This is a genomic window from Sphingobium sp. FG58 (genome assembly GCF_057809055.1).
The window spans coordinates 1-56386 of sequence record NZ_JBMDJF010000016.1 but is presented as its reverse complement, the minus strand read 5'-3'; the positions used below and the strand labels follow the sequence as shown (position 1 = coordinate 56386).

Annotated in this window: 52 protein-coding genes and 1 riboswitch (1 of these 53 cut by a window edge); of the genes, 31 read left to right on the top strand and 21 right to left on the bottom strand. The window is 65.6% G+C overall.

From position 1 onward, the window contains the following. The 23 genes from ACODR8_RS15930 to ACODR8_RS15820 form a co-directional block, all read left to right on the top strand. Positions 1–128: the 3' end of a colicin transporter gene (locus ACODR8_RS15930; protein WP_489008181.1), read on the top strand. It extends 523 nt beyond the left edge of the window; the window shows 128 of its 651 coding nt (coding positions 524–651); its start codon lies off the left edge, out of view; it ends in the stop codon at positions 126–128. Position 129: 1 nt separating this feature from the next. Further along, a complete protein-coding gene (locus ACODR8_RS15925) occupies positions 130–1836 on the top strand; it encodes a peptidoglycan D,D-transpeptidase FtsI family protein (RefSeq protein ID WP_489008180.1) in 1707 nt (568 codons plus the stop codon). Further along, positions 1833–3290, top strand: a complete 1458-nt coding sequence (locus tag ACODR8_RS15920) for a UDP-N-acetylmuramoyl-L-alanyl-D-glutamate--2,6-diaminopimelate ligase (protein ID WP_489008179.1) — start codon at positions 1833–1835, stop codon at positions 3288–3290. Before ACODR8_RS15925 ends, ACODR8_RS15920 begins: the two co-directional genes overlap by 4 nt. 124 nt (positions 3291–3414) lie before the next feature. Continuing rightward, on the top strand, positions 3415–4806 hold the full coding sequence (locus ACODR8_RS15915) for a UDP-N-acetylmuramoyl-tripeptide--D-alanyl-D-alanine ligase (RefSeq protein ID WP_489008178.1): 1392 nt from the start codon (positions 3415–3417) through the stop codon (positions 4804–4806). After that, complete coding sequence (gene mraY, locus ACODR8_RS15910; protein ID WP_489008177.1) at positions 4806–5879, top strand: phospho-N-acetylmuramoyl-pentapeptide-transferase; 1074 nt, start codon at positions 4806–4808, stop codon at positions 5877–5879. The genes ACODR8_RS15915 and mraY overlap by 1 nt, the downstream gene beginning before the upstream one ends. Beyond that, positions 5876–7264: a UDP-N-acetylmuramoyl-L-alanine--D-glutamate ligase gene (murD, locus tag ACODR8_RS15905; protein WP_489008176.1), complete on the top strand. Its 1389-nt coding sequence runs from the start codon at positions 5876–5878 to the stop codon at positions 7262–7264. Before mraY ends, murD begins: the two co-directional genes overlap by 4 nt. A gap of 38 nt (positions 7265–7302) precedes the next feature. Further along, on the top strand, positions 7303–8505 hold the full coding sequence (gene ftsW, locus ACODR8_RS15900) for a putative lipid II flippase FtsW (RefSeq protein ID WP_489008175.1): 1203 nt from the start codon (positions 7303–7305) through the stop codon (positions 8503–8505). Continuing rightward, on the top strand, positions 8502–9668 hold the full coding sequence (gene murG / locus ACODR8_RS15895) for an undecaprenyldiphospho-muramoylpentapeptide beta-N-acetylglucosaminyltransferase (protein ID WP_489008174.1): 1167 nt from the start codon (positions 8502–8504) through the stop codon (positions 9666–9668). Before ftsW ends, murG begins: the two co-directional genes overlap by 4 nt. A gap of 148 nt (positions 9669–9816) precedes the next feature. Next, a complete protein-coding gene (gene murC / locus ACODR8_RS15890) occupies positions 9817–11244 on the top strand; it encodes a UDP-N-acetylmuramate--L-alanine ligase (RefSeq protein ID WP_489008173.1) in 1428 nt (475 codons plus the stop codon). After that, positions 11244–11441 carry a hypothetical protein gene (locus tag ACODR8_RS15885; protein WP_294130647.1) on the top strand — a complete coding sequence of 66 codons (198 nt, stop codon included), beginning with the start codon at positions 11244–11246 and terminating at the stop codon, positions 11439–11441. The genes murC and ACODR8_RS15885 overlap by 1 nt, the downstream gene beginning before the upstream one ends. Beyond that, complete coding sequence (murB, locus tag ACODR8_RS15880; protein WP_489008172.1) at positions 11423–12337, top strand: UDP-N-acetylmuramate dehydrogenase; 915 nt, start codon at positions 11423–11425, stop codon at positions 12335–12337. The genes ACODR8_RS15885 and murB overlap by 19 nt, the downstream gene beginning before the upstream one ends. Before the next feature lie 136 nt (positions 12338–12473). Then, on the top strand, positions 12474–13424 hold the full coding sequence (locus tag ACODR8_RS15875; RefSeq protein ID WP_489008171.1) for a D-alanine--D-alanine ligase: 951 nt from the start codon (positions 12474–12476) through the stop codon (positions 13422–13424). Next, on the top strand, positions 13417–14364 hold the full coding sequence (locus tag ACODR8_RS15870) for a cell division protein FtsQ/DivIB (RefSeq protein ID WP_489008170.1): 948 nt from the start codon (positions 13417–13419) through the stop codon (positions 14362–14364). The genes ACODR8_RS15875 and ACODR8_RS15870 overlap by 8 nt, the downstream gene beginning before the upstream one ends. Positions 14365–14369: 5 nt before the next feature. After that, the gene (gene ftsA / locus ACODR8_RS15865) at positions 14370–15656 is read left to right on the top strand and encodes a cell division protein FtsA (protein ID WP_489008169.1); all 1287 of its coding nucleotides are present in this window, start codon (positions 14370–14372) and stop codon (positions 15654–15656) included. 108 nt (positions 15657–15764) lie between these two features. Further along, positions 15765–17192 carry a cell division protein FtsZ gene (ftsZ, locus tag ACODR8_RS15860; protein WP_489008168.1) on the top strand — a complete coding sequence of 476 codons (1428 nt, stop codon included), beginning with the start codon at positions 15765–15767 and terminating at the stop codon, positions 17190–17192. A 327-nt stretch (positions 17193–17519) separates the two neighbouring features. Beyond that, on the top strand, positions 17520–19310 hold the full coding sequence (locus ACODR8_RS15855) for an SPOR domain-containing protein (protein ID WP_489008201.1): 1791 nt from the start codon (positions 17520–17522) through the stop codon (positions 19308–19310). A gap of 10 nt (positions 19311–19320) precedes the next feature. After that, positions 19321–20463 (top strand): deoxyguanosinetriphosphate triphosphohydrolase, encoded by a 1143-nt coding sequence (locus tag ACODR8_RS15850; RefSeq protein ID WP_489008167.1) that lies wholly within the window; start codon positions 19321–19323, stop codon positions 20461–20463. 258 nt (positions 20464–20721) lie between these two features. Beyond that, positions 20722–20822, top strand: a riboswitch (glycine riboswitch). 172 nt (positions 20823–20994) lie between these two features. Beyond that, a complete protein-coding gene (gene gcvT / locus ACODR8_RS15845; RefSeq protein ID WP_489008166.1) occupies positions 20995–22146 on the top strand; it encodes a glycine cleavage system aminomethyltransferase GcvT in 1152 nt (383 codons plus the stop codon). A gap of 32 nt (positions 22147–22178) precedes the next feature. Next, entirely contained in the window at positions 22179–22550 is a 372-nt protein-coding gene (gene gcvH, locus ACODR8_RS15840) for a glycine cleavage system protein GcvH (RefSeq protein WP_489008165.1), read from the top strand. A 130-nt stretch (positions 22551–22680) separates the two neighbouring features. Then, entirely contained in the window at positions 22681–24039 is a 1359-nt protein-coding gene (gene gcvPA / locus ACODR8_RS15835) for an aminomethyl-transferring glycine dehydrogenase subunit GcvPA (protein WP_489008164.1), read from the top strand. A gap of 121 nt (positions 24040–24160) precedes the next feature. Continuing rightward, a complete protein-coding gene (gene gcvPB / locus ACODR8_RS15830; protein WP_489008163.1) occupies positions 24161–25729 on the top strand; it encodes an aminomethyl-transferring glycine dehydrogenase subunit GcvPB in 1569 nt (522 codons plus the stop codon). Further along, complete coding sequence (locus ACODR8_RS15825; protein ID WP_489008162.1) at positions 25726–26358, top strand: DUF938 domain-containing protein; 633 nt, start codon at positions 25726–25728, stop codon at positions 26356–26358. The genes gcvPB and ACODR8_RS15825 overlap by 4 nt, the downstream gene beginning before the upstream one ends. A gap of 93 nt (positions 26359–26451) precedes the next feature. After that, entirely contained in the window at positions 26452–27327 is an 876-nt protein-coding gene (locus ACODR8_RS15820) for a hypothetical protein (protein ID WP_489008161.1), read from the top strand. Here ACODR8_RS15820 and ACODR8_RS15815 read toward each other — a convergent pair. The 5 genes from ACODR8_RS15815 to hrpB form a co-directional block, all read right to left on the bottom strand. Next, entirely contained in the window at positions 27284–29275 is a 1992-nt protein-coding gene (locus tag ACODR8_RS15815; RefSeq protein ID WP_489008160.1) for an ATP-binding protein, read from the bottom strand. The two genes, ACODR8_RS15820 and ACODR8_RS15815, sit on opposite strands and share 44 nt — an antisense overlap. 62 nt (positions 29276–29337) lie before the next feature. Next, positions 29338–30570, bottom strand: a complete 1233-nt coding sequence (gene spt / locus ACODR8_RS15810; RefSeq protein ID WP_489008159.1) for a serine palmitoyltransferase — start codon at positions 30568–30570, stop codon at positions 29338–29340. Between the two features lie 135 nt (positions 30571–30705). Then, positions 30706–30951, bottom strand: coding sequence for an acyl carrier protein (locus ACODR8_RS15805; RefSeq protein ID WP_489008158.1), 246 nt, complete (start codon positions 30949–30951; stop codon positions 30706–30708). Positions 30952–31070: 119 nt separating this feature from the next. Beyond that, positions 31071–31349, bottom strand: a complete 279-nt coding sequence (locus tag ACODR8_RS15800; protein WP_294130695.1) for an ETC complex I subunit — start codon at positions 31347–31349, stop codon at positions 31071–31073. A 55-nt stretch (positions 31350–31404) separates the two neighbouring features. Then, positions 31405–33972 (bottom strand): ATP-dependent helicase HrpB, encoded by a 2568-nt coding sequence (gene hrpB, locus ACODR8_RS15795; RefSeq protein ID WP_489008157.1) that lies wholly within the window; start codon positions 33970–33972, stop codon positions 31405–31407. Between the two features lie 151 nt (positions 33973–34123). Here hrpB and ACODR8_RS15790 point away from each other — a divergent pair, with 151 nt between their 5' ends. Further along, on the top strand, positions 34124–35749 hold the full coding sequence (locus ACODR8_RS15790; RefSeq protein ID WP_489008156.1) for an ATP-binding protein: 1626 nt from the start codon (positions 34124–34126) through the stop codon (positions 35747–35749). On the opposite strand, the gene ACODR8_RS15785 is transcribed toward ACODR8_RS15790, so the two are convergent. Both ACODR8_RS15785 and ACODR8_RS15780 read right to left on the bottom strand, forming a co-directional pair. Next, positions 35734–36513, bottom strand: a complete 780-nt coding sequence (locus ACODR8_RS15785) for a TSUP family transporter (protein WP_489008155.1) — start codon at positions 36511–36513, stop codon at positions 35734–35736. The two genes, ACODR8_RS15790 and ACODR8_RS15785, sit on opposite strands and share 16 nt — an antisense overlap. A gap of 131 nt (positions 36514–36644) precedes the next feature. Beyond that, positions 36645–37673, bottom strand: a complete 1029-nt coding sequence (locus ACODR8_RS15780) for a polyprenyl synthetase family protein (protein WP_489008154.1) — start codon at positions 37671–37673, stop codon at positions 36645–36647. Positions 37674–37776: 103 nt separating this feature from the next. Here ACODR8_RS15780 and ACODR8_RS15775 point away from each other — a divergent pair, with 103 nt between their 5' ends. Further along, a complete protein-coding gene (locus ACODR8_RS15775) occupies positions 37777–38055 on the top strand; it encodes a chorismate mutase (RefSeq protein WP_294130710.1) in 279 nt (92 codons plus the stop codon). Here the strand turns inward: ACODR8_RS15775 and ACODR8_RS15770 are convergent. The 4 genes from ACODR8_RS15770 to ACODR8_RS15755 all read right to left on the bottom strand — a co-directional run bounded on the left by ACODR8_RS15770 (position 38052) and on the right by ACODR8_RS15755 (position 40853). Further along, the gene (locus tag ACODR8_RS15770; RefSeq protein ID WP_489008153.1) at positions 38052–38945 is read right to left on the bottom strand and encodes a DMT family transporter; all 894 of its coding nucleotides are present in this window, start codon (positions 38943–38945) and stop codon (positions 38052–38054) included. The two genes, ACODR8_RS15775 and ACODR8_RS15770, sit on opposite strands and share 4 nt — an antisense overlap. Positions 38946–39133: 188 nt before the next feature. Beyond that, positions 39134–39781, bottom strand: a complete 648-nt coding sequence (locus ACODR8_RS15765) for a heme exporter protein CcmB (protein WP_489008152.1) — start codon at positions 39779–39781, stop codon at positions 39134–39136. Beyond that, positions 39778–40407, bottom strand: a complete 630-nt coding sequence (ccmA, locus tag ACODR8_RS15760) for a heme ABC exporter ATP-binding protein CcmA (protein ID WP_489008151.1) — start codon at positions 40405–40407, stop codon at positions 39778–39780. The genes ACODR8_RS15765 and ccmA overlap by 4 nt, the downstream gene beginning before the upstream one ends. Then, on the bottom strand, positions 40404–40853 hold the full coding sequence (locus ACODR8_RS15755; RefSeq protein ID WP_489008150.1) for a metallopeptidase family protein: 450 nt from the start codon (positions 40851–40853) through the stop codon (positions 40404–40406). The genes ccmA and ACODR8_RS15755 overlap by 4 nt, the downstream gene beginning before the upstream one ends. Between ACODR8_RS15755 and ACODR8_RS15750 the strand changes: the two genes are divergently transcribed. Further along, complete coding sequence (locus tag ACODR8_RS15750; protein WP_489008149.1) at positions 40852–41139, top strand: 4a-hydroxytetrahydrobiopterin dehydratase; 288 nt, start codon at positions 40852–40854, stop codon at positions 41137–41139. The two genes, ACODR8_RS15755 and ACODR8_RS15750, sit on opposite strands and share 2 nt — an antisense overlap. 120 nt (positions 41140–41259) lie before the next feature. On the opposite strand, the gene ACODR8_RS15745 is transcribed toward ACODR8_RS15750, so the two are convergent. Genes ACODR8_RS15745 through ACODR8_RS15735 form a run of 3 tightly spaced genes read right to left on the bottom strand, consistent with a single transcriptional unit; the run spans position 41260 to position 44831 of the window. Beyond that, complete coding sequence (locus ACODR8_RS15745) at positions 41260–41730, bottom strand: hypothetical protein (RefSeq protein WP_489008148.1); 471 nt, start codon at positions 41728–41730, stop codon at positions 41260–41262. A 29-nt stretch (positions 41731–41759) separates the two neighbouring features. After that, complete coding sequence (locus ACODR8_RS15740; protein ID WP_489008147.1) at positions 41760–44093, bottom strand: patatin-like protein; 2334 nt, start codon at positions 44091–44093, stop codon at positions 41760–41762. Between the two features lie 42 nt (positions 44094–44135). Continuing rightward, positions 44136–44831, bottom strand: a complete 696-nt coding sequence (locus tag ACODR8_RS15735; protein WP_489008146.1) for an endonuclease/exonuclease/phosphatase family protein — start codon at positions 44829–44831, stop codon at positions 44136–44138. 89 nt (positions 44832–44920) lie between these two features. On the opposite strand from ACODR8_RS15735, the gene radA reads away from it, so the two are divergent. Both radA and ACODR8_RS15725 read left to right on the top strand, forming a co-directional pair. Further along, positions 44921–46288 (top strand): DNA repair protein RadA, encoded by a 1368-nt coding sequence (radA, locus tag ACODR8_RS15730; RefSeq protein WP_489008145.1) that lies wholly within the window; start codon positions 44921–44923, stop codon positions 46286–46288. 11 nt (positions 46289–46299) lie between these two features. Beyond that, positions 46300–46812, top strand: a complete 513-nt coding sequence (locus ACODR8_RS15725) for a CvpA family protein (protein WP_489008144.1) — start codon at positions 46300–46302, stop codon at positions 46810–46812. A 105-nt stretch (positions 46813–46917) separates the two neighbouring features. On the opposite strand, the gene ACODR8_RS15720 is transcribed toward ACODR8_RS15725, so the two are convergent. The 3 genes from ACODR8_RS15720 to obgE form a co-directional block, all read right to left on the bottom strand. After that, positions 46918–47814, bottom strand: coding sequence for an NAD-dependent epimerase/dehydratase family protein (locus tag ACODR8_RS15720; RefSeq protein ID WP_489008143.1), 897 nt, complete (start codon positions 47812–47814; stop codon positions 46918–46920). Between the two features lie 22 nt (positions 47815–47836). Next, a complete protein-coding gene (proB, locus tag ACODR8_RS15715) occupies positions 47837–48964 on the bottom strand; it encodes a glutamate 5-kinase (protein WP_489008142.1) in 1128 nt (375 codons plus the stop codon). 96 nt (positions 48965–49060) lie between these two features. After that, entirely contained in the window at positions 49061–50161 is a 1101-nt protein-coding gene (gene obgE, locus ACODR8_RS15710; RefSeq protein ID WP_489008141.1) for a GTPase ObgE, read from the bottom strand. A gap of 160 nt (positions 50162–50321) precedes the next feature. Between obgE and ACODR8_RS15705 the strand changes: the two genes are divergently transcribed. Continuing rightward, entirely contained in the window at positions 50322–50891 is a 570-nt protein-coding gene (locus tag ACODR8_RS15705; protein WP_489008140.1) for a GNAT family N-acetyltransferase, read from the top strand. Between the two features lie 82 nt (positions 50892–50973). On the opposite strand, the gene ACODR8_RS15700 is transcribed toward ACODR8_RS15705, so the two are convergent. The 3 genes from ACODR8_RS15700 to rplU all read right to left on the bottom strand — a co-directional run bounded on the left by ACODR8_RS15700 (position 50974) and on the right by rplU (position 52488). Continuing rightward, on the bottom strand, positions 50974–51549 hold the full coding sequence (locus ACODR8_RS15700; protein WP_489008139.1) for a GNAT family N-acetyltransferase: 576 nt from the start codon (positions 51547–51549) through the stop codon (positions 50974–50976). 271 nt (positions 51550–51820) lie between these two features. Further along, the gene (rpmA, locus tag ACODR8_RS15695) at positions 51821–52090 is read right to left on the bottom strand and encodes a 50S ribosomal protein L27 (RefSeq protein ID WP_017183119.1); all 270 of its coding nucleotides are present in this window, start codon (positions 52088–52090) and stop codon (positions 51821–51823) included. 32 nt (positions 52091–52122) lie between these two features. Next, entirely contained in the window at positions 52123–52488 is a 366-nt protein-coding gene (gene rplU, locus ACODR8_RS15690; RefSeq protein ID WP_489008138.1) for a 50S ribosomal protein L21, read from the bottom strand. A gap of 189 nt (positions 52489–52677) precedes the next feature. Between rplU and ACODR8_RS15685 the strand changes: the two genes are divergently transcribed. Both ACODR8_RS15685 and ybaL read left to right on the top strand, forming a co-directional pair. Beyond that, complete coding sequence (locus ACODR8_RS15685; protein ID WP_489008137.1) at positions 52678–53070, top strand: hypothetical protein; 393 nt, start codon at positions 52678–52680, stop codon at positions 53068–53070. Between the two features lie 54 nt (positions 53071–53124). Further along, on the top strand, positions 53125–54762 hold the full coding sequence (gene ybaL / locus ACODR8_RS15680) for a YbaL family putative K(+) efflux transporter (RefSeq protein ID WP_489008136.1): 1638 nt from the start codon (positions 53125–53127) through the stop codon (positions 54760–54762). Here the strand turns inward: ybaL and ACODR8_RS15675 are convergent. Beyond that, on the bottom strand, positions 54759–56297 hold the full coding sequence (locus tag ACODR8_RS15675; protein ID WP_489008135.1) for a cryptochrome/photolyase family protein: 1539 nt from the start codon (positions 56295–56297) through the stop codon (positions 54759–54761). The genes ybaL and ACODR8_RS15675 overlap by 4 nt on opposite strands. Positions 56298–56386: the final 89 nt, after the last annotated feature.

The following is a 56386-nucleotide window of genomic DNA, read 5'->3' as shown; positions in this document are numbered from 1 at the left end:
CGAAGCCCAATCCGGTCGCGCGCAAGGCGGAACGGATGGCGATGCTGGACGCCAAGCTGCTGGACGACAGCACGCTGGGTGAGTTGAGCGCCACGGCGGCGCGCGAGCGCAAGAAGGGAGTGCGCTGATATGGCCACGATCATCGTCCAGCCTGGCGGCGCGCGGGCGGGACGGCAGCGGGTCAGCTTGACCGCCATCGCCCATAACCGGCTGATGTTGCTGCTGATCCTGTTCATGGCGGTGACGACGGTGCTGATCGGCCGGCTCCTGTGGGTCGGCGTTTTTGCGCATGGCGCGACCGGGGACGATGCCCTGTCGGCCTTCCTGCCTGCGCGCGCCGATATTGTGGATCGCAACGGCGTGCCGCTGGCGCGGACGATGGACGCCTATTCGGTGGCGGTGCGTCCGTCCAAGCTGATCGGCGAACCGGCCGAACTGGCGCGCAAGCTGCACGAGATTTTCCCCGATGAGGCAGAAGCTGTCTTTTACAAGAAGCTGACTGGCCGGGGCTGGGCCTATCTGCGCCGCCGCGCCATGCCGGAGCAGGTGGCGGCGGTGAATGCGCTGGGCGAAATCGGCATCGAATTTCCGCGTGAGAAGGAACGCCTCTATCCGCAGCGCACGCTGGCGGCGCATGTGCTGGGCTTTGCGCCCGATGCCAATGGCGTTGGCGGCATGGGCGTCGAGTCCGCCTTCAACGACCGGCTGACCGATGCGGCGCTGCGCGGCCAACCCTTTGCCATTTCGATCGACAGCCGGGTGCAGGGCGCGCTGGAAAGCGAGCTTTATGCCCAGATGGTCGCGCAACATGCCAAGGGCGCGGGCGGCATCATATTGGATGCCAACACGGGCGAAGTGATCGCCATGGCCTCCATCCCGGTGTTCGATCCCAACAAGCTGCAAAATTATGCGGGCAAATCGTGCAGCCAGTCGCCTTTGTGCAACCAGATGGTGCAGGCCCGTTATGAGCTGGGGTCGACCTTCAAGCCGATCTCGATCGGGGCAGCCATGGACCATGGCGTCGTGACGTCGATGAGCAAGCGCTATGATGCGACCGCGCCGATCTCGATCGGCGGTTTCCGCATCAAGGACGATCATGCGCTGGGCCGCTGGATCAACGTACCCGACACGCTGGTTCACAGCTCCAACATCGCGACTGCGCGCATCGCCGACGAGATGGGCGCGGCACCGATGCAGCAGATTTTCCGTGCTCTGAAATTCGACCAGCGCGCGCCCATCGAACTGAAGGAACAGGCCGGGACGATCTGGCCCAGCAATTGGGGGCGGATCACCACCATGACCGTATCCTATGGTCACGGCATTGCGGTCACCCCGCTGCATCTGGCCAGCGCCTATGCCGCGCTGGTCAATGGCGGCATGTATCGTCCCGCGACGCTGCGCAAATTGAAGCCGGGCGAAGCGCCGGAAGGACAGCGCGTCTTTTCCGCCGCCACCAGCGCGCGGATGCGCCAGCTGTTGCGATTGATCGTCGCGGCGGGTACAGGGCGTAGCGCCGACGCCAAGGGTTTCCGGGTGGGTGGCAAAACAGGTTCCGCCGAGAAACCTGAGGATGGTCGCTATAATAAGAGTTCGCTGGTGACGACATTTGCTGCCGCTTTCCCGATGGATAATCCGCGCTATGTCGTGCTGACCATGATGGACGGCGCGACCAGCGCGATCGGCCTGCGCACCGCCGCCTGGACCGCTGCGCCGGTGGTCAAGCGGGTGATCGAGCGTACCGGCCCGATGCTGGGCGTGATGCCGGACGAGCGCCGCGACGTCGATATTTCGGACCTGACGCCATTGCTGTGGAAGCCCAAGGGAGAGAGCGAATGACGCGCCTTGGCGGTCTGATCGACGGGCTGGATGCGGCGGTGAGCGACGGAGTGGCGCTGGACGCCAACGTCACCGGCTTTGCCATCGACAATCGCAAGGTCGCGCCCGGCACAGTGTTTGGCGCATTCCAGGGGCTGCGCGTCAATGGCGAGGATTATATTGCCGACGCGGTGAAGGCGGGCGCGATCGCGGTCGTTGCCCGGCCTGAGGCCAAGGTGGAGGGCGCGATCCACATCGCCCACGCCAATCCGCGCCGCCTGTTCGCGCAACTGGCCGCGCGCTATTTTACGCCCTTTCCTGATGTCACGGTAGCTGTCACCGGCACCAACGGCAAGACGAGCACGGTCGAACTGACCCGGCAGTTGTGGCGGATGATGGGGCATCATGCCGCGTCCATCGGCACGCTGGGCGTCACCACATCGGTCGATCAGGTATCGACGGGCCTGACCACGCCGGACATCGTCACATTCCTGTCGAACATGTCGGGCCTGCGCCGTGAGGGCATTACCCATGCCGCGTTCGAGGCGTCGAGCCATGGCCTGGCCCAATATCGCACCGAGGGGCTGCCGGTGCTGGCGGGTGGGTTCACCAACCTGTCGCGCGACCATCTCGACTATCATGGCGACATGGACAGCTATTTCGACGCCAAGATGCGGCTGTTCGATGAAGTCGTGGCGTCGGATGGCGCGGCGGTGGTGTGGGCCGATGATGAATGGTCGGACAAGGTGATTGCGCGGGTTGGCGCGCGTGGCCTGCGGTTGCTGACCGTGGGCGAGAAGGGTGAGGCGCTGAGGCTGGTCACGCGCACGCCGACGCAATTGGGGCAGACCCTCGGCATCGAGGCGCCGGGAGAAGGTGGCGGCAAGACGTACAAGGTCAATCTGCCGCTGATCGGGGCTTATCAGGCTGCCAATGCGCTGACGGCGGCGGGGTTGGTCATTGCCACCGGTGGAGACACCGCCAAGGTGCTGGAACTGCTGGGCCGGGTGCAGCCGGTGCGCGGGCGGCTGGAGCGGGCGGTCATCAGCAAGGCGGGCGCGCCGGTCTATGTCGATTATGCCCATACGCCCGACGGCTTGCGCGCCGCGATCGAGGCGTTGCGGCCGCACACCAAGGGCAGGCTGATCGCGCTGTTCGGCGCGGGCGGGGATCGCGATGCGGGCAAGCGGCCATTGATGGGTAAGGTGGCGGCGGAACTGGCCGATCATGTCATTGTCACCGACGATAATCCGCGGTCGGAGGAACCGTCTGCGATCCGCGCTGCGGTGATGGCGGGGGCGGCTGGCGCGCAGGAAATTGGCGGGCGTCGCGCGGCGATTGCGGTGGCGATCGCGCAGGCGGGGGCTGACGACATCGTGCTGCTAGCGGGCAAGGGGCATGAACAGGGCCAGATTATCGGCGACCGGGTGCTGCCGTTCGATGACGTGACCGTGGCGCGGGAGTGCGCGGGTTGATGCGGTTCTCAATTCCGTTCGCCCTGAGCGAAGTCGAAGGGCTCGGCCGACCGATAGGGAGGCCACTTCGCTCCGCTCAGTGGAGGGCTTCGACTTCGCTCAGTCCGAACGGATGGGGCGAGTGATGGCGGACCTGTGGACATCTGCCGAGATCGCCGAGGCAACGGGCGGCGCCGCGTCGGCGCCGTTTGCCGTTTCGGGCGTGGCGTTTGACAGCCGCGAAGTGACCGGCGGCGACCTGTTCGTCGCGATGAAGGGCGAGGCGACCGACGGGCATAAGTTCATCGGCAAGGCCTTTGCGCAGGGCGCGGCGGGCGCGATCGTCAGCGAGCCGGTCGATCATCCGCATATATTGGTGCGCGACAGCGCCGCTGCGCTCGAAGCCTTGGGCCGGGCGTCGCGCGCGCGCGTGGATGGCAAGGTGATCGGTGTCACCGGATCGGTTGGCAAGACCGGGACGAAGGAAGCGCTGTTTCAGGCGCTGGACCGCGCGCATCCGGGGCAGGTCCATCGGTCGGTCAAAAGCTATAACAACCATGTCGGCGTGCCGCTGAGCCTGGCGCGGATGCCGCGCGATACGGCGTTCGGCGTGTTCGAGATGGGGATGAACCATGCGGGCGAACTGGCCGCGCTGACCCGGCAGGTGCGCCCGCATGTCGCGATCGTCACCGCCATCGCGCCCGCCCATATCGAATATTTCGGCACCGAAGCGAAGATTGCCGAGGCCAAGGCGGAGATTTTCGAGGGACTGGAGCCGGGCGGCACCGCGATCATCCCCTATGACAGCCCGCATGTGGCGCTGCTTTACAACAAGGCGGAACGGCATGCTGCCAACATATTGACCTTTGGTCTGAGTGACGAGGCGGACGTTCATGCGTGCGAGACTGTGCCAGCGCCCGGTGGCGGCACGCTGGTGACGGCGAAGCTGCCGGATGCGGAACTCTGCTTTACCGTGGCAGCGCCGGGCGATCATTGGGTGTCCAATGCGCTGGCGGTGCTGGCGGCGGTGTCTGCTGTGGGTGGCGATCTGGCGGCGGCGGGGCTGGCGCTGGCGGAAATGCCGGGGCTGCCGGGCCGGGGCGAGCGGCGCGTTTTGCCGGTCGCGGGCGGCGAGGCGCTGCTGATCGACGAAAGCTATAATGCCAATCCGCTGTCCATGGCCGCGACGCTCAAGCAATTGGGGCGTGAAACGGCCGACCGGCGCGTTGCCGTGCTAGGCGGGATGCGTGAACTGGGTGCGCGCAGCGCGGAGCTTCACGCCGATCTGGCCGGGCCGCTGGAGGCGGGATTGGTCGATTATGCCATATTGGTCGGCGCGGAAATGGCGCCGCTGGCCGATGCGCTGGACGGCAGCATGGCCTATGCCCATGTCCCCGACACGGCGAGCGCCATCACCCTTTTAACCACTGACATGCGCGCGGGCGATGCTATCCTCGTCAAAGGCTCCAACGGCATCGGGTTGTCCCGGCTTGTCGCGGCGCTTGGCGAACGCGCCCGCGACGGAGAGACTGACTGATGCTCTACTGGCTGGCCCAGACCATGGATTTTGCGGGCGGGTTCAACCTGATCCGTTACCTAAGTTTCCGCGCAGGCGCGGCGATCTTTACCGCTTTGTTCATCGGCCTGCTGATCGGTCCCAAATTCATCGGCTGGCTGCGGGTGCGGCAGGGCAAGGGGCAGCCGATCCGCACCGACGGGCCACAGACCCATCTGGCCAAGCGCGGGACGCCGACCATGGGGGGGCTGATGATCCTGACCTCCATGGTGATTTCGGTGCTGCTGTGGATGGACCTCAACTCCACCTATGTCTGGGCCTGCCTGTTCGTGACTTTGGGGTTCGGCGCGATCGGTTTTCTGGACGATTATGACAAGGTGACCAAGGCCAGCCACAAGGGGCTGTCGGGCAAGGCGCGGTTGTTGTTCGAATTTCTGATCGCTGGCTTTGCCGCCTGGCTGATCGTGTCGCAGCATGGCAATACCGCGCTCTATGTGCCTTTCTACAATGGTCCGGCGATCGAGTTGGGGCCATTCTATTTCCTGTTTGCGGCCTTCGTGATCGTGGCGTTCGGCAATGCCGTGAACCTGACTGACGGGCTGGATGGGCTGGCGACCATGCCGGTGATCATCGCCTGCCTTGCCTTCATGCTGATCGTCTATCTGGTCGGGCGCGCGGATTTTGCTGAATATCTGGGAATTCCGCATGTGCCGGGCGCGGGCAACCTGACGATATTGTGTGGCGCGATCATTGGCGCGGGGCTGGCTTTCCTGTGGTTCAACGCACCGCCGGCCGCCGTGTTCATGGGCGATACCGGCAGCCTGGCGCTGGGCGGGACGATCGGCGTGATCGCGGTCACCGCGCATCATGAAATCGTGCTGGGCATTATCGGTGGGCTGTTTGTAGTGGAGGCGATGAGCGTCATCATCCAGGTGTTCTTCTACAAGCGCACCGGCAAGCGCGTGTTCAAAATGGCGCCGATCCACCATCATTTCGAGCAACTGGGCTGGGCCGAACCGACCGTGGTGATCCGTTTCTGGATCATCGCCTTCATTCTGGCGCTGGCCGGCCTTGCGACGTTGAAGCTGCGATGATCGTTTCGGACGCCTTTAAGGGCAAGACCTATGCGGTGCTGGGGCTGGCACGGTCTGGCCTGGCCACCGTCGATTGCCTGTCGGCCAGCGGCGCGCGGGTCGTGGCGTGGGACGGGCGTGAGGAAGCGCGCGCGGCGGTTGCGGGCAAGGCGGAACTGGGCGATCCGATGGAGATCGACCTGACAGGCTTTGACGGCATCGTCGTGTCGCCGGGCGTGCCGCTTAATCGCCATCCGATCACGATGCGCGCGAAGCTGGCGGGCGTGCCGATCATCGGCGACATCGAACTGTTCGCGCTGGCCCGCCCGACGCTGCCGCCGCACAAGGTGGTCGGCATCACCGGCACCAACGGCAAATCGACCACCACGGCGCTGATCCACCACATCATCGAGCAGGCCGGTTATCCCACGGTCATGGGCGGCAATATCGGCCTGCCGGTGCTGGGCCAGCCGCCGCTGGAGCCGAACCTGCATGGCGTGGGCGTCTATGTGCTGGAACTGTCCAGCTACCAGATCGACCTGACGCATAGCCTGGACTGCGATGTGGCGGTGCTGCTGAATATTACGCCCGATCATCTGGACCGCTATGACGGGTTTGAGGGCTATGTTGCGAGCAAGGCGCGGCTGTTTGCGATGCAGTCGGCGGGCCATGTCGCGGTGATTGCGGCGGAGGATGAATCGAGCCGGGCGATTGCCCATTCCATCCGTCATCCCGGCGAAAGCCGGGATCCCGCTTCTTCTGGTGGTGCGCCCGAAGAAAAGAGAGAACCCAGCCTGCGCGGGGATGACGTGAAAGAGGTTGGGTCGAGTGACATCGATCCCGTCGCCCAGCTGACCTGGCCAGCTTTGCAAGGCCCACATAATGCGCAAAATGCTGCCGTTGCGATTGCTGTTGCTAACGCCTTGGGCATCGACGAAGCCACCATCGCCAATGCGCTGATTAGCTACGCCAGCCTGCCCCACCGGATGCAGGCGGTCGGCACCCACAATGGCGTTCTCTACGTCAATGACAGCAAGGCGACCAATGCGGCCTCCACTGCGCCGGCGCTGGCCGCATGGCCCGCGATCGACGGCAAGCCCCGCATCCACTGGATATTGGGCGGGGTCGCCAAGTCGGACAATCTGGACGAGTGCGTGCCGCATTTCGGCAATGTCGCGCACGCCTATACGATCGGTGAGGCGGGGCATATGTTCGCTGACCTGCTGCGCGGGTCTATGGCGGTGGATGATAGCGAGATGCTAAGCGCCGCCGTGCGTCGTGCCGCGCGGATCGCGCAGCCCGGCGACGTCGTGCTGCTGTCGCCCGCCTGCGCCAGTTTCGACCAGTTTCGCGATTTCGAGGCGCGCGGCGATGCCTTTGTCGCCGCCGTCGCGGCGCTGGAATAGGGTGATGGCGCGGGACCAGCAGGGAAGGGACGGGGCACATGTCTAGGGCAGGCGAACTGGTGAAGGGGTTTCGTACCCGCACCGTGCCGCGCGAACGCACCGCGCTCGCCATCTGGTTCTGGGAGATTGACCGCGTCCTGTTGTCGCTGATCGTCACGCTGATGGCGATCGGGCTGGTCGCGGTCGCGGCAGCGTCGCCTGTGGCGGCGATCGATCGCTCGACCGCGCAGATTGCCGTCAATCCGCTCAACTATTTCTATCGCCAGCTCGTTTGGGTCGGGCTGGGGCTGCCGATCATGCTGGTCATATCGATGCTGCCCCGGCCACAGGCGCGGCGGTTGGCGACGTTTTTGTGCGTCTTTTTCTTCGTCATGCTGCTGTTCGTGCCGTTGCTGGGCAGCACGGTGAACGGGGCCAAGCGCTGGATCGACCTGCCCGGTTTCCGCTTCCAGCCGTCGGAGTTTCTGAAACCCGTCTATGTCGTGACCCTGGCCTGGCTGCTGTCGCTGCGCGGCAAGGATGCGACCCTGCCGGTGATCCCGCTGACCGGCGCATTGACGCTGCTGATCGCGGCGATCCTGATGCGCCAGCCCGATTTTGGCCAGACGGTCATTTTCCTGGCCTGCTGGGGGTGCCTGCTGCTGCTGTCGGGGATGCCGATGCGCTGGATCGCGGCGCTGGTTGGCATGGGGCTGGCAGGACTTGTCGCGGTCTATATGTTCTATGAAAATGGCCGTCAGCGGATCAACGATTTTCTGGGCATCGGCGTCGACCAGAGCGCCGGACCAGACCAGACCGATCTCGCCTTCCGCACCATCACCCATGGCGGTTTTACCGGCGTGGGGCCGGGCGGCGGGCAGCACAAGTTCCGCCTGCCCGAAGCGCATACCGACTATATTTTCTCGGTCATCGGGGAAGAGTTCGGCCTGCTTGCCTGCATCGCCATCGCGCTTGTCTATCTGGCCATCGTCGTGCGGGTGCTGCTGCGCCTGCTGGACGAGGAGGATAGTTTCACGATTTTGGCGGCGGCGGGACTGACGACGCAGTTCGGATTGCAGGCGATCATCAATATGGGCGTCAATGCGCAGATATTTCCGTCCAAGGGGATGACGCTGCCCTTTATCAGCTATGGCGGCTCCTCTATGCTGGCGCTTTGCATCGGCGTCGGCCTGTTGCTCGCCTTCACGCGACGCAACCCCTTCATGGGTCGGCATACGGTCGTCAAATGGAGTGGTCGATGAGCATTTCCCGTCACTTCGTCCTCGCCGCCGGCGGGACGGGTGGTCATATGATTCCGGCTCATGCCGTGGCCGAGGAACTGATGGCGCGCGGCCATCATGTAGCCCTCGTCACCGATGAGCGGGGGGCGAAGATCCCCGGCATCTTCGACAAGGCGCAGGTTCATGTCCTGCCCGCCGGGCGCATGACCAAGAACCCGAAAAGCTGGCCGGGGGCGCTGAAAGCGATCCTGGCGGGCCGGGCGATGGCGCGGCGGCTCAATGAAACGTTCCGCCCGACCGCGGTGGTCGGCTTTGGCGGCTATCCGGCGATGCCCGCCTTGCTGGCGGCGCTGGCCGATGGCGTGCCGACGGCGGTGCATGAGCAGAATGCGGTGCTGGGCCGGGTCAACCGGCTGCTGGCTGGGCGGGTCGATGCGATTGCGACCGCCTATCCGGGGGTCGAGCGGCTGAAGGAAAAATATGCCGCCAAGGTTCACCTGATCGGCAATCCGGTGCGTGAGGAAGTCAAGCAGCTGCGCGAGGAGGATTTCCCCGCGCTGACCGATGAGAGCGTGTTCCGGGTGCTGGTGATCGGTGGCAGCCAGGGCGCGTCGATCCTGTCGAGCGTGGTCCCCGAAGGCCTGTCGATGCTGCCGGTCGCGCTGCGCCGCCGCTTGCAGGTTACCCAGCAATGTCGGGCCGAGGATATTGAGCGGGTGCGCAAAGTCTATGCGGAGATGGAAATTCCCGCGGACCTGGCCACCTATTTCAACGATGTGCCGGAGAAACTGGGCTGGTCGCATCTGGTGATTGCGCGTGCGGGGGCATCTACGCTGGCGGAACTGACCTGCGCCGGACGGCCTGCGATATTGGTGCCGCTGCCGAGCGCCATGGACGATCACCAGACCGCCAATGCTCGCGAAATGACCGAGGCGGGCGGCGCGCGCACGATTCCCCAGGCGCGCTTTACCGCGGTGGAACTGGCCAAGCAGATGCAGAAGATGGCGATGGAGCCGGGCGCGTTGCAGAATGCGGCGAAGCGCGCGCGCGGTTGCGGCCGTCCCAATGCGGCGCGCGACATGGCGGATTTGCTGGAAAGCATCGGCCATGCGCCGATCGTCAACGATCCGGTGCGGGTCGGGCCGACGCCGACGACGCTCAATCTGGCGGGGGTTCCGGCTTGAGGTATCATTTCAAAATCCTCCCCGATACGGGGAGGTGGCAGCCCGAAGGGCTGACGGAGGGGGCTATCGTCCGGGCGTTGTGCGGGGGGCGAACCCCCTCCACCACCGCTTCGCGGCGGTCCCCCTCCCCATATTGGGGAGGAATAGCATGAAGGGTGTCGGCACGGACATCGGCACGATCCATTTCATCGGCATTGGCGGCATCGGCATGTCGGGCATTGCCGAGGTGATGCATAATCTGGGCTATGGTGTGCAGGGGTCGGACGTGGCCGAAGGCTATGTGGTCGAAGGGCTGCGGGCCAAGGGCATTCGCGTGATGATCGGCCACAAGGCGGAAAATCTGGGCGATGCCGCCGTGGTGGTGACGTCCACCGCGATCAAGCGTGGCAACCCGGAGGTCGAGCTGGCGCTGGAAACCCGTGTGCCGGTGATCCGCCGGGCTGAGATGCTGGCCGAGCTGATGCGGCTGAAATCCACCGTCGCGGTGGCGGGGACGCATGGCAAGACGACGACGACGTCGATGGTCGCGGCGTTGCTGGACGCGGGCGGGGTCGATCCCACCGTCATCAATGGCGGCATCATCAACAGCTATGGCTCCAACGCGCGGCTGGGCAATAGCGACTGGATGGTGGTAGAGGCCGACGAGAGTGACGGCAGCTTCCTGCGGCTCGACGGCACGATCGCGGTCGTTACCAATATCGATCCCGAACATCTCGATCATTATGGTAGTTTCGACCGCGTGAAGGACGCCTTTGTCGAATTTGTCGGCAATGTGCCTTTCTATGGCGCGGCTTTGCTGTGCCTTGATCATCCCGAAGTGCAGGCGATCCTGCCGCGCGTTCAGGACCGGCGGATCGTCACCTATGGCTTTTCCGCGCAGGCGGATATTCGCGGCGACAATGTGGTGAGCTTCCCCGGAGGCAATCGCTTCGACGTGCAGATCCGCGAGCGGGACGGGTCCACGCGCAAGATCGAGGGCATCGAAATGCCGATGCCTGGCCGCCACAATGTGCTGAACGCCATGGCGGCGATCGGCGTGGCGCTGCACATGGGGATTGACGACGCGACGATCCAGACCGGCTTTGCCAAGTTCGGCGGCGTGAAGCGGCGCTTTACCAAGGTTGGCGAGATTGCGGTTGGTGACGGTTCCGCCACCGTGATCGACGATTATGGCCATCACCCGGTGGAGATCAAAGCCGTGCTGGCGGCTGCGCGTGAGGGCGCGCAGGGGCGGGTGATCGCTATTGTTCAGCCGCACCGCTTCACCCGGCTGCGCGACCTGATGGATGATTTCCAGCAGGCGTTTAATGACGCCGACATCGTCTATGCCGCGCCCGTCTATACCGCGGGTGAACAGCCGATCGAGGGCGTGGACAGCGCGGCTCTGGTCGCGGGATTGAAGCGGCGCGGGCATCGCCATGCATCGACGATTGCCGACGCCGATGCACTGGCAACGGCGTTGGCGACCGACATTCAGGCGGACGATATGCTCATCTGCCTGGGCGCGGGCGACATCACCAAATGGGCGGCGGGGCTGGCGGCTGCTGTCTCCACCAAGGTCAAGGAATCGGTCTGATGTTCGAGCTGTTCGCCGTAGGGCTGGAAATGCAGAAGCGCATGATCGACGTCCAGATGCAGGGCGTGGAGGCTGCGCGCGACATGGTGCAGGCGGCGCAGCAAAATGCCAAGGCCGGGATGGCCGCCAATCAGGCGGGCGAGGCGGGGCTGAAGGCGATGAAAAGCTGGATGAATTTGTGGGGCGTGCGCGGTTGAGCGACAGCATTGCCCTTCCGCCGGTGCGCGGCAGTTTGAAGGCGGATGCGCCGCTGGCCCCGCTCGTCTGGTTCAAGGCGGGCGGCGCGGCGCAATGGCTGTTCGAGCCGAAGGATGCCGATGACCTGTCGGATTTCCTCGCCATGCTCGACCCTGATGTGCCGGTGATGGCGCTGGGGCTGGGGTCCAACCTGATCGTGCGTGATGGCGGGGTGCCGGGCGTGGTGGTGCGGCTGGGCAAGCCGTTCGCGAAGGTTGAGCGGTTGGACGAGGTGACGCTGATTTGCGGCGGCGGGGCGTCGGGCATTTTGGTGTCATCGACGGCGCGCGACGCGGGCATATCGGGGCTTGAGTTTCTGCGTTCCATCCCCGGCACGGTTGGCGGCTTCGTGCGGATGAACGGCGGCGCTTATGGCCGTGAGACGCGCGACATATTGGTCGAGTGCGAGGTGGTGTTGCGGTCGGGCGAGCAGGTGACGCTTCTGAACCGCGACCTGCATTACACCTATCGCCATTCGAACCTGACCGACGGCGCGATCGTGGTCAGTGCGACCTTTCGCGGCGAACCGGGTGAACCCGCCGCGATCCAGGCCGAAATGAACCGCATCGCCGCCGCACGCGAGGAAAGCCAGCCGCTGCGCAGCAAGACCGGCGGGTCGACCTTCAAGAACCCGGACGGGCACAAGGCGTGGCAGCTTGTTGACGAGGCGGGCTGTCGCGGGCTGCAACTGGGCGGCGCGCAGGTGAGTGAGAAGCATACCAATTTCCTGCTGAACACTGGCGAGGCGACCAGCAGCGACATCGAAGCGCTGGGCGAGGAAGTGCGGCGGCGGGTGAAGGACAAGAGCGGCGTGGAACTGGAATGGGAAATTCAGCGGGTGGGGTTGGTGAAGTGAGTGGCGGAATGAAGTTCCTCCCCGGCACGGGGAGGTGGCTGCGCGCAGCGCAGACGGAGGGGGCGTGCCAGGCCTCACTCCCCCTCCACCACGCCCTTCGGGCGCGGTCCCCCTCCCCGTGCCGGGGAGGAACGGCATGACCCGTGGCCCCTGGCATGTCGCTGTCCTGATGGGCGGCTGGTCGGCGGAGCGGCCTGTTTCCCTCATGAGCGGGGAGGGTGTGGCCAAGGCGCTGGAATCGCGCGGGCATCGGGTTACGCGGATCGACATGGATCGTGATGTCGCGGCGCGGCTGGCGGAGGCCAAGGCCGATGTCGTGTTCAACGCGCTGCATGGCGTGCCGGGTGAGGATGGCACGGTGCAGGGGATGATGGACCTGATGGGGCTGACCTACACCCATAGCGGCCTCGCCACCTCGGTCATCGCGATCGACAAGCAGCTGACCAAGCAGGCGCTGGTGCCGCATGGCATCCCGATGCCCGGCGGGCATATCGTGCAGAGCGAGAGCCTGTTTGCGGGCGATCCGCTGCCGCGTCCCTATGTGCTGAAACCGGTCAACGAAGGCAGCTCGGTCGGCGTGGCGATCGTCACCGCCGAGGGCAATTATGGCAACCCGATCGCCCGCGACAGTGTGGGGCCGTGGCAGGATTTCCCCGAATTGCTGGCCGAACCCTATATTCGTGGGCGTGAGCTGACCACCGCCGTGCTGGGCGACGAGGCGCTGCTGGTCACCGAATTGCGGCCCAAGAGCGGCTTTTATGATTTCGACGCCAAATATACCGACGGCATGACCGAACATGTCTGCCCCGCCGACATCCCTGACGAGATTACCCAGGCGTGCAAGGCGCTGGCGTTGCGATCGCATCAGTTGCTGGGGTGCAAGGGGGCGTCGCGGTCCGATTTCCGCTGGGACGACAATCAGGGTGTCGAGGGGCTGTTCCTGCTGGAGGTCAATACCCAGCCGGGGATGACCCCCTTAAGCCTGGTTCCCGAACAGGCCGCGAAGCTGGGCATTGACTATGCCACGCTGGTGGAGACTATTGTCGAGGAGGCGCTGCACCGCGCCGGGGGTGAGAAACATGGCTGAGGCACGGATCAGGCGCGGCGGCACTGCGCGGCTGAGCAGCGCGAAGGGTAGGGCGACGAAGGGCGGTCGCGGGCGCACGCTCAAGCGCCAGTCGACGCTCGATCGGCTGATCGAGGCGCTGCCGGTCAGCGAAGCGACGCTGCAACGGCTGGCCAGCTGGACGATCGTGGGGATTTTCGGTGCGATCCTGATCGGTTTTGCGATCTTTTTCGGCCTGCCCGCCATGGCGCAGCAACAAGCTGCCCTGATCGCCGCGCGCGCGGGTTTCGAGGTCGACAAGGTCGAGGTGCGCGGCGTCGAGCGGATGGACGAGCTGCCGGTCTATAACATCGCGCTGGGGCAGGTGGACCGCTCCATGCTCTCGCTCGACCTGCCCAAGGTCCGCGCCGATATGCTGAAACTCGGCTGGGTCAAGGATGCGCGTATTTCCCGCCGTCTGCCCGATACGCTGGTGGTCGATATCGTCGAGCGTGATCCGGTCGCGGTGTGGCAGCATGGCGGGCAGCTGCACCTGATCGACGTGGCGGGCGTGGTGTTGCAACCGGTGTCGGCCAGCGCCATGCCGGACCTGCCGCTGGTCGTTGGACCCAACGCCAATCGCCAGACGGCGGGGCTTAACCGGCTAATGGAAAATGCGCCTGCGTTGAAGCCCATGCTGGCGGGCGCGACCTGGGTCGGCAACCGCCGCTGGGATTTGCGTTTCCAGTCGGGCGAGACGCTGTCGCTGCCCGAAGGGGACAAGATTTCCGCTGCCGCTCTGGTCAATTTCGCGCGGATGGACGGGGTCAACCGGCTGCTGGGCCGGGGTATCGTGAAATTCGACATGCGCGATCCCGATCGTTTCGTCCTGCGCCTGCCGCAGGGCAGGGTCGAGGAGAAACCGGTGGATGATGCGGCCGATTCCGCCGCCAGCGCTCTTGCGCTGGGCGAGGAAGGCTAAGCCCCATGGCGCAGCCCAAGGTCGAAAAGCTCATCACCGCGATCGATATCGGATCGTGGAAGGTATCCGCGCTGATCGCGGGGCGGACCGACACGGGTGAGCTGGCGATTTTGGGGACCGGCCAGCGCGAAAGCCGGGGCGTGCGGCGCGGCTTCATCGCGGACATGGAACGCACCGAACTGGCGGTGCGCGAAACGATCGAGCAGGCCGAGCGGGTCGCTGGCACCAATATCGAGGATGTCTGGGTCAGCTTTTCGGGCGGCAGCCTGGTCAGCGATGTCGTGACGGTTGAGCGCGACATGGGCGGATACCGCATCGAGCAGGCCGATATTGATGATTTGCTGACGACCGGCCAGCAGGGGATCGACCCCGATGGCCGGGTCGTGCTGCACGCGCAGCCGACCTGTTTCACGATCAATGGCAAGGTGCCGGTCAAGAAACCGGCAGGGATGCACGCGGACCTGCTGGGCGTGGATATTCATGTCGTGCTGGCCGATGGAGCGCCGCTTGCCAATCTGGACCTGTGCGTGCGGGGCGCTTATCTGAACGTCAACTCGATCGTCGCTTCGCCGATCGCAACGGGCCTCGCTTGCCTGTCCGAAGAAGAGCGCGATCTGGGCGTGGCGCTGGTGGAACTGGGGGCGGGGGTGACCAATGTGTCGCTTTATGCGGGCGGGATGCTGGTGGGACTGCATTCTATTCCCATCGGCGCGTCCGACATTACCGACGATATTGCGTCGGCCTTTGGTATTCGCCGTAGTCAGGCCGAGCGGATCAAATGTTTCTATGGCTCCGCAATGCAGAACCGCCGCGATTTCCGCGAGATGATCGAGATTGCGACGCCCCATGGCGATGTCGCGGTGCCGGGGCAGAGCGCCGGTCCCAATGCCGAAGGGGGCAAGATCACCCGCGCCGCGCTGGTCGGGGTCATTTGCGAGCGGCTCAATCAGCTGATGTCGGAAGTGAATGCCGCGCTGGCGGGCATGGGCTTCAATTCGCCGACCGGGCGGCAGGTGGTGCTGACCGGCGGCGGCGCGGAAATGAAGGGCATTGCCGATTATGCGCAGGGCGCGCTGGGCCGGGCGGTGCGGATCGGGCGGCCACGGGGCCTGTCCGCCATGCCCGAAGCACATAGTGGCCCGGCCTTTGCGACCTTGGCGGGACTGGCGCTTTACGGCGCTTCCAACCCGGTTGATCTCCGCACGATGGCGCCTGCGCCGCAAACCGTGCATCGTCTGGGCGCACCCTTGTGGTGGCAACGGATGATGCGGGCGATAAAGACCAACTATTGAACGAAATTACAGTAAGACGAAAATAGCTGGTGAAATACTCCAGTTTCTGGTGTTAACATTTGGTGTTGGTTGTCGCTTCCTGACGAGGAAGCTGAGGGAGCAGAATATATGAGCATTGAGATCAGCCCTCCGCATGTGGATGAACTGAAGCCGCGCATCGCGGTGATCGGTGTCGGCGGCGCGGGCGGCAATGCCATCGCAAATATGATCGCCGCCCATGTCGAGGGCGTGGACTTCATCGTGGCGAACACGGATGCGCAGGCGCTCAATGCCTCGCCCGCCGAGCGCCGCATCCAGCTTGGCCCGCAAATTACCGAGGGTCTGGGCGCCGGGTCGCGCCCCGAAATCGGCAAGGCGGCGGCGGAAGAGACTATCGCCATGGTCGAAGCGGCGCTGGAAGGCGCGCATATGTGCTTTATCGCCGCTGGCATGGGTGGCGGCACCGGCACCGGGGCTGCCCCCGTCATTGCCAAGGCGGCGCGGGAACGCGGCATCCTGACCGTTGGCGTTGTTACCAAGCCCTTCACCTTCGAAGGCAATCGCCGCATGAAGTCGGCGGAAGCGGGCATTGACGAGCTGCAAAAGCATGTCGACACGCTGATCGTCATTCCGAACCAGAATCTGTTCCTGATCGCCAACCCGAACACGACCTTCAAGGAAGCGTTCCAGATGGCGGACGAAGTGTTGCAGCAGGGCGTGCGCGGCATCACCGACCTGATGGTCATGCCCGGCCTCATCAACCTCGACTTTGCCGACGTCCGCTCGGTCATGGGCGAAATGGGCAAGGCGATGATGGGCACCGGCGAAGCCGAAGGCGACGGTCGTGCGCTCCAGGCGGCGGAAAAGGCGATCGCCAACCCGCTGCTCGACGGGGTGTCGATGCGCGGCGCGAAGGGTGTCATCGTCTCGATCGTGGGTGGCGAGGATATGCGCCTGATGGAAGTGGACGAAGCCGCCAACCATATTCGCGAACTGGTGGACCCGGACGCGAACATCATCTGGGGCAGCGCGTTCAACGACAATCTGAATGGCAAGATCCGCGTGTCGGTGGTCGCCACCGGGATCGACAATGATATCGGCAATCATGCCGCGCCGCTGACCCAGCCGTTCAGCTTCGCCAGCCGCCCCGCCGTGTCGGTGCCGCAGTCGGCAGCGCCCAAGGCCGCTGCGCCAGCGCCTGCGCCACAGGCAGCCGCTACCTCTGCGCCCGCGCCGGAACCTGAAACGCTGGAGCTGGACGTGCCGGAAGCGCCTGCGCCCGCTCCTGTGGAAGCCGCCGCACCCGCACCCTTTGCCCCGCCGCGCCCGGCAGCTGTCTTTTCGGACGACGATCCGGCCGAGGACGAGCTGGTATTGGGCGCGGAAAGTGCTGCTCCAGCTGCGCCGGTGGAACCTGCGCCGCGCGTCGCATCGGGCGGCACCTTGTTCGAGCGGATGGCGGGCCTGACCCGTGGCACGGAAAAGTCGCCGACGGCCGATGATGGTGCGCCGGGCCTGGACATTCCGCGCTTCCTCAATCGCCAGAATAACCAGTAAGCGATCTGCTTGCAGGGGCATCTGTCCCGCCAAAAGCGCGCCGTCGGTCCCACAAGGCAACCGGGCGCGCTTTTTCGTGGGGGGTCATTTCCCATTCAGCACGGCATCGGCTAGTACTAAATCCGATGATGGTGACTCATCTCCCCTCCCCGGCGGGGAGGGGTTGGGGGAGGGGGAGCGAGGCGAAGCCGAGCGTCCACGCTGGCCACAGCACACCCCCACCCAACCTCCCCCTCAAGGGGGAGGGGCCTTATAGGTCGCGATCAATGAGGCTTCGTATAAGGCACGGATGTGAAACGCTCTCTTCCCTGGATCATTGCCGCGCTCATGCTTTCGGGCGGAGCGCAGGCGCAGGTTGATCAGTCGCAACTGGTGCGTCCGCCGGATGCGGCGGACCTCAATACATATCTTGCCCGCCTGTCCACCAATCCGCGCGACGTGGCGGCGCTGATCGGGGCGGGGGAGGCGGCGCTGGCGCTGGACGATCCGCGCGCAGCCGCCGGTTTCTTTGCCCGCGCCGATGCGATTGCCAGCGGCAATGGCCGGATCAAGGCCGGGCTTGGCCGGGTGATGCTGAAACTGCAAAATCCGGGCGAAGCGCTGCGGCTGTTCGATCAGGCCGCGCGGCTGGGCTATCCCGACGCGACCATATTGGCCGATCGCGGGCTGGCGCGCGACATGACGGGGGATCAGGCCGGGGCGCAGCGCGATTATCAGGCGGCGCTGCAACGCACGCCTAATGATCTGGAACTGCTTCGCCGCTATGCCGCGTCATTGGGGATAGCGGGCCAGGTCGAGGCCTCGGACAAGGTGATGCAGCCGCTTTTCTACAAGAGCGACCGTGCGGCCTGGCGGTCCCGCGCGTTCATATTGGCGATGAACAACCGACAGGCGGAAGCGCAGAAGATTGCCGAGCAGACCATGCCTGCGCAACTTGCCGCCGCCATCATGCCCTATATGCGCAAAATGCCCTATCTGACCCCGGCGCAGAAGGCCGCGGCGATCCATTTCGGCCATTTCCCGACGCAGATCGGCACGACCATCGCCGCGATCGTGCCCACTCCGCCGGCACCCGGCTACAGCCAGTCAGTTGTCGCCAAGACGCCGCCGGTCGCAGTGGCGGCGGCACCGACCAGCCCGGCGCAGGATCGTCGCGCGCGCCGTGCCGAGCAGCAGCGCCAGCGCCGCGAAGCGACCCGGCTGGCACAGGCCGACACGGTGCGCCCGGCGGTGGTTCAACCGGCACCTACGCCGACACCGACCCCCGCGCCGCAGCCGCCCGCGCCGCAACCGGTGCAGCCGCCACCGGCGCAGGTGCAGATGGTCCAGCCAACGCCCGCCGCGCCCGCTCCGGTCCAGTCCGCGCCGCCGCAACAGGTTGTCGCTGCTTCCCCGCAAGTGCAGGGGCCGCCTGCGCCGGGCTTTGAATCGGTCGATACGTCCCGGCCGGCTGCCCCTGCCGCCAGCCAGGCTGCGCCTACAACACCGCTGAATGCCATCACTCTGGCGCAGGCGACCGTCCCGCCGTCCACGCCCCCCAGCGCGCCGCCGTCATCGCCAGTCGTGCAACCAACGCCAACGCCGGCCGCGCCGCCGCCTCAGCCCGATCCGCAGGCGACCCGTACCTTGGCCGACATCATCCGCGCGATCGATGTGCCGGAAACCGAACGTCAGTCGGTCGTCGCGGCGGTCGATCTCGACGAGATCGAGAAGATCCAGGCCGCGCGCCGGGCCGAGCGTCTGGCCGCGGCCGACAAGGTGAAGAAGGCCGCCGCTGCCAAGGCCAAGGCGGAGGCCGACGCCAAGGCGAAGAAGGAAGCCGAGGAAAAGAAGCGCCTGGCCGACAATCCTGCGCGCAACTGGCTCCAGATCGCGACCGGCGCGAGCAAGAGCGCGTTGGGCTTTACCCTCAAGACGATGCGCAAGAAATATGACGCGCTGGCCCCGCAAAGCGCCTGGGTCGCCAGCTGGGGGCGGACCAACCGGCTGGTCGTTGGTCCCTTCGCCAGCTTCACCCGCGCCAAAACGCTCGAAGCAAAGCTGAAAGGCGAGGGCGCGGACGTTTTTGCCTGGCAAAGCGATGCCGGAGAGGTAGTCGAAAGGCTGGGCGGCGAGTAAGGGGCGTCCCATGACGATCCTTGCCTCCTATGCCTGCCACCCTGCCGCCAGCCGTGGCCGCCTCCACCCCGAAGAGGGCGGGGAGGTGCGCGGCCCGCGTGACATGTTCCAGCGCGACCGCGATCGCATCATCCACTCGATCGCGTTCCGCCGCCTGCGCCACAAGACGCAGGTGTTCATATCGCCCGACGGCGATCATTTCCGCGTCCGCCTGACCCATAGTCTGGAAGTCGCGCAGATTGGCCGCACGACCGCGCGGACGCTGGGCCTCAATGAGGATCTGACCGAGGCTTTGTGCCTGGCCCATGATATCGGCCATCCACCCTTCGGCCATGCGGGGGAGGATGCGCTGGAGGCGGCGATGGAGGCGCATGGCGGCTTTGATCATAATGCCCATACGCTGCGCACGCTGATGCTGCTCGAAAGTCCCTATCCGCGTTTCAGGGGACTGAACCTCAGCTGGGAAATGCTGGAGGGGTTGGCCAAGCATAATGGGCCGATCGCCAATCCCGGCTGGGCGATGCGGGAACTGGATGCGCTGTTGCCGCTCGACCTGACCAGCCATGCCTCACTGGAGGCGCAGCTGGCGGCGATTTCGGACGATATCGCCTATGACAATCACGATATTGACGATGGCCTGCGTGCCGGGCTGCTGTCGCTGGAGCAGTTGCTGGAGGTGCCATTCGTTGCGCGCTGCTGGGATCGGGTGCGGGCGCGCTATCCCGATGTCGCGCAGGACCGGCTGCTGCGCGAACTGGTGCGCGAACAGATTGGCGTGATGGCCAATGACCTGATCGCCGCGACCCGCGCCAATATCGCGGAGTCGGGGGTGGAGACGGTGGAGGATGTCCGCGCGCTGGGCCGTACGCTGGTCGCCTTCTCGCCGGAGCTGGCGGCGGAAGAGCGCGATCTCAAGCGCTTCATGTATGCCAGCCTCTATCATCATCCCGAACAGCTGGCCGCGGCCGACCGGGCGCGGGTGATCGTGACCGACCTGTTCGCTGCCTATCAGGCTGATCCCGCGCTGATGCCGGACGAATGGCGCGACGAATGCGTCAGGCAAGAACCCGACCGCAGCCGCCACATCGCCGACTTCATCGCTGGCATGACCGACCGCTACGCCGAAAAGCGCCATGCGGAGATATTCGGGTAAGGTAAAATTCGGCCTTTTCTGGACATCGTTGCATTTAAGCTATCTCGTCATTCCCGCGCAGGCGGGAATCCATCTCCCACCTTGTCCCCATCCCAAAGCGCCGGAGATGGATCCCCGCCTTCGCGGGGATGACACAAAAACTATGAAAGATGGATGTCGCAGCAATTCCCTGCACAGCAAGGACGTGTATAGGCAATTGACGCGCCGGTGCGTTTGTCGCAATGCAACACATGTCTCCGGCGCTGAGGATTCGGTGCCGGGCACGATGCGGGAGAGCATGGGCGGTCTTTCAGGCCAGGCCCGTCGCCGAAGGAGCAACCGCCCCGGAATCTCTCAGGCCAAAGGACCGCATCGCGCGCAGACACTCTGGAAAGCGGACGGGGGAAACCTGTCCCACCGAAGGGGTAAGCCGTTTCCTGCACCAGGACGGTCAAAGCTCTCAGGTTCCCGTGACAGAGGGGGTGACGAACAAGGCGGCCCTTTGCGGGCCGGGCTGATCGTCGCTGCGCCCTCTCACGGAAAGGCCGTCTTATGACCGCCAATGATAACATCGCCACGCTGGAAGACGCCCTGCCGCTGGAGGCCTTGCCGCTCGACGCCTGGCATCGCGCGCGTGGCGCGCGGATGGTCGGTTTTGCCGGTTATCATATGCCGATCCAATATGACGGCATCATGGCCGAACATAGCTGGACCCGCGAACATGCGGGCCTGTTCGACGTCAGCCATATGGGGCAGTTGACCTTCTCCGGCGAGGGCGTCGACGAGGCGCTGGAACTGCTGCTGCCCAGCGATATAAAGGGGTTGAAGCCCGGTCGTCAGCGCTATTCGATGCTGCTGGATCGCGATGGCGGCATCCTTGACGATCTGATGGTGTCCCGTCCCGCAGACGGCGCGTTCGATGACGCGGCGATCTATATGGTGGTCAACGGCGCGACCAAATATGACGATATTGGCTGGATGATCGAGCATCTGCCCGACGACGTCGTGATGAACCATATGGCCGATCAGGCGCTGCTGGCGTTGCAAGGGCCAGAAGCGGGCGAAGCGATGGCTGTGCTGGTGCCGGGGACGGCTGACCTCACCTTCATGCAGTGCGGTGCGTTCGACTGGAACGGGGTGCCGCTGTGGATCAGCCGGTCGGGCTATACTGGCGAGGACGGGTTTGAAATCAGCCTGCCTGCGGACGCTGCCGTCGCCTTTGCTGACGCGCTCTGCGCGCTGTCGCAAGTCAAGCCGATCGGCCTTGGCGCGCGCGATTCGCTGCGGCTGGAGGCGGGATTGCCGCTTTATGGCCATGACCTGACGCCTGCGGTCAGCACGATCGGCGCGGATCTGGGCTTTGCCATCCAGAAACGCCGCCGCGAGGAAGGCGGCTTTATCGGCCATGGCCGGGTGATGAAGGAACTGGCCGATGGTCCGGGCGCAAAGCGGGTGGGCCTGACGATCGAGGGTCGGTTGCCCGCGCGCGAGGGCGCACAAATTTATCTCGGCGATGTGCAGGTGGGCGATGTCACATCCGGCGGTTTCGCGCCCAGCGTCGGCGCGCCGATCGCGATGGGCTGGGTCAGCCTGCCCCATAGCGCCATCGGCACCGCGCTGGAGATTGAGGTGCGCGGCAAGCGCATCGCCGCGGTGGTTGCGCCCATGCCGTTCGTGCCGCACCGTTACCGCCGCAAGGCCTGATTCTCACGCAAATCATTCCGGGGAGTATATCCATGAGCCGTTATTTCACCGACGAACATGAATGGATCGACGTCGAGGGCGAGATCGCCACGGTCGGCATCACCGATTATGCGCAGGAGCAGCTGGGCGACATCGTGTTCGTCGAACTGCCCGCCGAAGGCACGACGTTCGACAAGGGCGACGACGCCGCCGTGGTCGAATCGGTCAAGGCCGCGTCGGACGTCTATGCGCCGATTTCGGGCGAAGTGATCGAAGCCAATGGCGCGCTGGAGGATGAACCGGCGCTGGTCAACAGCGACGCCGAGGAAGATGGCTGGTTCTTCAAGCTGCGCATCACCGACCCGTCCGAGCTGGAAGGGCTGATGACCGAAGCGGCCTACAAGAAGTTTGTGGCCGCGCTTTAATCTTTAGTTCCCCTCCCGCTTGCGGGAGGGGTCAGGGGAGGGCGTGTCGCGCCATCTCCGTCACATGCCCTCCCCCGACCCCTCCCGCAAGCGGGAGGGGGGATGATGGGGCGAGGGGGGAGTATTGGACATGCGCTACCTACCCCTTACCGACACCGACCGGCAGCAGATGCTGTCCGTCATCGGTGCCGCCTCGATCGACGACCTGTTTGTCGATGTGCCCGCCGAGGCCCGCCTTTCGGCGAAGATCGCCGGGCTGCCGGACCATGCCAGCGAACTGGCGGTCGAGCGCCATATGAGCAAGCTGGCGCGGCAGAATCTGTCGGCGGGGGAAGCGCCCTTCTTTCTGGGCGCGGGTGCCTATAAGCATCACGTCCCGGCCAGCGTCGATCATCTGATCCAGCGCGGCGAGTTTCTGACCGCTTACACCCCCTATCAGCCGGAAATCGCGCAGGGGACGTTGCAAGTTCTGTTCGAGTTTCAGACGCAGGTGGCGCGCCTGCTGGGCTGTGATGTGGCGAACGCATCCATGTATGACGGGTCGACCGCCTGTTGGGAAGCGATCGGCATGGCGCGGCGGATCACCAAGCGGAGCAAGGCGATATTGTCGTCGGGCCTGCACCCCCATTATGTGTCGGTCGCTAATACCATGGCGAAATTCACCGGCGACCAGTTGGTCCATGACGCGCCGACGTTGAGCGCCGCGACCGATATCGATGCGCTGATCGCGGGCATCGACAAGGATACAAGCTGCGTCGTCGTGCAATATCCCGACATATTGGGCCGTATCGCCGACCTGACCCCGCTGGCGGACGCCGCCCATGCCGCCGGCGCGCTGCTGGTGGCGGTCGTGACCGAGCCGGTGGCGCTGGGCGCGCTGGTGCCGCCGGGCGAGATGGGCGCGGATATTGTGGTGGGGGAGGGGCAGTCGATCGGCGTCGGGCTCCAGTTCGGCGGTCCCTATCTGGGCCTCTTCGCGTGCAAGCAGAAATATGTCCGCCAGATGCCCGGACGCCTGTGCGGCGAGACGGTGGATGCGGCGGGCAAGCGCGGGTTCGTGCTGACGCTCTCCACCCGCGAACAGCATATCCGCCGCGAGAAGGCGACGTCGAATATCTGCACCAATTCAGGGCTGTGCGCGCTGGCGTTCAGCATCCACATGACCCTGTTGGGGGAAAAGGGGCTGCGCGAATTGGCGGCGCTCAATCATGGGTTGGCGGTGCAGGCCGCCGATCGATTGGCGCAGGTGCCGGGCGTGACTTTGCTCAACGACAGCTTCTTCAACGAATTCACGCTGGTCCTGACCAAGGACGCGCGTGAGGTTGTGCGTAGCCTGGCCGACAAGGGCGTGCTGGCCGGGGTATCGCTGGGTCGCCTGTTCCCGCAGCACGCATCGGTCGGCAACGGGCTGGTCGTCGCGGTGACCGAGACGGTCACGGTGGAGGATATCGAAACGCTGGCCCAGGCGCTGGAGGAGGAACTGGCATGACCATTCATAGCCTCAGTGCTGCCGCGAAGGCGGTAGCCCAGTCCGGCGGTTTCGCTACCCGCAAGGGCGGGACTGGGTTCCCGCCTTCACGGGAATACGGCGCGAACAAGGAGATTGCGGCATGACCATGCTCAAGGAAGGCCGCCCCACCACCCCGGCCCCCGTCGCGGACGCGCATATGGCCCCCGCGACCGTCACCGGCAACCGTGCGCTGATGCTGGAAGAGGCGCTGATCTTCGAGATTGGATCGACCGACACCACCGGCGTCGATTTCGCACCCGCGCCCAAGGTGGCCAGCCGCCTTGGCGGGCTGGAGCGCCGGGCGATCGGTCTGCCGGGCCTGTCGGAACAGGAAACGGTGCGCCATTATACGCGCCTCAGCCGCCAGAATTACGCCATCGACCTGGGCCTGTTTCCGCTCGGCAGCTGCACGATGAAGCATAATCCGCGCCTTAATGAAAAGGTCGCGCGGATGCCCGGTTTTGCCGATCTCCACCCGCTCAGCCCGCAATCGACGGTGCAGGGCGCGCTGGCGGTGATCCATGAGCTGGCCGAATGGCTGGTGACGCTTACGGGCATGCATAGCGTCGCGATGTCGCCCAAGGCGGGCGCGCATGGGGAACTGTGCGGCCTGCTGGCGATCCGCGCGGCGCTCGAAGCGCGTGGCGATGCGCGCAGCGTCGTGCTGGTCCCCGAAAGCGCGCATGGCACCAATCCTGCCACGGCGGCTTTCTGCGGCTATAAGGTCGAGGATATTCCCGCGACCCCCGAAGGCCGGGTCGATCTGGCGGCGCTGACCGCGCGGCTGGGGCCGGACGTGGCGGCGGTGATGATCACCAATCCCAATACCTGCGGCCTGTTCGAGCGCGACCTCAAGACGATTTCCGACGCGGTCCATGCGGCGGGCGCGTTCGTTTATTGCGATGGCGCGAACTTCAACGCCATTGTCGGCCGGGTCCGCCCCGGCGACCTGGGCGTCGACGCGATGCACATCAATTTGCACAAGACCTTCTCCACCCCCCATGGCGGCGGCGGTCCCGGTTCCGGCCCGGTCGTGCTGTCGGCAGCGCTCGCGCCCTATGCGCCGCTACCCTTCGTGGAAAAGCAGGGCGACACATTCGTCCTGATCGAGGAGGAATCGGCGCAGGATCATCATGCCGGAACGTTCGGCCGCATGGTCGCCTTCCACGGCCAGATGGGCATGTTCACCCGCGCTTTGGCCTATATCATGAGCCATGGCGCGGACGGGCTGCGGCAGGTGGCCGAGGATGCGGTGCTGAACGCCAATTATATCCTGCGCAGCCTGGACGATGTGCTGGATGCGCCGTTCGGCGGCAGCGGACCCTGTATGCATGAGGCGCTGTTTAGCGATAAGGGGCTGGCCGAGGGCTTCACCACGCTCGACATCGCCAAGGGGCTGATCGACGAGGGTTTCCACCCGATGACCATGTATTTCCCGCTGGTCGTCCATGGCGCGATGCTGGTCGAACCGACCGAGACGGAAAGCAAGGCGGCGCTCGACCAGTTCATCATGGCGTTGCGCAGCTTGGCGCAGCGGGCCAAGGCAGGGGACGAGGCCTTGAAGGGGGCGCCCTATCATGCGCCGCGTCGTCGCCTCGATGAAACGCTGGCGGCGCGCAAGCCGGTGCTGACTTGGGAAGCGCCGGCGCTCGCGCAGGCGGCGGAATGACGCTCTGGGTTCCGGGCGAAGCGGGCGGCGAAGCGCAGAAACGCCACGCCCCCGCGACGTTGCGGAACCGGGACGCCATTCTTGCGATCCTGCGCGATGTCTTGCCGCCTTCCGGCCTTGTGCTGGAGGTGGCGAGCGGCAGTGGCGAACATGCGATTCATTTCGCCGCAGCAATGCCCGCGCTTGACTGGCAACCGAGCGACCCCGATCCCGCCGCTCTCGCCTCGATCGCGGCGTGGCGGGCGGAGGCGGGGTTGCCCAATCTGCGCGCGCCGATTCTGCTCGACGCGGCGGGTGACTGGCCGGTGGACCATGTTGATGCGATATTGTGCATCAACATGGTGCATATTAGTTCGTGGGACGCGACTTTGGGGCTGATGCGTGGGGCAGGGCGGGCATTGCCGCCGGGCGGTCTGCTCTATCTCTACGGTCCTTATATCCGCGACGATGTGGAGACCGCGCCCAGCAACCTGGCGTTCGACGCCTCGCTCAAGGCGCGCGACCCGCGCTGGGGATTGCGGCGGCTGGAGGATGTCGTGGCGGCGGCGGCGGCGCAGGGGTTGCGCTTTGACCGGCAGGTCGAGATGGCGGCGAACAATCTGTCGGTGATTTTCAGGCGGCGGACTTGAAATAATGGCCTGTTCCCGCGAAGGCGGGGACATAGCCCCGCCGTTGGAACTGGGTTCCCGCCTTCGCGGGAACACGGCGTGTATGAAGGACCGATGCCCCAATCTCTCCTCCCCCTTGTCACTGCCGAATTGTTCCAGCCCGCCGATCCGCGCGCGGCGGCCATGGCGGGTGCGCTGGCGGCGAAATATCCACATGCTGCCCGCGCGGTGCTATTCTACGGCTCCTGCCTGCGGGAGGCCAATCTCGACGGGCTGATGCTCGATTTCTATCTGATCGTGTCGGACTATCGCGCCGCTTATGGCAAAAGCTGGCTGGCGCGGGCCAATAGGCTGATCCCGCCCAATGTCTTTCCATTCGAGCATCAGGGGCTGATCGCCAAATATGCGGTGCTGTCGGAGGCTGACTTTGCCCGGCTGTGCAGCGGGCAAGCGGACAATGTGTCGGTGTGGGCGCGCTTTGCGCAGCCGTCGCGGCTGTTGTGGGCGGCGGATGAGGATGCGCGGGAACGCGCCATTGCGGCGGTCGCCCAAGCCACGCCGACCCTGCTTTCGCTAGCCCGGCCTATGGCGGATGGGCAGGATGCGCTATCCTTGTGGAAGGAAGGGTTCACCCTGACCTATGGCGCGGAATTGCGGGCCGAGCGCAAGGGCCGATCGCTCTCGATCGTGGATGCTGACCCGGATCGCTATCGCCGTTTCGGTGAGGCGGCGCTGGCGGACGGCCTGCCGCCGTCACCCGAACAGGCTGCCCGGCGCTGGCGTGCGCTGCAGCGGCGCGGCAAGTGGCTGTCGGTGGTGCGGCTGGCCAAGGCGAGCTTCACCTATGCGGGCGGGATCGACTATCTGGCGTGGAAGATCAACCGCCATGCCGGGACCGCGATCGTCATCAAGCCGTGGCAACGGCGCTGGCCGCTGCTGGGTGCGCTCACTCTGCTGCCGCGACTGTTCCGCTCTGGGTCGATCCGTTGAGCGCGGTCGACAGCGCATTGGCCAGCGCCATCAGCGTATAGGGTTTGCGCAGCACTTCATGGCCGACAAAATCGGCGCTGGCGGTCGCGTCCCCGGCATAGCCGGTCACGAACAACACCGGCAGATGGCGATATTGGGCGGGCAGCGCGCGGATCATTTCCGGGCCGGTGAGGTCGGGCATCAGCACGTCGCTCATGATCAGGCCAATATCGCTGTTGTTGGCCAGCAGCTTGGCGGCCTTCGACGGATGATCGCAGGCGATGGGAAGGTGGCCCAGCTCCGCCAGCGCCGCCATCGTCTGGTTCAGCACGCGCGGATCATCCTCGACCACCAGGATGCGGGTGGGCGGATGGAGCGTTGCGACGCGCGCTGGTGATGCCGCATCGACCGTATCGTCCGCTGCGCCGCCCATCCGGCGGGGTAGGTAGATATGGACGCTGGTGCCTTTGTCGGGTTCGGATTCGATGCGGATTTCGCCCTCGCACTGGCGCACGAAGCCGAAAATCTGGCTGAGGCCAAGGCCGGTGCCCTTGCCGACCGGCTTGGTTGTGAAAAACGGTTCGAACACGCGGGCCAGCACCTCCGCGCTCATGCCGCAGCCATCGTCGGCGACGGTCAGCACGACATAATCGCCCGCCACGCAATCGCCCACTTCGCCTGCCGCCAGCACCGCCTGGCCCGTGCCGATGGTCAGCCGCCCGCGCCCGTCCATCGCGTCGCGCGCATTGACGCACAGGTTCAGGATCGCATTTTCCATCTGATGCTGGTCGACGAAGATGCGCCACCCCTGCGCCTTGGGCGCGAGGGCCACGATAATCTGGTCGCCAATGGTGCGGTCGATCAGGTCGGCCATGCCTGACACGAGCGCATCGGGATCGACCGCGCTGGGCAGTAACGGTTCGGACCGGGCGAAGGCGAGCAGGCGGCGGGTGAGGGCCGACGCGCGATTGGCCCCCTCCATCGCATTGTCGAGATGGCGGGATGCTTCTGTCGGCTTCAAGCGGATATTGCGCTTGGCCAATTCCAATCCACCGACAACGACCGCCAGCATATTGTTGAAATCATGGGCGATGCCGCCGGTCAGCTGACCCACCGCGTCCATCTTGTGCATCTGGCGCAGATTTTCCTCCGCCGCCGCGCGCTCGATCGATTCCTGTTTCAGCCGCTCATAGGCGTCGGTCAGTTCAGCCGTCCGCGTGCGCACCGCAAGGTCCAGCCGGTCGGCGCGCTCCGCCTCCGCCTCGGCCAGCCGCCGGGCGTTGCGGCGGTCGCTATAGGCGACATGGGCGAACCAGGCGGCGAACAGGACGCACACCAGCATCGCCAGCCCCAGCAGGCGCGATGTCTGCCCCATCAATTCGGTGCGGTCCCCCGCCAGCGTCACCGCCAGGCTGCGTTCGCGCAGGCGCAGATTTTCCGCCTGGATCACCCGGTCGAGCAAAGCGGTGATGCGTTTGAGGTCGCGCGACGTCCCGGCCTCATGAAAGCGGCCCAGCGCGGCCATTTTCTGGTCATAGGTGGTGCGCAGCCCGATTTCGTTGAGCGTCTTGCCGCGCGCCATATAGGCATGGTGCAATGCCTCGACATTGCCACGCTGCCAGCCGGTGCCGCGCGTGGCATAGCTCAGCGCCTTCAACTGCGCGCCCGCAGTGCGCCACTGGTCCTGAAATAGGCGGCCCGTGTCCGGGTTCAGGCCGATGACATAGCGGGCAAGCGTCACTTCGGCGCGGGCGGTCTGGGCCTCGAATGCGCGGGCCAGCGCGATAATCTCAAAGCTGCGCTGCTGTTCGGCCAGCGCCTGCTGATGTTCGCGCGAGGCGTTGCTGGCGCTATAGAGCAAAGCGCCCAGCGACCCGACCAGCAGGATGCCGAGCAGGAACGGCAACAGGCGCCGTATCGCCACGCGCCAGCCCCTTTCCTGATCGTCCATAATGTCGCTGTCCGCCATCACTCGTCACACTAGCCGAATAAGGATAGCAGCGAAACGATCGCGATCAATGGCGCACCGGGTCAGGCGATTGCGCCCGTTGCCTTGCCCGCGACCTCGAACATGCCGATAATCTGTTCGACCTGTTCGTCGCTATGGTCCGCGCAGAGCGAACAGCGCAGCAGGAAGGTGCCGGCCGGGGTCGCGGGCGGGCGGGCCATGTTGACGTAGAGGCCCAGTTCCAGCAGCGTCTGCCAGATCGCGACCGCCTGGGCCTGATCGGTCAGGATCACCGCGATGATCGCCGATTGCGGCGTTTTGGTCCCCAGCGTGAAGCCGAGATCGGTCAGCCCCTGATGCAGCCGCTTGCTGTTCTTCCACAGATGCGCGCGCTTTTCGCCTGCGTGCATCAGCTTGCGGATGGACGTCGCGGCGGTCGCGACAACGCTGGGCGGCAATGACGCGGTGAACACATAGGGGCGGCAGACCAGCCGCATGATCTCAAATTTGGGATGGTTGGAGACGCAGAAGCCGCCGACCGTGCCGACCGACTTGGAAAAGGTGCCGACGACGAAATCGACGTCCTTTTCAACGCCCTGTTCCTCATAGACGCCGCGGCCATTGGGGCCGAAAAAGCCCATGCCATGGGCTTCATCGACCAGGATCATGCAGTTCTGATGTTTGCGCACCGCTGCCACCATGTCGGGCAGGGGGGCGATGTCGCCCAGCATCGAATAGACGCCTTCCAGCACCACCAGCTTGAGCGCGTCGGCGGGCAGGCGGCCAAGGCGCTTGTCCAGATCTTCGACGCTATTGTGGCGGAAGCGGACGATTTCCGCGTCGCCCAGGAAGCAGCCATCATAGATGGAGGCGTGGCTGTCGGCGTCCAGCACGACATAGTCGCCGCGCCCGGCCAGCGTCGAAATCACGCCCAGATTGGCCTGATAGCCGGTCGAAAAGACCATGGCCGACGATGTGCCGTAAAATTCCTTTAGCGCATCCTCGACTTCGCGATGGCCCTGATAGGTGCCGTTCAGCACCCGGCTGCCGGTGGTGCCAGCGCCAAATTCGTCCAGCGCCTTCTTGCCCGCCGCCACCACATCGGGGTCGAAGGTCATGCCCATATAATTATAGGTGCCGAGCAGGATGGTTTCCTTGCCCTTGATGATCGCGCGGGTGGGCGAGAGCACCTGATCCATCACGATCGAGAAAGGATCGCGCACGCCGGTGTCCAGCAGCGCCTGGCGCTCGGCGATCAGGGGATCGAATTTGGACAGCAAGTCGCGGGTTTCGGCGGCGATGGCGGTGTCGGTCATAATATCCATGGTCCTAAAACCGTTCGGGCTGAGCGAAGTCGAAGCCCTGTGCCGAGCGGAGCCGAGGCCTCATGCTTCGCCTTCGCTCAGCAACGCCCTTCGACTTCGCTCAGGGCGAACGGATGTTGTTCCTATTTACGTGGCCTTCAGCTTCGCGACGGCATCCACCAGCTGGCCGATCGTCTCGATCTCCGCCTGCATGTTCATGGTGATCAGGATATCGAATTCATCCTCGATCGCAGCGACGAAATCCATCACGGTCAGGCTGTCCCATTCCAGATCGCCTGCAAAGGTGGTGGTTTCGGTCAGCGCGACGCCCTTTTTGTTGAAGGGGGCGACCTGCGCGGTGACGCTGTCGAAAATTTCGGTGCGATCCGTCATCTTTTGCTTCTGTCTTTCCGTAAAGCACGGCTTTTGCCGCCTCGGCCTGCCCTATGGCAAGGGAATAAGGCGGCAATCGGGCAGCATCGCGCCCGAATTTGCGCGGTGCTTTTGCGCCTTTACCGGAAATTGTCGGCGTAGGCCTGCAATTTCAGCGTCTTGGGCGGGGTCGCGATGACGGTATAGGCCACGCCCTGCTTTTGCGCATAGGCAATGGCGGCCTCCTGCGACGGGAAGCTGAGCTTGAGCTGCTGCTGCGTGTCACCAGAGCCAGCCCAGCCGGTCAGCGGATCGGCCTGCTTGGCTTCGGCAGGCACATATTCCAGCACCCATTTATGGGTCAGCGCCTTGCCCGATTGCAGGGCGTTCTTCTGGATCTGGTAAATGCGCGCGCTCATCGCGAAAGACTCCGGTAAATCGTGATGCTGCGTTGCACCAGCGTCCGGCGTGAAGTCAAGAGCGGGTGCGGGCATCGGCGCGCTTGGTGCGCAGCGTGGGCGGCGCGGCGGTCGGATCGTCGGGCCAGGGATGGCGGGGATAGCGGCCGCGCATTTCCTTCGCCACATCGCGCCAGTTGCCCGCCCAGAAGCCGGGCAGGTCGCGCGTCGTCTGGATCGGGCGGCCAGCGGGCGAGGTGAGTGACAGGACTAGCGGGATGCGCGCGCTCCCCACGGTCGGATGCTCGGCCAGGCCATAGAGCGCCTGCACCCGCAATTCGACGCGCGGGCCGCCATCGGCCATATAGTCGATGGCGTGGGTGCTGCCTGCGGGGGAGCGGAAATCGGGCGGGGCGAGCCGGTCCACCTGCTGCTTGCCTTCCCAGCCGATCAGCCCGTCCAGCACGCCCGACAGTTGCGACCGGTCGATGTCGGACAGGCGGCGTTTGCCCGCCAGCAAAGGCGGGAGCCAGTCGTCGAGGCTGGCCATCAATGCTGCGTCGGACAGCGCCTCGACACCGGCAAAATCGGCGCGCATCCGCAGCGATTGGGCGGCCTCCGACCAGGGGAGCAGGTCAAGCCCACCCTGCCGCACCCCGTCCAGCAATGCTGCGGCCACCGCCGTAGGATCGGGCCGGTCGTCGGACCCCGACGACAGGCGCACCGCGCCCAGCCGCCGTTCCCGCAGCGCCTCTATCCCGCCATTGGCGGGGCGGAAGCGGACGGTGCGGCTGGTCATGATCCGGTCGGGGAACAGCGCCAGTACGTCCGCCTCGCTGATCGGCGCGGCGGATAGGATGCGCGCGCCTGCCGCGCTGCCCTGCACCTCGCCTACGGCCAGCCATTCTTCACGGGCGAGGGGGGAGAGGGGATCGAGCCGGAAGCCGCGCCCGCCCACGCTCGCCCAGTCCGCGCCGTCGGCGGAGCGGCGTTTGGATACGCGGTCGGGGAAGGCGAGGGCGAGGCAGAGGCCGGTCGCTTCCGTCGCGCTGACTGTCCCCCTCCCGCTTGCGGGAGGGGCTAGGGGAGGGCGTGTCGCTAGATTAGCTGTTACAGACCCTCCCCCTCGATCGGAGTCACGTGCCTCCGATCGACCTCCCTCTTGCGGGAGGGGAGCAAGACGGTCGGGCGTCGCCACCAGTCTCGCCCACCGTTTCGCCAGCGCGCGGCCTGCGTCCGCGCGCTTGCCGCTCTCGCGCCGCCAGCGTTGCAGGCGCAGGGTCAGGTCGGTGTCCTGGCCGCCAATGCCGCGCTCACCCAGCAGCACGGCGATTTCGGCAGCGGTCTGGGCCAGACCCATCTCGCCCGCCCGCACCAGCATATGGGCGATGCGCGGGCTGAGCGGCAGTTTTGCCAGCGCCTTGCCATGCGGAGTGATCCGCCCGTCATCGTCCAGCGCCTCCAGCGCCGTCAGCCGGGTGCGCGCCTCCGCCACTGCGGCGGCGGGCGGCGGGTCGAGCCAGCGCAGCGTCGCCGGATCGCTAACCCCCCACAAAGCGCAGTCGAGCAGCAGGCTGGAAAGGTCGCTTTCCACTATCTCCGGTGGATCGAAGGGCGGCATTCCCGCGCTGGCGGCGGCCTCCCACAGGCGATAGGCGACGCCGGGCCGCTGGCGGGCGGCGCGGCCCGCGCGCTGGGTCGCCGACGCCTGACTGGCGCGTTCGGTCACCAGCCGGGTGACGCCCGCCGCCCGATCATAACGGGGTCGCCGCGCCAGCCCGCTATCAACGACGATCCGCACGCCGTCGATGGTCAGGCTGGTTTCGGCAATGCTGGTCGCCAATATGATCTTGCGCGCGCCCGACCGGGATGGCCGGATCGCGGCGCGCTGGGCTGCCGGATCGAGCGATCCGTGGAGCAGATGGACATCATAGGGACCGCCCTCGATCCGTTCTGCCGTCCGCTCGATTTCGCGCACGCCGGGCAGGAAGGCAAGCAGGTCACCCTCCGCCTCGTCGCTGATGGCGCGGCGGATGGCGGCGGCCATCTCATCCTCGATCTTCCGCTCTGCATTGCGGCCAATATGGCGCAGTTCGAGCGGTTGGATGCGCCCCTCACTTTCGATGACCGGGGCGTCGCCCAGCAAGGCGGCAAAGCGCGCCCCGTCCAGCGTCGCCGACATCGGCACGATGCGCAGGTCCGGGCGCAACCCCTCCTGCGCGTCTAGCGCCAGGGCCAGGCCGAAATCGCTGTCCAGGCTGCGCTCATGCACTTCGTCGAACAGCACCGCCGACACGCCCGCCAGTTCCGGGTCGTCCTGAATCCGCCGCACGAATATGCCCTCGGTCAGCACCAGCAGCCGGGTGCGCGCGGACATCTTGCTGTCCATCCGGGTGGCGTAGCCGACTGTGCCGCCGGGCTGTTCGCCCAGCATTTCGGCGATCCGCTCGGCAGCGGCGCGCGCGGCGAGACGGCGGGGGGAGAGCAGCAATATCTGACCGCTGCACCATGGTTCGTCCAGCAGGGCTGGCGCGACCGCCGTGGTCTTGCCCGCCCCCGGCGGCGCGACCAGCACGGCGTTGCTGCCGGTGCGCAGCGCGGCAAGCAGGTCCGGCAGGACGGCATGGATGGGCAGGGCGGTCATCGCCTTCCCTCTCGCGCCAATCCCGCCAAACCGCAAGCGGAACGAAAAATGCGGGGCCAAGGGAAAGAATCGCCGTTCCACACGTTCGCGCGGCAGGCAGGCATTCCAACCCCTGCGCCACCATATGGAAGATCAGGGGGACAATCGGGGCATGTCGGCATTTACAGAAGATGCGGAACGCTATCGCACGCTGTTTGAAACGATGGACGAAGGCTTTTGCATCATCGAATTTTTCGATGGGCCGCACGGACCGTTAAGCGACTATATCCATATCGAGGCGAATGCCGCCTATGAACGCAATGCCGGCATCCCCAATGTCGTCGGCCAGAAATTGCGCGAAATGGTGCCGGACGAGGCCGATGGCTGGGTCGAGCTTTATGGCCGCGTATTGCACACGGGCGAACCGATCCGCTTCCAGCGCGAACTTGTCGCGACCGGCCGCTATCTAGACATTTCCTCCTTCCGCGTTGGCGCGTTTGAGGACAAGCAGGTCGCTGTCCTGTTCAAGGATGTGACCGACCGCATCCGCATCGAAAACGAACTGCGCCAACTCAACGAAACGCTGGAGGCGCGGATTGCGCAGGCGCTGGCCGAGCAGGAGGAGGCCGAAGCCGCACTGCGACAGGCGCAGAAGATGGAGGCGGTCGGGCAGCTGACCGGCGGCCTTGCCCATGATTTCAACAATTTGCTGGCCGGAATTTCCGGCGCGTTCGAGATGATCGGGCTGCGGCTGGCCGAAGGGCGCACGGCGGATGTCGAACGCTATCTGGCCGCCGGGCAGGGCGCGACCCGTCGCGCCGCCGCGCTGACCCATCGCCTGCTGGCCTTCTCCCGCCGCCAGACGCTGACCCCCAAGCCGACCGTCATCAACCGGCTGTTCACCGATTTTACCGAACTGGTGCGCCGCACCGTCGGGCCGCAGATCGAGGTGCAGACGATTGCGGCGGGCGGGCTGTGGCCTGCGCTGGTCGATGCCAACCAGCTGGAAAATGCGCTGCTCAACCTGTGCATCAATGCGCGCGACGCCATGCCGGACGGCGGCAAGATCACGATCGAGACCGCCAATCGCTGGGTGGACGATCGCACTGCGCGCGACCATGGGCTGACGCCCGGCCAATATGTGACGGTGTGCGTCAGCGATACCGGGACCGGCATCGACAAGGCAATCCTCGATCGCGTGTTCGATCCCTTCTTCACCACCAAGCCCATGGGGCAGGGGACCGGGCTTGGCCTGTCGATGGTCTATGGCTTTGCCCGGCAGAGCCACGGCCATGTCCGCATCTATTCCGAAATCGGGCAGGGGACGATGGTATGCGTCTATCTGCCCCGCCATCGTGGCGAGGAGGATGAGGACGCGCCCGTCGCCCCGGATGCCGTGGTCGAGGCGGAGGCGGGCGAAACCGTGCTGGTGATCGACGACGAACCATCGGTCCGCATGTTGATGGTCGATGCCCTGACCGACCTGGGCTATGCCTGCGTCGAAGCGGGCGACGGGCCGTCGGGCCTTAAAATCCTGGAATCGCGGACGCGGGTGGACCTTCTGGTTACCGATGTCGGCCTACCGGGCGGGTTGAACGGGCGGCAGGTGGCGGATGCCGCGCGCGCTCTGCGTCCCGATCTGCGGATATTGTTCGTGACCGGCTATGCCGAAAATGCGGTGCTGAACCACGGCCATATCGAACATGGGATGGAAGTGCTGACCAAGCCATTCGCGGTCGACGAACTGCGCCGCCGGGTGGCCGGGCTGCTCCAGCCGGACGATCAGCCGAACAGATAGATGTGTATCGGGTTTTTGGGATCGATCAGCATCTTGGCGGTCAGCGCCAGCGACATGATGATCAGCAGCGGCTTGATCAGCCGGGAGCCGAACCGCATCGCGAGGTGCGAGCCGACCTGCCCGCCAATGACGCTGCCAATGGCCATGGTAAGGCCTGCGATCCACAACACATGGCCGCCCGCGACCATGGTGAGCAGGCCCGCGACATTGCTGGCGAAATTGGCGGCCTTGGTCTGGGCGGTGGCGCGCAGGATGGAGAGGCCACCTAGCGCCAGAAAGATGGTGGTGTAGAAAGCGCCAGCGCCCGGACCGAAAAAGCCGTCATAAAAGCCGATGACGCCGATCAGGCCGCTCAGTGCGCCGATGCCGACGCGCGCGTGCCGGTCGGCCTCACCCAGCTTCGGCGAGAAAGTGAAATAGGCGGCGATGGTGATGAGTAGGGCAGGCATCAGCCCCGCCAGGATCGACGGATCGACCCGCTGAAGCAGCCAAGCGCCGCCGACCGATCCGACGAAAGCGGCGATCACCGGTCCCTTGTAGGTTTTCAGGTCCATATGCCCGCGCCGGGCATAGGCGACACAGGCGCCGAAGGTGCCGAAGCAGCTTTGCAACTTGTTGGTCGCGACCGCCTGCACCGGCGGGATGCCGGCGGCCATCAGCGCAGGCAGGGTGATCAGGCCGCCCCCGCCCGCCATCGCGTCGATGCAACCCGCCATCAATGCGGCGGCCATCAGGAAGGCGAGGGTTTCGGGAGTCAGGATCATGGATGCTTCGGCCCGCCATCTCATCCCGTTCGGGCTGAGCCTGTCGAAGCCTTGTACTTTCTAAGAACGACCCTTCGACGAGCTTAGGGCGAACGGCGTTTATTGGTCAGACGAAACGCGAACCCAAATCCTCAATAAGCGCGGATCGTTGCGAATTCGACCGCTTCGGTCAGCGCGGCCTTCGCCTTGCCATTGTCGAACATGCCGAGCGCGTCGATTGCGCGCTGGCCGTAATGGCGGGCGCGGGCAAGCGTGTCGGCGATCGCGCCGGTGCGGCGCAGCAGGCCGGTGGCGTGGGCCAGATCATCGTCGCCAATCTTGTGGCCGGCAATCGCGGCCTTCCAGAAAGCGCGATCCTCGTCGCTGCCACGGGCGTAAGCGAGGATGACGGGCAGCGTCACCTTGCCATCGCGGAAATCGTCGCCCGCGTCCTTGCCCATGGTCGCGCCGTCCGATTCATAATCGATCGCATCGTCGATCAGCTGGAAGGCGATGCCCAGATTGCGGCCATAGACGTCGAGCGCCTGTTCCTCCCGCTCGTCCCGGTCGGCGACCACGGCGGAGATGCGGCAGGCGGCGGCGAAGAGCGCGGCGGTCTTGGCGCCGATTATGTCGAGATACTGGTCCTCGCTGGTGTCGATCTTGCGCTGGGCGGTCAGCTGGTTGACTTCGCCCTCCGCGATGACAGCCGACGCATTGGCCAGGATTTTGAGGACTTTGAGAGACTCCGCCTCGACCATCAGCTCGAACGAGCGGGAGAAGAGGAAGTCGCCGACCAGCACGCTGGCGCTGTTGCCCCAGATGATGTTGGCGGTCTTGCGGCCCCGGCGCAGGCCGGAGCCATCGACGACATCGTCATGCAGCAGCGTTGCGGTGTGGATGAATTCGACCGCGGCGGCCAGCTTGTAATGGCGCGACCCGGCATAGCCGACCAGATCGGCGCAGGCCAATGTCAGCATCGGCCGCAGCCTCTTGCCGCCGCCCGCGATCAGATGGCCTGCCAGTTCGGGGATCAGCGGGATGCGCGACTGCATCCGGTCCAGAATCACGGCATTGACCTGGTTCATGCCGTCGGCGACCAGGTTCATGATGGGGGCCAGCGACGGCGCGCTTTTGGCGCGGCCGATGGGGTGGACGTTACCGGGGGCGGGTGCTGTCATGACCTGCGTCCCTTGGCGGGGCAAAATGCAGATGGCAAGCGGGAATAGCTTGCCTGTAAGGCCATATGGCGCAAAAAGCGCGCCGACTGAGCGGAGGATAGACGTGACCGACACATTGCAGCGCTATCGCGAGAGCATCGACAATATCGACGCGGCGCTGGTGTTCATGCTGGCCGAACGGTTCAAGATAACCCAGGCGGTGGGCGAATATAAGGCGACCCATGCGCTGCCCCCGGCCGATCCGGGGCGGGAGGAGCGGCAGGTCGCCCGGCTGCGCCAGCTGGCGCTGGACGCCAATCTGGACCCGGACTTCACCGAGAAATTCCTGCGCTTCATCATCGACGAAGTGATCCGCCACCATGAAAGGCTGCGGGAGGGTTAGGCCGGTTCGGTCAGGTCGGCTTTTTTCGCCGGGGCCGATCGACCGAGCAATACCCCGCCCAGCGCCAGCGCAAAGCCGATCAGCTGCACCGGGCCGAGCCGTTCGCCAAAGAGCAGCCAGGCCTCGATCGCGGCGAGCGGGGGGACGAGCAGCAGCAGCATCGACATAGCGGTCGGACCCTGATGCCGTACTAGCCAGACCAGCAGGCTGAGGCCCGCCGCTGACAGGCCAAAAACCGACCAGCCTAGCGCTGCCCAGAGCAACGGATCATTGTCCCAGCGCCATTCGCCCACGATCAGCGTGGCGATGATGGCGACCAGTGCGCCGCCGATATTCTGGACGCCGCCGGACACCAGAATCGGATCATCCGCCAGTCCGCCGCGCTGGATCAGCGTGCCGCCGGTCATGGCGATGATCGCGACGATGCCCGCTATGGCCAGCACCACGGTGATGGAGCCGGTGCCGGTGCGCATGATGGCGGGCTGCAGGACGCAGGTGACGCCGATGATCGCGATGGCCAGCCCCGCCCAGGTCCGGCGCGGCAGCCGGTCGCCGAGCAGGGCGACGCTGGCGACCGCGACCATCAACGGCTGGAGCGACCCCAGCAGCGACATGACGCCTGCGGGCATTCCCCGGCTGACCGCCCACCAGCTGACCGTCAGATAGACGCCATGGAGCATCGCCCCTGCGGCCAGATGCAGGCCCAGGCGGCGACCAGTGGGGAAGGACTGCCGCGCGTAGAGCGCCGCGCCGCACAGCAGCAGCGCGACCAGCGTCATGCGGATCGCCAGCACCAGTTCGGGCGCGCCATGCGGCACCACCGCGCGGGCGACGATGAAGCCGGTGGACCAGATCAGGACGAACAGGGCGGAAGCGGCAAAAGCAAGCATGGCCGCGGCTTTGGCGCAGGCGCAGCGCGATGTCGAGTAGCGGAAGGGATAGGGAGGCTAGCCCCTGAAGCGAATCTCTTTCCCCGTTCGGGCTGAGCCTGTCGAAGCCCCGTCTTTCCTTGCGAGAAGAAGTACAGCCCTTCGACAGGCTCAGGGCGAACGGAGTTTGGGTTGCAGTGTGCCGGAGCTTACTCCCGCCCCGCCCGTATTGCAGCCCCACCAGCAAAAGGCGTGATCGCGACCAGCAGCAACGAAGCAGCAGCGAGGAATTTGAGTGCTGCGCCGCTGCCATCACCCAGCGTGCCTGCGCCAAAGATCAGCAGCGGCACGGCCAGCGGCAGGGCCAGCAACCCGGCCAGCGCGCCGCTCGATCGCAGGCCCGCGGTCAGCGTCGCGACCAGCAGGCCGAGCGCGGCCAGCGCCGGGGTTCCCACCAGCAGGCCGGCCTCCAGCATCCAGATCGTGCCGCCATCCAGCTTGAGCAACGCGGCGGCGGGCAGGGTGGCGAGCATCAGGGGCGGGCCAAAGCCCAGCCAATGGGCGATCAGCCGGGCCAGCACGACCATTTCATCGCTTATGCCGCGCAGCGCGATCTGGTCCAGCACGCCCGCGTCGCGATCCGGCGCGATCAGACGGTCGACCGGCAACAGGCTGGCGAGCAGCGCGGCGATCCACAGCATCCCGCCACCGGTGCGGCGCAGCAGCGTGAGATCCGGCCCGACGGCAAAGGGATAGAGACTGGCGACCAGCAGCAGGAAGGCGACCGGCAACCATAGGCCCGACGACCGCCAGGCTGCACCCAGATCGCGTGAGGCGAGCAGCCATAGCATCCTCATGCGTCCCACTCCCCCGGATAGAGAAGATGGGGCGGGTCGGGCAGATGGTCGGTTAGCGAGAGGGTGACCGGTGCGCCGAGCGGGAGCGGCTGGTGCGAGGCGGTGACGACGATACCGCCAGCTGCCAGATGCGCGGCGACGGCTGCGCCCAGCAGATCAAGCGAGGCAGTGTCGAGGCCATTGCCCGGCTCGTCCAGCAGCCAGATCGGCGCGCCGCTGGCGATCACCCGCGCCAGCATCGCCCGCTTGCGCTGCCCGGTCGAAAGCATCCGCACCGGTACATCGGCCAGCGGCGCAAGCGCCATTGCGTCCAGCGCTGCTGCGACCGCGCCGTTCGCACTGTCGTCCAGTCGCGCCCAGAAATCGAGCGCGCGGGCGAGCGGCAATTCGCTGTCGAGCGCCAGCCGCTCATCGGCCAGCGCGACCGCGCCAGTGCGCTTGATCGTGCCGGAAAAGGCGGGGAGCAGCCCGGCGCATAGCCGCAACAGGCTGGACTTGCCAACGCCATTAGGTCCGGTCAGCGATGCGCTGGCGCCCGCATTCAGTGTCAGGCTGACGCCGCGAAACAGCATCCGGCCGCCGCGCAGGCAGGCGACATCGGACAGATGCAGTTCCGCGTCGCTCATTGCGCGACCATATCCTCCAGCACATGCATGTCGAGGTCGGACAGGCCGAAATGATGGCCGATTTCATGCACGACGACATGGGTGATCAGCGCGTCCAGCGGCACCCCGGTTTCGACCCATTCGTCTAGCAAAGGGCGGCGGAACAAATGGACGGTGGGCGGCGCGTCCCCGGTCTGCGCCTCCTGCCCGACGGGGCGACCGGTATAGAGGCCGGTCAGGCCGAACGGGTCGTCAATCTCCATCTCTTTCAGGACTTGTGCGTCGGCAAATTCCTCCACGAACAGGACGACATTGTGGAGATGGTCGGTGAAAGGGGCGGGCAGGCGGCTGAGCGCTTCGAGCGCCAGCGCCTCAATATCCTGCGCGGTGGGAGCTAAGCGGGGCGGTTGACCGTTGTGCGACATGGCTGCCACATAGGCGAAACTATTTTCAGAGGATAGGGACATGATCGAGAAGCTGAGCGATGAGGCGCGCGCGCTGGCGCTGGCGAACCTGCCCGAATGGACGGTCGTGGCCGACCCGGACGGCATATCGCGCCGCTTCACCTTCCCCGATTTCGTCGCGGCGTTCGGCTTTATGACGCGGGTGGCGATATTGGCGGAGAAAGCGGACCATCATCCTGAGTGGAGCAATGTTTATAACCGGGTGGACATGGTTTTGACGACCCATGACGCAGGTGGGTTATCGCAACGGGACATTGACCTGGCGCATCAGGTGGAGGGGTTGTTGTAATAGCTGCAACGTTCGGGCTGAGCGAAGTCGAAGCCTTCCGCTGAGCGAAGCGAAGCTGCTTCGCCTGCGGCTCAGCAGAGCCCTTCGACTTCGCTCAGGGCGAACGGGTGAAGGGAGTCCCTACTCTTCCTCCCGCCCCTCGATGCGGTCCTCATAGCCGTGCAGCGCGGCGGTGACGGCGGGGTCGGTGGCGTAGCGGCGGCGGAGCATGGCCAGGGTCGCGTCGGACCCGTGGCACAGTTCCGCGACATTTTCCTCGATATAGGCGCGGCGTTCCGCGTCATAGGGTTCCTCGCCCCGGAAATGGTCGCAACTGTCGCGCGCGACCATGAACTGGGTCACTTCGCGCGGGAAAGGGTCTGCGCTGGCGGCGACGTCGGACGGGGGCAGGTCGAGCGAATGCCAGGGCGCGGGTTGGGCGCGGACAGTGACCACGGGACCGGCTTTGGGCGTCGGACTGACCACCGGTTCGGGCTGCGGCTCTACGGGCGCGGGGGTAGCGACCATGGCTGCGGGTTTGGCTGGGCTGGCGTCGGCCTGCGCAACCTGTGGCGACGAATCCCCACAGCCCGCGACGAGCGCCAGCATCATGCCTATCGGAACCAGCCTTAACCGCCTGCTCACCCGATTTCCTCCCGCAAGCTGGCGATCAGGTCCGCGACATGGGGTAGCCGCGACTCTTCTTCGTCCAGGATCGCCAGAAAAGCCGCCCGCCTATAGTCGCGCAGCGCGTCGGGGGAAAGGCGGCTTGCGGCGGGCATGGCCGAAATCACGATGTCCAGCAGCCGCTCGACCCCGTGCAGGCGGCCCCACAAATAATCATTCTCCCGATAGACCCTGCTAAAGAAAGCCCCGAAATTATTGAATTCTATGCCTTTGAGTGTGGCGGCCGCGCCGCCGGGCCGGATCGCGGAGCAATCTTCGGGCGAAATCCGGTCGACCTTCACCGGATCATATTCGTCCATAGTGTCACCCTGAAGCAACGGTAGGGTGGCGATGTCGTAGAAGGGAAAGCCCAGATAGGCGAGCAGCATGGACCGGCGGCCGCCCTTGGGCAGGGCGGCAAAGGCTTCGGCCAGGATCAGGTCCGCGCCATCGTCCCGCGCCCGCAGGTCACGGTCCTGCGCCACCGCCTCCAGCGCGGCGGCGGCGTCGCCCGGCACGTTGCGCGCGGCGGCCAGCACGGCGACCCCGTGAAAATCGCTTTCCTCACACGCGGCATAGAGGGCCAGCGCGCGGTAGATCGCGTCATGCATGGCCAGCACGGCCTCATCCTCCGCCGCGCCGTCGCTTTCCAGCGTATCGGCCAGATGCCGCGCCAGAAAGCGCAGGCGACGGATGCGGAAAGCCAGATCGTGAGTGCGGAAGAAGGTAACGGGCGCTGAGCCTGACCCGCCGCTCTCGTCCAGCTGGTCTGCGCCATCCTTGCGCACCTGCGCCCAGATCGCGGTGCGGTAGGTTTCGCGCAGCATCCGACTGTCCTCCCCCGACAGGCGGAACAAGAGGGTCGCGAGCGATTCGACGATGCCCGACAGTTTCAGATGACCATAGGCCGGGAAGGCAAAGCCCGCCGAACTGGCCGCGCGCTGCTGCGCCTTGGCGCGCCAGGCGGACAGGCGGGCAGGGGTCGGGCGGTCGAGGAACAGCATCCCGCCGATCGCCCCTTCCACCTCCGCCTCGATCCCGGGGCGCAGCGCGTTCAGGATGCGGCGCATCCGGCGGATACGCGCGGAATGGCGATCGATCGCCTCCAGATTGTCGCGGATCGGCTGTTCGCGCGGAATGTCGCTCAAAGCGCCGAAGATGGTGCGAAAGAAGCCGGGCAGCGGCGCATCCTCGCCGGTCGGCACCGCGACCTGATCACCATGGCGGTTCAACTGGATGGTGCGATGGCCGGGCTTGGGGTCGATATAGACGAAGCGCCGGTCAACCTCCCGCCGGGACGGGCGATTGCGCAGCGCGCCGATCGCCTGGGCAAAGGGCGCGTTGGCCAGCACTGATCCGTCGATCAGCACCGCGTCCTCCGCCGTACCCCGCGCCCAGTGCCGGGGCAAAGCGCGGGCCAGGAAGGCATCGCGCGTCGGCCAGTTGCGATGGCGGCGCTTGAGCACCCGGTCCAGTTCTCGCACGGTGAAGGGCGGGAAAGCGCCGGGGAAGCTGGCGGTGGCGCGCGCGGCGAACACCAGTTCGGCGGTATCGGCGAAATCGCGTGCGGCCCGACCGCGCGCCCGGAAGCCGATCGACAGGCGATGCTCGGTCTCGATCACCTGGGGCGGGCTATTGAGGGTCAGGCTTTGCGGATGGCCTTCAAAATCGGTGACGGTCACGAACAGGTCGAGCGGATGGCCGTCGGGCAGCAGCACGGGGCCGCGTTCGCTGGCGGCCATTGCGTCGAATGCGTCGAGGATCAGGGTGGTGAAAATCTCCCCGCCAAAGGGCGGCTCGAACCAGCGCGAGCGGATGAAGCGGGAGAGTTTCATCCGCACTTCCTCGCGCGTGTCGGGCGCGACGGTGCGCTCTACCGCGTCGCCCGGGCGCCGCGCTGCCATCCAGACGAGCGGCGTTGCCCAGAATTTGGTCAGCGCACGGGCGGGGCGGGCGTCGGGGTCGAGCAAGCTGTCGACATCGGCATTGTCGAGCCACAGGTCGGTCAGCGGTTCGAGCGACTGGCCGGTCTCGATCGCCTGTGCCAGAAAAATGCCGTTGATCCCGCCTGCACTGGCCCCGGCAATAATGTCGGGCAGCACGCGCAGTCGCACCCCGCTGGCCGCCTCCATGTCCGCCAGCAGCTTGTGATAGATGGCCTCGCTGCCCGTGGTCGGCGGCAGGCCATCGTGAAAGGCGCGACTGGCGCGCGCCAATCGCCACACCTCCTTGGTGATGCCATGCATGTAGATCGCCAGGCTGATGCCGCCATAGCAGACCAGACCGAGCCTAAGTTCCCTCTCCTTCATGGCCTGAACGTCGCAGAGCGCGCGCGGCTTGTCGAGGGGCTGTCAGGCGCGGAAATCGGCCCAGATCGGCAGATGGTCGGACGCCTTGCGCGAGGATGCGCTGTCATGGACGCCGCAGTCGGTCAGCGTCAGGCGCGCGCAGTGCATGATCCGGTCGAGCCGCGCCACCGGACGGCGCGCATGGAAGCTGCGGCCGCACGGCGCGAAACTATAATGATGGGCAAAGTCGGCCAGGCAGCCGCGATTGGCGCTCCATTCGTTGAGGTCGCCCATCAGCACGGTCGGCATCGCCGCGCCCTGTGCCGCCGCGTGGATCACCGCCGCCGCCTGCCGCCGTCGCCACAGGCCCGACAGGTCCAGATGCATCCCGAACACGCGCAGCGACAGGCCGTTCAGCGTCACCTCCGCCATGGTCGCGCCGCGCGGTTCCAGATAGGGCAGGTGCAGCACATCGCTGAGGTCGATCTGCGCGGCCTTGCGCACCAGCAACGCATTGCCGTGCCAGCCCATCGAATCGACCTGAACATTGAGCGGCACCGGCTTATAATCACTCAGTCGTTCCATCAGCGCCGGCGGGATCGCGGCCGATCGCACGCCAAAGCGCCGGTCAGCCTCCTGCAGGGCGATGATGTCCGCATTCACCTCTCCCAGCACCTCCAGCACCCGTTCGGGCATCCGCCGCCGATCGGTGCCGATGGCCTTGCGGATATTGTAACTGGCAACGCGGATTGTTCTCATCGCCGCTTCAATGCCTGAGCCGTGGCGATGTTTCCAGTGCATCGCGGGATGTTCTTGCAATGTTCGCGCTTGGTCGGCATATCTTCGCCATGGCCAAGGCAAAGCGCAAATTCGTCTGTCAGCAATGCGGCACCGTGGCGGCGCGGTGGCAGGGGCAGTGTGAGGATTGCGGCGAGTGGAACAGCATTGTCGAGGAAGCGCCGGAAACCGCCTTTTCCGCGCGGCATGACCTTCACGCTGGCGGGCGGGCGATCACGCTCGTTGGCCTGGACAGCAAGATCGAGCTGCCGCCGCGCACCAGCACCGGCATTGCCGAGTTCGACCGGGCGCTGGGCGGCGGGATCGTCGCGGGATCGGCGACGCTGATCGGCGGCGATCCGGGTATCGGCAAATCGACCTTGTTGTTGCAGGCGGCGGCACGGGTCGCGGCGCGCGGGCTTTCGGTGGTCTATATCAGTGGCGAGGAAGCGACCGATCAGGTGCGGTTGCGCGCGCAGCGGCTGGGGCTAGGCAGCGCGCCCGTCATGTTGGCGAGCGCCACGTCGGTGCGCGACATTTTGACCACGCTGGGGGAGGGGGAGCCGCCCGCCCTGCTCATCATCGATTCGATCCAGACGATGCATAGCGACCTGATCGAGGGGGCGCCCGGCACGGTCAGCCAGGTGCGCGCCTCGTCACAGGAACTGATCCGCTTCGCCAAGCAGCGCAACACCGCGCTGGTGCTGGTCGGCCATGTGACCAAGGATGGCAGCATCGCCGGGCCGCGCGTGTTGGAGCATATGGTCGATACGGTGTTGGCGTTCGAGGGCGAGCGCAGTCACCAATATCGCATCCTGCGCGCGATCAAGAACCGTTTTGGCGGCACGGACGAGATTGGCGTGTTCGCGATGGTGGCGGAGGGACTCGAGGAAGTCTCCAACCCGTCCGCCTTGTTCCTGACCCATCGCGACGAAAGCGTGACCGGTGCGACGGTGTTTCCGGCGCTGGAAGGGACGCGGCCGGTGCTGGTGGAGATACAGGCGCTGGTCGTGCGTCTGTCGAGCGGGGCGACGCCGCGCCGGGCGGTGGTGGGCTGGGACAGCGGGCGGCTGGCGATGGTGCTGGCGGTGCTGGAATCGCGCTGTGGTCTCAGTTTCTCGACCTGCGAAGTCTATCTGAACGTCGCGGGCGGTTATCGCCTGTCGGACCCTGCGGCTGACCTTGCGGTTGCCGCGGCTTTGGTGTCGGCCCTGTCGGAAAAGCCGGTGCCTGCCGATGTCGTGCTGTTCGGCGAAATCGCGCTGTCGAGCGAAATCCGGCCCGTCGCCCATGCGCCGCTGCGGCTGCGCGAATCGGCCAAGCTGGGGTTCAACCGCGCCTTCATCCCGGCGGCCGCCGCCGACGGGGTGAAGGGGATTGCGGTTAATGGTTTCCGCACGTTGGCCCAACTGGTTGACCAGATGCTGGGCAGGGGATAGCCACGCTGGCGATGAACGCCGTCGATATTCTCGTCCTGCTCGCCATTGGCGGTTGCGCTGTTTTGGGCCTACTGCGCGGTTTCGTGCTGGAAACCCTCTCGCTGATGGCCTGGGTGCTGGCGATCTTCGCCATCCGCCTGTTCCATGCGTCGGCGACCGATTTGCTGAGCGCCTTTGTCGGCACGAAGAGCGGCGCAGCGGTGCTGGCGCTGGTGCTGGTGTTCGGCGTGACCTTTGCAGCGGGCAAGCTGGTCGCCCACGCTATCGGTCGCCGCACGCGCCAGTCGGTGCTGGGTCCGGTCGATCGTGTGCTGGGCGGCGGCTTTGGTGCGGTCAAGGGACTGATCGGCGCGACGCTCATCTTTCTCGCTTTCAGCCTGGTCTATGACACCATGTATGGCAGCGGCGCGCGCCGTCCCGACTGGCTGTCCGACGCGCGGACCTTCCCGCTGCTCAATGCCAGTGGGCAAGCGATCAGCGAATTTCTGGCGGAACAGCGGGCGAAGAAGGTGGTGGCTGAGTAGTATGCTTGGTCATTCCCGCGCAGGCGGGAATCCATCTCCCAGCCTTGCGTCCGGTGCTACGGCCGGAGATGGATCCCCGCCTTCGCGGGGATGACGGCGTGATTTTTACACCCAACCCTTCGCCCGATACGCCTCCGCTGTCGCCTTCAATCCCGCCTCGGTCGGGACCTGCGGCATCCATAATTGTTTCGGCACATGCGCGCCGGTCGCGGCGACCCAGTCGGGGTGGCAGAAATAGTCGACCCGGTCGGGTGTCAATTTCGCGCCCTTGCCCCGGATCATCCGGTCGGTGCGCGCGGCGACGCCCAGCAGCCAGGCCGGTGTCGCCAGCGTCCGCACGGCGCGGCCCATGGCCCGGCCAATCGCGGCGCCGAAATCCTTATGATCCCATCCGCCGACCGTGCCGTCATCCGCCTCATAGATGTGGGTCAGGCTGATCTCCCGCTCACCGGCCAGCGTCAGCAGCAGCCGGGCCAGATCGCCGACCTCGATTACCGAAAGCCGTCCGCCCGGCGGCAGCATCATGATGCCGCGCTTGGCCATGCGGAACAGTTCGAGCATTTCCCGGTCGTTCGGCCCGTAAATGGCGGGCGGGCGCACGATCGTCCAGTCCAGCCCGCTGGCTTTCACATGGCGTTCGGCCAATGCCTTCGACCAGCCATAATCGGACAGGTCCGGTTCGCGAGCGGCCAGCGACGACACATGCACCAGCCGTCGCACACCTCGTTTGCGCATCGCGTCGATCACCGCAATCGTGCCGCGCGCATTGCCCGCCTCGAACGCATCGCGATCGGGCGCATTCACCACGCCCGCTATATGCACGACGACATCGGCGTCGCGCACCAGCGTATCGAGACTCGCCGCATCGTCCAGCGATCCCGGCACCCATTTCAGCCGCGCGCGCGGCGGCTGCGCCTTGCGGGTCAGCGCGGTGACATGATGCCCCGCCGCCAGCGCCTGATCCAACGTCTCCGCGCCGACGAAACCCGTCGCGCCGGTCATAGCCATCCGCAATGCCATGGCGTCAAACCATCGCCATATGGTCGCGATGGACGAGGACGGAGCGGGGCAGGTGGCCCAGCAGCGTGGCGATATCCTCGCTGCGCTTGCCCGCGATCCGCGCCGCTTCCTCGCTGTCATATTCGGACAGGCCGCGCGCGATCACCCGGCCATCGGGTGTCACGATATCCACCACATCGCCGCGCGCAAACACGCCCTCCACGCTGGCGACCCCGGCGGGCAGCAGGCTGTTGCCCTTGCCCAGCGCCCGTTCCGCGCCTGCGTCCACGATGATCCGCCCGCGCACGGTCAGCCGCCCGGCCAGCCAGCCCTTGCGCGCGCGTTTGACGGGTGCGGCCAGGAAGATCGACCCCTTGCCACCACCCGCCCAGTGCGACAGTGGCGCATCGACCTTGCCCGAAATGATGGCCAGATGCGCGCCCGCGCCCGTCGCGATCTTCGCCGCTTCGATCTTCGACGTCATACCGCCCGATCCCATGCCGGACGCCGAGCCACCGTCGGCCATGGCGGCGATTCGCGCATCGATGCGCTCTATTGTTTCGATCAGCATGGCGTCCGCATCGACGTGCGGGTTGGCGGTGTAAAGCCCGTCCACGTCCGACAGCAGGACAACTGCGTCAGCCCGTGCCGCCTGTCCGATACGCGCCGCCAGCCGATCATTATCGCCAAAGCGGATTTCGGCAGTGGCGACGCTGTCATTCTCGTTCACCACCGGCACGACGCCCAGCGCCATCAGCCGTTCGAGCGTAGCGGACGCATTGAGATAGCGGCGGCGATTTTCCAGATCATCGAGTGTCACCAGCATTTGTGCTGCGACAATGCCCTGTTCGTCGAGCAGGCTGGCCCAGCATTGCGACAAAGCGATCTGCCCGGTCGCGGCGGCTGCTTGCGCATCCTCCAGGCTGCCGCGCCCGCCCTTGGGCAGTTTCAGCCGCCGCGCGCCCAGCGCGATCGCGCCCGACGACACGATGATGACCTGCTGCCCCGCGGCCTTGCGCGCCGCGACATCGGCCACCAGCGTCCGCAACCAGTCCACCCGCACCTGCCCGGCCGGATCGACCAGCAGGGCAGAGCCGATCTTGATCACCAGACGGCGGATGAGGGCGGGGGGAAAGCCGGCAAGGGGGGGCATGGGATTAAAACAACATCCGTTCGGTTCGAGCTTGTCGAGAACTATGCGCGCCGTTCTCGACAAGCTCGAACCGAACGGGGGTGGGCGGGTTGACGCCTAGAGCGGCGACCATGGGCGTTCGCCTTCTTCGTCCGCGTCGCCTTCCGGCTTCGCATCGTCCAGCGCTTGGCCCACGATCGGCAGGATTGCGTCGAGCAGCGCTTCCACGCCCTCGCCGGTCCCGGCGGAGATGATGAACACATCCTCCACGCCTTCCTCGCGCAGCTGGTCGGCAATATCCTCCATCAGCTCCGGGCCGAGCAGGTCGCCCTTGTTGAGCGCGACGATCTGCGGCTTTTCGTCCAATCCTTCGCCATAAGCGGACAGTTCGTCCTGCACGATGTGGAAGGCCTCTACCGGATCGTCCCCGGTCGCGTCGATCAGATGGAGCAGCACGCGGCAGCGTTCGATATGGCCCAGGAACCGGTCGCCAATCCCCACGCCTTCGGCCGCGCCCGCGATCAGGCCCGGAATATCCGCCAGCACGAATTCGCGCTGCTTGTGCAGCACAACGCCCAGTTGCGGCTTGGTGGTGGTGAAGGCATAGGCGCCGACCTTCGCCTTGGTATTGGTGACCTGGTTGATCAGCGTCGATTTGCCCGCATTGGGCATCCCGACCAGCCCGACGTCGGCCAGCAGTTTCAGCCGCAGCCACACCCACATTTCCTGGCCGGGCCAGCCCGTGCCATGCTGGCGCGGCGCGCGGTTGGTGCTCGTCTTGTAGGACATGTTGCCCCGCCCGCCATCGCCGCCGCGCAGGAAGGTGACGCGCTGCCCCACCTCGGTGAAGTCGGCCAGCACGTCCTGATCCTCATAATCGGGAATGCCGTCCTCATCCTCGCTACCCTCGATCGGCTTGGGATCGGACAATATCTGGGTGCCGACCGGCACCTTGATGACCAGATCCTTGCCGCCTGCGCCATAGCGATTCTTGCCCATGCCCGGCGTGCCGCGCTGTGCCTTGAAATGCTGGGTGTAGCGGAAGTCGATCAGGGTATTGAGACCCTGCACCGCTTCAAAGATGATGTCGCCGCCCTTGCCGCCATTGCCGCCGTCCGGGCCGCCATATTCCTCATATTTTTCACGCCGGAAACTGACCGCACCGGGGCCGCCCCAGCCGGATTTGATGAAGATTTTTGCTTGATCGAGAAAATGCATGGGGCGCCCATAGAGCATTCTGAAGTCGGCTGGAACAGTCGACGGCCCGCAGAATGCGGAAAACATAAAATAGCGCCTTATGGCGCGAAATTAAACCTTTGCGCGCGACGATAAACGCGCGCGGCTTGACGGAGGGCGGACGACAGCCTTTGATCGCAGCATGATGACCGCACCGCTGCTCCATACCGACCGCCTGATCCTGCGCCCGCACGTGCTTGCGGACTATTCCGCCTGCTGCGCGCTATGGAGCGATGTGGAGGTCGTCCGCCATATCGGCGGATCGCCGCAGGACGCGCAGGCGGTGTGGTTTCGTCTGCTGCGCTATGCGGGCATGTGGTCGCTGTTGGGCTATGGCATGTGGGTGATGGAGGATCGCGCGACCGGCGCGATGATCGGCGAGGCGGGCTTGCTGAGCGCCGCGCGTGGCCTGCCGGAGTTGGACGGTGTGCCGGAGGCGGGCTGGGTATTGGGACCGCAGGCCTGGGGCCGGGGGCTGGCGACCGAAGCTATGGAGGCGGTGCTGGGCTGGGCCGACGCGCATCTGGAGGCGGATGCAATCCGCTGCATCATCGAGCCGGACAATGGCGCGTCGATCAGGGTGGCGGAGAAGCTGGGCTTTACAGCATTGGGCGACGCGGTGCTGGGGGGTAAGGTGATTAGAGTGTTTGACCGGCGGCCACTCCTCCCCGGCACGGGGAGGGGGACCGGCGCAGCCGGTGGAGGGGGCTAGCCGTCTGACACAAGTCTCGCGTCCAGACGCCCTCCGCCTCCGTCACGCCTTCGGCGCGCCACCTCCCCGCGAGCGGGGAGGATCAAGCCGCCATAGCGGGCAGGGCGTCGGCGTACAGATCCATCGCCGGATCATCGCCTTGCCGAGCCACAGCGCCTTCCTCGAACATCAAACACGGCGCAGTGCCGCCGCGGGCGGGGCTGAAGCGCGGTTCGACGCGGCCATTATGGCGAAAGCCGAGCTTGCGCAGGACATTGCCCGACGCGCCATTGTCGGCGAAATGCGCGGCGCGGATGTCGCCCACGCCGTTGGCGCGCGCCATGCGCAGCACTGCTTGGGCGGCTTCGGTCGCGAAACCCAGACCCCAATAGGGGCGGGCGATCCAATAGCCCAGTTCATGGCCGCCATCTTCGGCGCGCGTGACGCCGCAGCCGCCGACCAGACGCGGCGCGCCATGGGTGCGGGTGAAGGCGAGCAGGCTGGGCTGGCGCACATCCTGCGGTCGGGCCAGAAATTCCTGTGCGTCCGCCAAGCCATAGGGGCTGGGCGCGCGGGTCAGGTTGCGCAGGACCGCCGGGTCGCCAATGGCCTGGGCCAGGGCAGGGGCATCCTCCATCCAGCCCGGACGCAGGAGCAGGCGGGGGGTACGGGCGAACATTCTCGTCTCTCCTCTTTGTCTGCGCCGATAGCCGCCAATGATGACGGCTTGACGACGGCGTGGCTTCTGGACTGGCCCCGCCCGCATGACGCGCGGGAAGAGCTTTAGTTCCAGGGACTTGAGGGAAAGTGGAGGGGAGACCCATAGCAACGAAAAAGGGGCGCTCCTTGTGGAAGGAGCGCCCCTTTTTCCCTCGAAAACCGACAGCGCCTAGTGGCCCTGTCGGGAGGATCGCCCCTTTGCGGAGGGACGATCCGTCATCGATCATCCGTTATTCGGCGGCCTGCGCCACAGCGTCGACCGACACATATTTGCGGCCTTGCTTGCCCGCATGGAACACCACGCGGCCTTCGCCCAGCGCGAACAGCGTGTGGTCCTTGCCCATGCCGACGTTACGGCCGGGATAGACGCGGGTGCCGCGCTGGCGAATGATGATGTTGCCGCCGATCACTTCCTGACCGCCGAACTTCTTGACGCCAAGGCGCTTCGATTCCGAATCACGACCGTTGCGCGACGAACCGCCAGCTTTCTTATGTGCCATTGTCTAAACTCCTAATTCTAGTCGCGAAGCGATCAGGCTTCAGCAGCGGCAGGCGCCGCGTCATCGGTCTTGGCAGCGGCCTTCTTGACCTTCTTCTCTTCGCTGCCGATCGACACGATCCGCAGGATCGTGTGACGCTGACGGTGGCCGTTCTTGCGGCGATAATTGTGGCGGCGGCGCTTCTTGAAAACGATGACCTTCTCGCCCTTCGCCTGCGCGATGATCTCGGCTGCGACGGTCAGACCGGCCACATCCTTCAGGTCGCCGCCTTCACCGGCCAGCAGGACGTCGTCCAGCGTGATCTTGTCACCGGCCTCACCGGCCATTTTCTCGACGACGATCTTGTCTCCGGCGGCGACGCGATATTGCTTGCCGCCTGTGCGCACGATAGCGAACATGGCTTGTCTCTTCTCGTTCAAATCTGCTTTACGCAAATCACCAAAGACATGAAGCCTTAGCCGACCCGCGCGGGAATGTGGCCCGGTAGTGGAATGACTCGGACCTGTCAACCACGATGGGCCGGTTCATGGGGTGGTTTTCCACCTGCCTTGCCCTATCTATAGCAGGATAAAGGAATAGTGGCACGCATGAAGCGCATCGGAGCAGACAGCAAAGGATTTGCGGGCCAGCGCCTGCCGGTCATCGCTGCCCTGTGGATGCTGATTGCTATCGTCTTGCTCTCCGCCCTCGCGCCGCTTGGGCCGCCGCTTAGCCGGGTCGCAGGGTCCGCCTTCAATCCCGCGACGAGCGATGTGGTCATCAAGGCGCGCGCGCCGCTGGCCCCGCAAACAGTGCAGGCACCGCGGTTGGACGGCGATGGTCCCTCGGCTGTTCACTTGCTGCTGGCAGTTGTGGCAGCCTCTTTACTCATCGTCTGGCGGCTATGCTCCGTCCCGGCATTTTCTCTCTCAGCGGTGACAGCCAGATCCGGCGTCCACTCCGGCACAAGGCACGCGCGCGCACCCCCTGCCTGTTCCTGACGAATCGACTCCGGCCCCTGTGCGCGGGCCTTCGTTCGGAACAAGGATTTGCCTATGCCCCATCACACGCCCCTGATCGGCACGATCGTTGCCGGTCTTGTCGTCGCCTTCATCATGGGGGCGATCGCGCATCGCCTCAAACTGTCGCCGCTCGTCGGCTATCTCGTCGCCGGGATCATGGTCGGTCCCTTCACCCCCGGTTTTGTGGCCGATGCCAGCCTGGCCAACGAACTGGCCGAAATCGGCGTCATCCTGCTGATGTTCGGGGTGGGGCTGCATTTCTCGCTAAAAGACCTGCTCTCGGTCAAACATATCGCCATCCCCGGCGCACTGGTGCAGATCGCGGTCGCGACCGGCCTTGGCATGGCGCTGGCGCATGTCATGGGCTGGCCGCTGATGGGGGGCATCGTCTTTGGCCTTGCCTTGTCGGTCGCCAGCACCGTCGTGCTGCTGCGCGCCTTGCAGGGCGCTGATCTGGTCGAAACCCGGCGGGGCCGAATCGCGGTCGGCTGGCTGATCGTCGAGGATCTGGTGATGGTCCTCGCGCTCGTTCTGCTGCCAGCCCTCGCCGCCGTCATCAACGACGCCGATTCCGGCGCCGGGGTGGGCGCACTCATCGCGCCTCTGGTCGGCACCCTGCTCAAGGTCGCGGGCTTCGTCGCGCTGATGCTGGTCGTCGGGCGGCGGGTGATCCCCTGGGCGCTGCACTGGGTCGTCCACACCGGATCGCGCGAGCTGTTCCGCCTCGCCGTCCTCGCCATCGCGCTGGGTGTCGCGTTCGGCGCAGCCTATGCGTTCGACGTGTCGTTCGCGCTGGGCGCTTTCTTCGCCGGCATGATCCTGGGCGAAACCCCTTTGAGCCGCCGCGCCACCGAAGAAACGCTCCCCCTGCGCGATGCCTTTGCGGTGCTGTTCTTCGTGTCGGTGGGGATGTTGTTCAACCCGGCGGTGCTGGTGCAGCAGCCGCTGCCGTTGCTGGCCACCGTCGCGATCATCATCGTCGGCAAATCGATTGCCGCCTACGCCATCGTCCGCCTGTTCGGCAAGCCCGGCGACACCGCCATGACTATCGCGGTCAGCCTGGCGCAGATCGGCGAATTTTCCTTCATCCTCGCCACGCTGGGGACAGGCCTTGGCGTGCTGCCTGCCGACGCGCGCGACCTGATCCTGGCGGGCGCGATCGTCTCGATCTTCCTCAACCCTATCCTCTTCTCTCTCGCCGTGCGCGGCCGCAAGCAGGAGGAAGTCGATGCCGAAGCCGCCCGTATCGCCGCCGCGCGCCCGGCGATGGGCCATGTCGTGCTGGTCGGCTATGGCCGCGTCGGCAAGCTGATCGCCACCCGCCTGACCCAGCGCGCCGTCCCCTTCGTCGTGATCGAGGGCGACGCGGAGAAAGCCGAGGACGCGCAAGCCGCCGGACTGTCCGTCGTCCGAGGCAATGCGCTGGAGGACCGCCACCTCATAAAAGCGGGAGTGAAGGAGGCGCATCACCTGCTGATCGCCGTGCCGGAGGGCTTTGAGGGCGGCGCGATCCACGAACATGCGATCCGCCTGAACCCCAATCTCGCCGTCATCGCCCGCGCCCATAGCGACGCGGAGGTCGATTATCTGGAGAAACTCGGCGTCCCCCATGTGGTGATGGGCGAACGGGAACTGGCGGGCCGTATGCTCAGCCTGTGCGGCGCGGCCTAGTCGAGCGTATCCAGAAACCGCGCGGCCTGATCCCTGATCGCCGCGCGGTCCTCCTCCGCTATTCTTCCCCAGTTGCGGTAGGGCATGGCCAGCCGCACATTGCCGCCCAACAGCTTTTCGTTGCGGGCCAAAAAATCCCAGTAGAGCGCGTTGAACGGGCAGGCATTCTCGCCCACACGCTGCTTCACATCATAGCGGCAGGATTGGCAATGGTCCGACATCCGGTTGATATAAGCGCCGCTCGCCGCATAGGGTTTGGACCCCAGCAGGCCGCCATCGGCAAATTGGCTCATCCCCAGCGTATTGGGCAGCTCGACCCATTCATAGGCGTCGGCATAGACTTCCAGATACCAGATATGCACGGCGTGCGGGTCGATGCCCGCCAGCAGCGCGAAATTGCCGGTGATCATCAGCCGCTGGATATGATGGGCGTAGGCATGGTCGATGGTCTGGCCGATCGCCTGGGCCATGCAGTGCATGTCCGTGTCACCCGTCCAGTAAAAGCCGGGCAGGGGCCGCGTCGCCCCCAGCGCGTTGCGCCGCGCATAGTCCGGTCCCTCATGCCAATAGATACCGCGCACATATTCGCGCCAGCCGATGATCTGGCGGATAAAACTCTCCGCCGCGTTAAGCGGCACCTTGCCGGCCCGATAGCGCGCCTCGACCGCGCGGCAGAGCGCCAGCGGATCGAGCAGCCCGGCATTGAGATAGGGCGACAGGACCGAGTGCCACAGGAACGGCTCGTCCGTCAGCATTGCGTCCTGATAGTCGCCAAAGTGGGGCAGCGCCTCGTCCAGAAAGCGGCGTTGCTGGCGCAGCGCATCCTCATGCGTCACCGCGAAATGGAAATGGTCGAGGCTGCCGATATGGTCCGCAAAGCGATCCGCCACCAGCGCCAACACATCCTGCGTGATGGCGTCGGGCCGGAAGCGAATCGGCTGCGGCATCAGCAGGTCGCGCCGGGGCGGGGGCTTGCGGTTGTCCGCGTCATAATTCCATTCGCCGCCCTCCGGCTTGCCCGCATCGGTCATCAACAGCCCGGTCTTGCGCCGCATGTCGCGATAGAAAAACTCCATCCGCAACTGCTTGCGCGCCGCCGCCCAAGTGTCGAACTCCGCGTGGGAACAGAGGAAACGGTCATCCTCATAGATCGTCACCGGCAGGCCAAAGCGCAGCTCCCAGCTGTCGAGCATCGCGCGCACCCGCCATTCACCCGCCTCGGTCACATGAATCGCGGCGGGCCGGTGCCGCTCGATGGCGCGGGCAACCTCGCCAGTGAAGCTGCCGCAATTGGCCGGATCGTCCAGCGTCACATAATCGACCGTCCAGCCCAGCGCCCGCAGCCGTTCGGCATGGTGGCGCATGGCCGACAGGATGAAGGCGATCTTCGCCTTGTGGTGGCGGACATAGCGGGTCTCATCCGCCACCTCCATCATCAGCACGATGCTGCGCGCCTTGTCCGCATCCCGCAGCGCGGCGATGTCGGGCGTCAGCTGGTCGCCCAGCAAGGGAATGAGAAAGGGGCCGTCGGTCATGCTTTATAGCAATGACCGACGGCCCCTTTGGCTCCTAGAGCGTGATGGGATTGTACTGAATCGAAGGGGGATTCCCAAAGTTCTGGAAA

What these genes read in the sequence shown, in the direction of transcription:
- ACODR8_RS15925 (WP_489008180.1), top strand. Translation starts at nt 130, where the DNA reads ATGGCCACGATCATCGTCCAGCCTGGCGGCGCGCGGGCGGGACGGCAG.
- ACODR8_RS15920 (WP_489008179.1), top strand. Translation starts at nt 1,833, where the DNA reads ATGACGCGCCTTGGCGGTCTGATCGACGGGCTGGATGCGGCGGTGAGC.
- ACODR8_RS15915 (WP_489008178.1), top strand. Translation starts at nt 3,415, where the DNA reads ATGGCGGACCTGTGGACATCTGCCGAGATCGCCGAGGCAACGGGCGGC.
- mraY (WP_489008177.1), top strand. Translation starts at nt 4,806, where the DNA reads ATGCTCTACTGGCTGGCCCAGACCATGGATTTTGCGGGCGGGTTCAAC.
- murD (WP_489008176.1), top strand. Translation starts at nt 5,876, where the DNA reads ATGATCGTTTCGGACGCCTTTAAGGGCAAGACCTATGCGGTGCTGGGG.
- ftsW (WP_489008175.1), top strand. Translation starts at nt 7,303, where the DNA reads ATGTCTAGGGCAGGCGAACTGGTGAAGGGGTTTCGTACCCGCACCGTG.
- murG (WP_489008174.1), top strand. Translation starts at nt 8,502, where the DNA reads ATGAGCATTTCCCGTCACTTCGTCCTCGCCGCCGGCGGGACGGGTGGT.
- murC (WP_489008173.1), top strand. Translation starts at nt 9,817, where the DNA reads ATGAAGGGTGTCGGCACGGACATCGGCACGATCCATTTCATCGGCATT.
- ACODR8_RS15885 (WP_294130647.1), top strand. Translation starts at nt 11,244, where the DNA reads ATGTTCGAGCTGTTCGCCGTAGGGCTGGAAATGCAGAAGCGCATGATC.
- ACODR8_RS15875 (WP_489008171.1), top strand. Translation starts at nt 12,474, where the DNA reads ATGACCCGTGGCCCCTGGCATGTCGCTGTCCTGATGGGCGGCTGGTCG.
- ACODR8_RS15870 (WP_489008170.1), top strand. Translation starts at nt 13,417, where the DNA reads ATGGCTGAGGCACGGATCAGGCGCGGCGGCACTGCGCGGCTGAGCAGC.
- ftsA (WP_489008169.1), top strand. Translation starts at nt 14,370, where the DNA reads ATGGCGCAGCCCAAGGTCGAAAAGCTCATCACCGCGATCGATATCGGA.
- ftsZ (WP_489008168.1), top strand. Translation starts at nt 15,765, where the DNA reads ATGAGCATTGAGATCAGCCCTCCGCATGTGGATGAACTGAAGCCGCGC.
- ACODR8_RS15855 (WP_489008201.1), top strand. Translation starts at nt 17,520, where the DNA reads ATGCTTTCGGGCGGAGCGCAGGCGCAGGTTGATCAGTCGCAACTGGTG.
- ACODR8_RS15850 (WP_489008167.1), top strand. Translation starts at nt 19,321, where the DNA reads ATGACGATCCTTGCCTCCTATGCCTGCCACCCTGCCGCCAGCCGTGGC.
- gcvT (WP_489008166.1), top strand. Translation starts at nt 20,995, where the DNA reads ATGACCGCCAATGATAACATCGCCACGCTGGAAGACGCCCTGCCGCTG.
- gcvH (WP_489008165.1), top strand. Translation starts at nt 22,179, where the DNA reads ATGAGCCGTTATTTCACCGACGAACATGAATGGATCGACGTCGAGGGC.
- gcvPA (WP_489008164.1), top strand. Translation starts at nt 22,681, where the DNA reads ATGCGCTACCTACCCCTTACCGACACCGACCGGCAGCAGATGCTGTCC.
- gcvPB (WP_489008163.1), top strand. Translation starts at nt 24,161, where the DNA reads ATGACCATGCTCAAGGAAGGCCGCCCCACCACCCCGGCCCCCGTCGCG.
- ACODR8_RS15825 (WP_489008162.1), top strand. Translation starts at nt 25,726, where the DNA reads ATGACGCTCTGGGTTCCGGGCGAAGCGGGCGGCGAAGCGCAGAAACGC.
- ACODR8_RS15820 (WP_489008161.1), top strand. Translation starts at nt 26,452, where the DNA reads ATGCCCCAATCTCTCCTCCCCCTTGTCACTGCCGAATTGTTCCAGCCC.
- ACODR8_RS15815 (WP_489008160.1), bottom strand. Translation starts at nt 29,275, where the DNA reads ATGGCGGACAGCGACATTATGGACGATCAGGAAAGGGGCTGGCGCGTG.
- spt (WP_489008159.1), bottom strand. Translation starts at nt 30,570, where the DNA reads ATGACCGACACCGCCATCGCCGCCGAAACCCGCGACTTGCTGTCCAAA.
- ACODR8_RS15805 (WP_489008158.1), bottom strand. Translation starts at nt 30,951, where the DNA reads ATGACGGATCGCACCGAAATTTTCGACAGCGTCACCGCGCAGGTCGCC.
- ACODR8_RS15800 (WP_294130695.1), bottom strand. Translation starts at nt 31,349, where the DNA reads ATGAGCGCGCGCATTTACCAGATCCAGAAGAACGCCCTGCAATCGGGC.
- hrpB (WP_489008157.1), bottom strand. Translation starts at nt 33,972, where the DNA reads ATGACCGCCCTGCCCATCCATGCCGTCCTGCCGGACCTGCTTGCCGCG.
- ACODR8_RS15790 (WP_489008156.1), top strand. Translation starts at nt 34,124, where the DNA reads ATGTCGGCATTTACAGAAGATGCGGAACGCTATCGCACGCTGTTTGAA.
- ACODR8_RS15785 (WP_489008155.1), bottom strand. Translation starts at nt 36,513, where the DNA reads ATGATCCTGACTCCCGAAACCCTCGCCTTCCTGATGGCCGCCGCATTG.
- ACODR8_RS15780 (WP_489008154.1), bottom strand. Translation starts at nt 37,673, where the DNA reads ATGACAGCACCCGCCCCCGGTAACGTCCACCCCATCGGCCGCGCCAAA.
- ACODR8_RS15770 (WP_489008153.1), bottom strand. Translation starts at nt 38,945, where the DNA reads ATGCTTGCTTTTGCCGCTTCCGCCCTGTTCGTCCTGATCTGGTCCACC.
- ACODR8_RS15765 (WP_489008152.1), bottom strand. Translation starts at nt 39,781, where the DNA reads ATGAGGATGCTATGGCTGCTCGCCTCACGCGATCTGGGTGCAGCCTGG.
- ccmA (WP_489008151.1), bottom strand. Translation starts at nt 40,407, where the DNA reads ATGAGCGACGCGGAACTGCATCTGTCCGATGTCGCCTGCCTGCGCGGC.
- ACODR8_RS15750 (WP_489008149.1), top strand. Translation starts at nt 40,852, where the DNA reads ATGATCGAGAAGCTGAGCGATGAGGCGCGCGCGCTGGCGCTGGCGAAC.
- ACODR8_RS15755 (WP_489008150.1), bottom strand. Translation starts at nt 40,853, where the DNA reads ATGTCCCTATCCTCTGAAAATAGTTTCGCCTATGTGGCAGCCATGTCG.
- ACODR8_RS15745 (WP_489008148.1), bottom strand. Translation starts at nt 41,730, where the DNA reads ATGATGCTGGCGCTCGTCGCGGGCTGTGGGGATTCGTCGCCACAGGTT.
- ACODR8_RS15740 (WP_489008147.1), bottom strand. Translation starts at nt 44,093, where the DNA reads ATGAAGGAGAGGGAACTTAGGCTCGGTCTGGTCTGCTATGGCGGCATC.
- ACODR8_RS15735 (WP_489008146.1), bottom strand. Translation starts at nt 44,831, where the DNA reads ATGAGAACAATCCGCGTTGCCAGTTACAATATCCGCAAGGCCATCGGC.
- radA (WP_489008145.1), top strand. Translation starts at nt 44,921, where the DNA reads ATGGCCAAGGCAAAGCGCAAATTCGTCTGTCAGCAATGCGGCACCGTG.
- ACODR8_RS15725 (WP_489008144.1), top strand. Translation starts at nt 46,300, where the DNA reads ATGAACGCCGTCGATATTCTCGTCCTGCTCGCCATTGGCGGTTGCGCT.
- ACODR8_RS15720 (WP_489008143.1), bottom strand. Translation starts at nt 47,814, where the DNA reads ATGACCGGCGCGACGGGTTTCGTCGGCGCGGAGACGTTGGATCAGGCG.
- proB (WP_489008142.1), bottom strand. Translation starts at nt 48,964, where the DNA reads ATGCCCCCCCTTGCCGGCTTTCCCCCCGCCCTCATCCGCCGTCTGGTG.
- obgE (WP_489008141.1), bottom strand. Translation starts at nt 50,161, where the DNA reads ATGCATTTTCTCGATCAAGCAAAAATCTTCATCAAATCCGGCTGGGGC.
- ACODR8_RS15705 (WP_489008140.1), top strand. Translation starts at nt 50,322, where the DNA reads ATGATGACCGCACCGCTGCTCCATACCGACCGCCTGATCCTGCGCCCG.
- ACODR8_RS15700 (WP_489008139.1), bottom strand. Translation starts at nt 51,549, where the DNA reads ATGTTCGCCCGTACCCCCCGCCTGCTCCTGCGTCCGGGCTGGATGGAG.
- rpmA (WP_017183119.1), bottom strand. Translation starts at nt 52,090, where the DNA reads ATGGCACATAAGAAAGCTGGCGGTTCGTCGCGCAACGGTCGTGATTCG.
- rplU (WP_489008138.1), bottom strand. Translation starts at nt 52,488, where the DNA reads ATGTTCGCTATCGTGCGCACAGGCGGCAAGCAATATCGCGTCGCCGCC.
- ACODR8_RS15685 (WP_489008137.1), top strand. Translation starts at nt 52,678, where the DNA reads ATGAAGCGCATCGGAGCAGACAGCAAAGGATTTGCGGGCCAGCGCCTG.
- ybaL (WP_489008136.1), top strand. Translation starts at nt 53,125, where the DNA reads ATGCCCCATCACACGCCCCTGATCGGCACGATCGTTGCCGGTCTTGTC.
- ACODR8_RS15675 (WP_489008135.1), bottom strand. Translation starts at nt 56,297, where the DNA reads ATGACCGACGGCCCCTTTCTCATTCCCTTGCTGGGCGACCAGCTGACG.